Here is a 57671-nt window from a genome sequence, read left to right as displayed (position 1 = left end):
ACACCTCGCTCCGGCCCTTCGCGACTTTGTAGAGCGGCGGCTGGGCGATGTAGAGATGGCCGTTCTCGATGATCTCGGGCATCTGACGATAGAAGAAGGTGAGCAGAAGCGTGCGGATATGCGCGCCGTCGACGTCGGCGTCGGTCATGATCACGATCTTGTGATAGCGCAGCTTCTCGATGTTGAACTCGTCGCGGATGCCCGTGCCGAGTGCCTGGATCAGCGTGCCGACTTCCTTCGACGAGATGATGCGGTCGAAGCGCGCGCGCTCGACGTTCAGGATCTTGCCCTTCAGCGGCAGGATCGCCTGCACATGGCGGTCGCGGCCCTGCTTCGCCGATCCGCCTGCCGAGTCACCCTCGACCAGGAAGAGTTCGCACTTGCTGGGATCGCGCTCCTGACAGTCGGCGAGCTTGCCGGGCAGGCTCGCGATATCCATCGCGCCCTTGCGCCGCGTCAGCTCGCGCGCCTTCTTCGCTGCCTCGCGCGCCGCGGCGGCGTCGATGACCTTCTGGATCACCGCCTTCGCGTGCGCCGGATTTTCTTCCAGCCATTCGGTCATCCGGTCGGCCATCAGGCTTTCGAGCGGCTGGCGGACTTCGGAGCTGACCAGCTTGTCCTTGGTCTGCGACGAAAACTTCGGATCGGGCAGCTTGACCGACACGATCGCGGTCAGGCCTTCGCGCATATCCTCGCCGGTCAGGCTGACCTTTTCCTTCTTCAGCATCCCCGACTTTTCGCCATAGCCGTTGAGCGTACGCGTCAGCGCGGCGCGGAAGGCTGCGAGGTGCGTGCCGCCGTCGCGCTGCGGGATGTTGTTCGTGAAGCAGAGGACATTTTCGTAATAGCTGTCGTTCCACTCGAGCGCGACGTCGATGCCGATGCCGTCGCGCTCGCTGCTGATCGCGATCGGATCGGGCAGCAGCGCCGTCTTGTTGCGGTCGAGATATTTGACGAACGCCGCGATCCCGCCCTCATAGAACAGGTCGTGCGCGACATGCTCGGCGTGGCGCGCATCGACGATCTTGATGCGGACGCCCGAGTTCAGGAAGGCGAGCTCGCGGTAGCGATGCTCGAGCTTCTCGAAATCGAATTCGGTGACATTTTTGAACGTCTCGGTCGACGCCTGAAAGGTCACGCGCGTGCCCTTCTTGCCCGCCGGGGCGGGGCCGTTGACCTTCAGCGGGGCGACCGAATCGCCATGTTCGAAGCGCATCCAATGCTCTTCGCCGTCGCGCCAGATCGTCAGTTCCAGCCATTCTGACAGCGCGTTGACGACCGAAACGCCGACGCCGTGCAGGCCGCCCGACACCTTGTAGGCATTGTCGTCGCTGGTGTTCTCGAACTTCCCGCCCGCGTGGAGCTGGGTCATGATGACCTCGGCCGCCGAAATGCCTTCCTCGGCGTGGATGCCGGTCGGAATGCCGCGACCGTTGTCCTCGACGCTGACCGATCCGTCGCTGTTGAGCGTGATCAGGACGAGGTCGCAGTGCCCCGCGAGCGCTTCGTCGATCGCATTGTCCGACACCTCGAACACCATATGGTGCAGGCCCGACCCGTCGTCGGTGTCGCCGATATACATGCCGGGGCGCTTGCGCACCGCGTCGAGACCCTTGAGGACCTTGATCGAATCGGCGCCATAAGCGTTGGTGTTGGGCTGTTTGGAGGCGCTCTCGGGCGCGCCGGTTTCGGGCGTATCTGTCATATCGAGTATATAGGGTCGAGGGGCGCAAAACCCAAGCGAAAATGCGCCTCTCGCCGCTTTCCGATCGGCCGTTGCGCGGGGGCGTTGCGGCGGCTAGTTTCGGGCCATGAAACACAGTCTCCCGATCCTGTCCGTCGTCTCTCTCGCCCTCTCGCTCGCCGCGTGCAGCCAGGCCGCGCCGCCCGCCGACAATGCGCCCGCGGTTGCCGGCGAACCGCTTGCGACGCGTGCGGTGATGATCGGTACCGAAGGGCCGAGCCTTCCCGCCTGCGCGAGCACCAGCCGCGTCAAGGCCGGCGGCACCGACGTCTATTGGGCGCCCGGCGAAACGCGCGCGGTGAAGGCGAAGGTCGCAGGCGGCGCCAGCGTTTCGGTGTGCGAAGCCGCCGACAACGACGCCTGGTTCGGCATCGTGTTCGCCGCGCCGGGAACCGATCCCGACATGTGCGGAGTCGGAAAGGCCGTGCAGAACGCACGCGAATATCAGGGTCCGTGCCGCTGGGGCTGGATCAAGGGCGGATCGGTCCAGCTCGGCGCCTAGGCGCGCCGGTTTACCCCCGGCAATCCTCGATCACGCGGCCGATTTCCGACTGGACCGGTAGCGTCAGCCCCCTGCCGCCCGGCGCCTCGAGCGCGAAGCGGCCGCGGCTGAAGGCGATGCGGTCGAGGCGGATGTCGCGGCTCGGCACGTTCGCGGCGCCGCCGTCGAAGCGAAGCTGGTCGGTCCCCGCGCTGGTGCGCAGCGAGACATTGCCCTCCAGTGCGGAGGTCAGGCGGATGTTGCCGCCGCTGCACGCCATCGTCAGCAACGGGCCGGGATTGCCGGTCTGGACGAAGCTGGCGACGCGGCTCCCCGCGTCATAGCGCCATGCGCCGCGGTCGACCGGGCGATCCTCCCACGACCCCGTCGGGGTCGGGGCAGGCGCCGGCGCGGGGGGCGGTACCGGTGCGGGAGTCGGGCGCTCGGGCGGCGGTGCCTGCGGTTTCGGCACGGCGGTACAGCCGGCCATCGCGAGCATCAGCGGCAGCGCGATGCCGTATTTCGTCCACACCCGGTTACGCCTCATCTTCAGAAACCCTGCCAATCGATCACCTCTTCCAGCCCGACGCGCGGGACCGGCCACCGGTTCACCGCCGCGTCGGTATCGGCATGGCCGATCGCGAGCCCGGTGAAAAGAATCTGGTCCGCGCCGAGGCCCAGCGTTTCGCGGATCGTCGCCCCGTACATCGCCCAGCACTCCTGCGGACAGCTCGCGAGACCATTATCGACGAGCTGGAGCATCACCGATTGCAGCCACATTCCCATGTCCGACCATTGCGGCGGACCCATGATGCGCGAGCAATGCAGGAAAAGCATCACCGGTGCGCCGAACCCTTTGTAATTGTCCATGAATTGAGCGAGGCGGCCCGTCTTGTCCTCGCGCGGGATACCGAGCGACGCATAGAGCGCCTCGCCGACACCGAAGCGGCGCGCCTCCCACGGCTCGGTCAGCCCCTTGGGATAGATGTCATATTCGGGTTGATAGCCCTCGCGTCCCATCGCGATCCGCGCCGCAACCGCGTCCTTGACGCGCTGCCAGGCTTCGCCGGTCACGACGGTGACCTGCCACGGCTGGAGGTTGCCGCCCGAGGGTGCGCGCTGCGCGTTGGCGAAGATCGTCCGCAGCAGGTCGGGATCGACCGGCTTGTCCGAAAAGGCACGGACCGAGCGGCGGCGGTGCAGGGCGTCGGCGACCGATCCGGGGAGAGCGTCACTCGCTGGCATATTTATCCTCTCGTCTTTTGCCGAGCAGCAGGCCGCGTTCGAGCCGCGCTTTCAGCTGCCGGTAATAGCTCAGCAGGAAGACGTCATCCTCTTCCGCGACCGGGCGCCCGATCTTCGCGCGGATCGTGTCCGCCACCTCGCGCATCGCGCGCGCATCTTTCGTGCGCAACACGCGTTCGAGTTCCTGCAGTTCGAAAATGCCATAGACCGCGAGCTCGGCGTCGCTGAACTGCATCGCCTGCGCGTCCTGTGCGGTGGCGATATCGCTGTCCAGCTTGACCCGCTGTGCCATCACGACCCATGTGCCGGCGATCAGGTCGCCCATCCGCATCCGGTCGCGATTGAACAGCAGGAACAGGCTGAGCGTCAGCGACCAGACGACCCCCGCGACGACGATCCAGCCCGACACCGTGTCCTCGGCCGTGCCGTTGCCGAGCATCATCAGCGGCAGGAACAGCTCAAGCTCGCGGATCAGGTTGCGCGCGACCACCGCGTCGGCCGTCAGCCGCCCGCCGTCGCGCGCGACGACGCGGATGCCCATCAGGCGTTTGCCCGGTGTCGCGGCGCGTGAGCCCAGCTCGAACCCGATGAACCAGAAGGTCCGCAGCAGGAAGAAACCCAGCATCCAGATGGTCACGGCGATGCCTTTGCCACCGGCGACGCCGACCCAGATCATGAACAGCGTGAAGAGCAGCAGCGCGGCGGAGATGATGATCAGATCGGTGATCAGCGCGCCGAAGCGCAGCCCGGCACTCGCGATCCTGAGTTGCAGGTCGACGCCCTCCGGCGTCACGAACTGGCGGATTTTCCTGGCGGTCGCGGTGCGCGCCCTGGCATTGGCGGCGGCGGTCATGCGACGTCCTCGCGGCGTGGGATGTAATAATAGGCGAGCCAGAAGAGCAGCATCAGCGTGCCGATGCCGTACCGCAGCAAAGTGTCGGTGATCAGCTGGCGCCCGAAGCCCTCCAGCAAGCCGGCGACGAGCAGCATCAATATCACGCCGACCATCACCTTGCCCGCCGTTCGCCCTGCGATCGATGCCGCTTCCAGTCGTCCGCGCGCGCCGGGAAAGACCACCGCCGTACCGATCCGCAGCCCCGCGGCGCCGGACAGGGCCGCGGCGAACAGCTCGGTCGTGCCATGGATGAACAGCCAGCCGCCGAAATCGAACCCCAGCCCCTTGCCTGCGAACACCGCCACCATCGCACCGAGGCTGATACCCTGATAATATTCGAGCATCATCGTCGGTACGCCGAAGGCGAAACCGAGCGCGAAGGACATGATCGACACGCCGCTGTTGTGCGTGAACAGGAAGGCCGCGAAGATGTGCAGCGCATCTTCCTCCTTGTCCGCCGCGGCCGCCTTGCCGTGGCCGATCGTCGATTGCAGGAACTCGACCGTCGCACGCGGATCGCGCCCGCCCGACATGCCTTCGTCGACGAAGTTGAAATACCATTCGGGGTTATGCGCGACGAGCGAATAGCTGGTCAGCGCTCCCAGAACGATAACCAGCGCGATGATGATCGTTTCCTTCCACACGGCGCGCACGGCGGCGGGCCAGTCATAGAGGAAGAAACGGCGGGTGCGGCTCCAGCGCGTCTCGCGCACCCCATAGACGAGGAAGTAGCCGCGGATCGACAGCGCCTCGAGATGGTCGAGCAGCGCCTTGTCGAGGCTGGTCGCGCGCGCGATCGACAGCGAGGACAGCGTCGCGCGATAGAGGATCGGCAGTTCGAGCAGCTCCTCGCTCGTCAGTGCCTTTGCGCCGCGCTTTTCCAGCCTGGTCAGCAGCAGGTCGAACGCGATCCAGTCGGCCTCGCGCTCTTCGCGAAAGCGGCTCGTCGAAAAAGAGGGAAGACCGGCGGCGCTCACAGGCTGCCTGCCCGCTTGATGCCCAGATAGGCTTCGACCACGCTCGCGCCCATCGCGTCGGCGGGCACTTCGAGCACGTCGACGCCCAGCCGCTGGAGCCGAGCGATCACCAGCTGGCGGTCGCGCAGCATCGCCGCGGCGACGTTCGACCGGGTGATATCCGCCGCGCTTTCGGGTCGGCGGCGTTCCTCTTCCTCGACCTCGTCGTCGCGGATCACGACGAACAGCAGCCGGTGCTTCTTCACCAGCCTGCCGGCCGCACGGATCATCAGGTCGGCGCTCGTCGCGTCGGTGAATTCGGTGAACAGGATGATCAGCGAGCGGCGGTTCAGCTCGGCCGACAGCGTCATCAGCGCGAGGGTGAAATTGCTCTCGACCGGCGCATAGTCGATCTTGCTCGCGGCGCGCTGCAACGCCGGGAAGTCCTGGATGTGCAGATAGGCGGGGGTCAGCGCCTGCGGCTTGGCGGCAAAGGAAAAGAAACTGATCCGGTCGCCGAGCTTGAGCCCGGCATAGGCGAGCAGCAGCGCCGCCGACACCGCGCGGTCGACGCGCGGCATCCCGCCGACGGGCTCGGCCATCGTGCGTCCGGCGTCGATCGCCAGAACGACCCGATTGTCGCGCTCGACGCGATATTCCTTGGCGAGCAGCTTTACGTGCCGTGCGGAAGCGTTCCAGTCGATCGAGCGCCGGTCCATGCCCGCCTGATATTCGGCGAGCGCCTCATATTCGGTGCCCTCGCCGCGGATCTGCTGCTGGCGGAGGCCGAACCAGCTGTTGCGCTGGAACAGGCGGCTACCTTCCTCGCTGACCGACCGCAGGCTCGGCACCACCGTGATTTCGCGGGCGAGCTGGAAGCGGCGCTGCTTCCAGACGAGCCCCAGCGGCCCCGCCCAGCGCATCCACAGCGCCCAGATCAGTGCCTGTCCGCGCCGCGAGGCGGTGAGCGGGAGCGTGCGGACAAGCGCGTTCGCGTCGGCCGCCTTCACCATCTCGTCGGCCAGCCGACCCCCGGGGGCGAGCCGCTCGTCGAGCTGGAGCGCGATTTCGGCGCGGCGCGGCACGCCGCCGCCGCTCGTCGACAGCCTGAGGTCGAACGGATCGCCGACCCCGACCTGATGCGGCACCTGCGCGTCGAGCGCGAGGCGGCGCGGATTGGCGCCGAGCATCGCGTCGAGCAGCAGTCCGAAAAACAGCAGGCCGATCCACGCCGGCGCGACCACCCACAGGTCGGGACGCAGCAGCCCGAGCGCCAGCGCCAGCGGGGCGCCAAGCAGCAGGAGATAGATCGCGCGGCGGGTCGGATAGATCAACGCGGGACTTCCTCGCGTTCCACAAGGTCGGCGATGACCTGCTCGACGTTCCGGCCCTCGATCTCGGCGGCCGCCGACAGGATGACGCGGTGGCGGAGCACGCCTGCGGCGAGCCGCTGGACGTCGTCGGGGATCACATAGTCGCGCCCTTCGAGCGCCGCCGCGGCGCAGGCGGCGCGTGCCAGCATCGTCGCGGCGCGTGGGCTTGCGCCGCATTCGAGGTCGGCGCTCGCGCGCGTCGAGCGGATCAGGCGAACGATATAGTCGACGACCTCTTCCGCGAGACGCACGGTCGCGATCGCATCGATCGCCGCGCCGATCGCCTTGGCATCGGTGATCTTTTCGACCCCGAAATCCGAAACCGACGGGCTTTTGAAGCGTCCGCCGTGATCGGCGACGATGCGGCGTTCCTCGTCGGCGTCGGGATAGTCGACGACCAGCTTGAACAGGAAGCGGTCGAGCTGCGCTTCGGGCAGCGGATAGACGCCTTGCTGCTCGATCGGATTCTGCGTCGCGAGCACGGTGAAGCGCGGGCTCATTGCATGCGGTTCGCCGTTGATCGTCACGCGCCGCTCCTGCATCGCCTCCAGCAGCGCGGCCTGCGTCTTGGGCGGGGTGCGGTTGATTTCGTCGGCGAGCAGCAGCTCGGTAAAGATCGGGCCCTTGGTGAGCGTGAAGCTCGACGTCTGGAAGTTGAACAGGTTCGACCCCAGGATGTCGCCGGGCATCAGGTCGGGAGTGAACTGGATGCGCCCGAAATCGAGGCCGACGGCGCGGGCAAAGGCCTGCGCGAGCAGGGTCTTCGCGGTTCCCGGCGGCCCTTCGAGAAGCACATGCCCGCCCGCGAGCAACGCGATCGTCACCATGCGGGTCAGCGGGCCCTGCCCGAACACGACCTTGGCGACCTCGCCCTCGATCGCGGCGCCCAGCGCCTTCACGCTATCGATCTCAGCCGTCACGCAATAATTCCTTTCTGATGTCGTGCAGCGCCTGTGCGTCGCTCAAAAATTCATGCCGGTTCCGCGCAAGCGCCAGCCGCCGCGCGAGAGCCGAAAAAAGGTTGCCGCCCTTCAGCCGCTTGTCGATCCATGCGTCGGTCGCCTCGGCGTCGAGCCCCGAGGGCGCATGCAGGCGCCGCGCGATCGCGAGGCGCTGGCTGTGGACATAGGCGTCGGCGCCGTCGAGCTCGCGCCGCGCCTGCTTGATCAGGTCGGCGCTGTTCGCGATCAGCGCCGCCTTCGAGATCGGAATCGCGCGGCTCGGCGTCAGTGCCGGACCGAAGCGCATCCAGGCCTGCCATAGCGCGAGCAGGCCTGCCGCGATGAGGCACAGGGTGATCCCGATGAAGGGCGGAACGAAGGCGAAGCGGAGCAGCGAGCGCTGGCTGCCGAACCCGTTGAGCGTCAGGTCGAACGCCAGCAGGTCGGCGTCCGCATCCTCTCCCACCGCGTCGATAAGCATCGCGGCGGCCTCGGCCCTGTCGCGCGAGGCAAAGGCCAGATTGTTGATCAGGTCGGGATCGGCGAGAATATAGACATTATGGTCCTTCGCGATCGCCAGCACTGCGCCGCCGTTCGCTCCCGCGATCAGCGGAACCAGCCCGTCGCCTTCTACGACCTGTGCATCCTCGGGCAGATAGGCCGTGAAGGGACGGCCGGCGATTTCGGCGGCGATCTTCTGCGCCTTGGCGCTCTGCGCGCCGATGGCGACCTTTCCGAACAGGCTCTCGGGAAGCAGGGCGTCGGGCGGGGCGACCGGAAAGCCATGGCTGACCCATCCAGGCTTCTTCGTCTGGCCGGGAAGCCGCATCGTCTGCCATTTGGGAAGGACGACGAGGACATGGTCATCGCCAGCACCGTCGAGCAGCGCCTTCATTTCCTCCGGCTTCGTCCCGTGCGTCGGCGTCAGCACGAGCAACGCTTTCGAATCGTCATCTACGGTCTTTTTTTCGCTGCGGCGCAGTTCGACCGTGCCGCCCGACCGCTCGAGCAGATCGACGATAGCGGCATAGCCGGGCGCGGATTTCGACAGCGCATGACCGCCACCGTCGTTGCCGCTCGACAGTTGCGGGCCGAGCGCGATCAGCGCCCAGAGCGCAACGAAGGCGATGATGCCGACGATCACCACCCCGGCAATCATCAGCGGGTTGAAACCGCCCGTGTCGGAAGTCCGCCCGCTCATGCGCGCGCCCAGTTCTGCGGCACGGTCAGCTCGGCATAGGCGCTGCGGCACTCGCTCCACGCGCTCTCGTCGATCGCGCGGCCGCCGAACAGGCTGATCTCGACCGCGCGGGCGATCCGGCTGAACGCGGTTCGCGCGACCGACGGCAGGTCGTGCGCCTCGGCAAGCTCGCGCGAGGTCATCGCCGGGCGGACGAGGCCGGGCCGGCGATTCTCGATGTCGTCGACGCTGCGATAAAGCAGCAGGTGGATCGCCTCGGCGAAGCGGCCCGCGGCGGCGAGCGCATCGGCATCGGCCAGACGCGCGCGTGCGCGCCCGGCTTCGGCTTCGCCGACGACCTCCTGCTCGACTTCACGCCGCTTTCTGCCGAACCGGATATTGTCGACCCAGTCGGCGAAGGCGGGCACGAAATGATAGAGAATGAAGAGGAGCAGCACGGCGGCGCCGATCCATGCGAGCGGTTTCAGCGCCGGTGCGCTCCATTCGAAGAAATCGCGCAGCCAGCCGAAATCCCAGTCGGGCCTTTCGGGCCGAGGTGGCGGAGGCGGGAAGCTGGTCTGTATCTCGCCGCCCGCGACCGTCTGGCTATAGGCCGGTCCCGCAAGCTCGGGATCGATGAGCCAGCCGCCGCTCCCGTCGGACGGTACATCGGCCGCGGCTGCCGCTTGGGCGATCCACAGCGTCATCATGTTGAAATCAGTGCCCCGCCCCGATGCATCATCGGGTCAAGTGGTAGCGCGAGGCTGCGCGATAAGGCAAGAGATGCTTGCGCGCCGGGGTGCCCCGTTATAGCGCGCGCCCCACAGGACCGATGGTTGCCGGTGCAACCTTATGGCGCGGTGACGGAGGATGTCGGTGGACGCGGCGCAGGCAGTACATGAGAAATTCCTTGGCGCGCTGGCAAACGGCTCGCTGGCTCGCCGCGATGGTTCGCCCGACCCCGCTGCCATCGGCCTGTCGCGCGCCGACGCGACCGACATCTTCCTCTCGCAGCTGACCAGCCGCCAGATGGACCGGCTGTCGCGCCATCTGCAGGCGCGTGGCGAGGGCTTCTATACGATCGGCTCGTCGGGGCATGAGGGCAATGCGGCGGTCGCTGCGGCACTGCGCGTCACCGACATGGCGTTCCTCCACTATCGCTCGAACGCCTTCCAGCTCCACCGCGCGCGGCAGCTTCCGGGCGAGAGCGCGACCTGGGACATGCTCCTGAGCTTTGCGGCCTCGTCGGAGGATCCGATTTCGGGCGGACGCCACAAGGTGATCGGATCGAAGCCGCTCAGCATCCCGCCGCAAACCTCGACGATCGCCTCGCATCTGCCGAAAGCGGTCGGCGCCGCCTTCTCGGTGGGCATCGCGCGCCGGCTCGGCCGCAAGGATCTGCCGCTTCCCGACGACGCCGTCGTGCTGACGAGTTTCGGCGACGCCTCGGCGAACCATTCGACCGCGCAGGGCGCGTTCAACACCGCGGGCTGGGCGGCCTTTCAGGGCACGCCGATGCCGCTGATCTTCCTCTGCGAGGACAATGGTATCGGCATTTCGACGCGCACGCCCACGGGCTGGATCGAGGCGCAGTTCCGTCATCGCGCCGGGCTTCATTATATCCAGTGCGACGGCACCGACCTCGTTTCGGCCTATGCGGGCGCGTGCGAGGCGGCAGACTATGCGCGCCGCTATCGCAAGCCCGTCTTCCTTCATATGGCCACCGTCCGGCTCTACGGGCACGCCGGTTCCGACGTGCAGGGCGTCTATCTTCCGAAGGCGCTGATCGAATCGGACGAAGCGCGCGATCCCTTGCTCGCGGGCGCGGCGCTGATGGCCGAACAGGGCTGGATGACGCCCGCCGAGATCGCCGAAACCTATGAAGAGATCGGCGCGACGCTCGCGCGGCAGGCCGAAGCGGCGATCCTGCGGCCGAAGATCACGACCGCCGCGCATGTGATGGACAGTCTGATCCCTCCCTCCCGCGAAGTCGCGCGGCCGAACACCCCGTCGGCGGAGGATCGCGCCACGATGTTCGGCAGCGATGCCGGCCAGATGGACAAGCCGATGCACATGGCGCGGCTGCTTTCGTGGGCGCTCGCCGACCTGATGCTCGCGCATGAGGAAATCGCCGTCATGGGTGAGGATGTCGGGCCGAAAGGCGGCGTCTACAACGTTACCGCGAAGCTCCACCAGCGCTTCGGCCCGGCGCGCGTCGTCAACACCCTGCTCGACGAACAGGCGATCCTCGGGCTCGCGATCGGCATGGCGCACAACGGCTTCGTGCCGATGCCCGAGATCCAGTTCCTCGCCTATGTCCACAATGCCGAGGACCAGATCCGCGGCGAGGCGGCGACCCTCAGCTTCTTCTCGAACGGCCAGTACACCAATCCGATGGTGATCCGCATCGCGGGGCTCGGCTATCAGAAGGGTTTTGGTGGCCACTTCCACAACGACAACAGCCTGGCGGTCTTCCGCGACATTCCGGGCGTGATCCTCGCTGTCCCGTCGAACGGCCGCGACGCGGTGCACATGCTCCGCGAATGCGTCCGCCTCGCGCGCGAAGAGCAGCGGGTGGTCGTCTTCGTCGAACCGATCGCGCTCTACATGACCCGCGACCTTCATGAGGAAGGCGACGGCCTCTGGACCAGCGTCTATGAGGCGCCGGGCGACGGCACGCCGATCCGTTTCGGCGACGTCGGCATCCATGGCGACGGCACCGACCTTGCGATCGTCACCTATGGCAACGGCTATTATCTCTCGCGCCAGGCCGAAAAATTGCTCGCCGCCGACGGTGTGAAGGCGCGCGTCATTGATCTGCGCTGGCTTAATCCGGTCGACGAGGACAAGCTCGTCGCCGCCGTCGGCGACGCGAAGCGCATCCTGATCGTCGACGAATGCCGCATTACCGGCTCGCAGAGCGAGGCGCTGATGGCGACCTTCGTCGAGCGCACGCCCGGCAAGGCGCTCAAGCGCATCGCCGCCGACGACAGCTTCATCCCGCTTGGCAAGGCTGCGACGCTGACGCTGCCGAGCCGTGACAGCATCTACGCCGCCGCGAAGGAGTTGCTCGCATGAGCGCGCGGCGGACCGCGCTCGTCGTCGCACCCGGCCGCGGCACCTATGGCAAGGGTGAACTCGGCAGCATTGCGCGACTCCACGGTGCGCGCTTCACCGACCTCATTGCGAACTTCGATGGGCAGCGCCGCGAGCGCGGCCAGCCGACCGTCACCGAACTCGATGGCGCCGAGCGTTTCAGTGTCGCCGAACATATGCGCGGCGATGTCGCGGCGCCGCTGATCTACACCGCGACCGCGCTCGACTATCTGAGCATCGATCGCGACAGATTCGATATCGTCGCCGTCGCGGGCAATTCGATGGGCTGGTACAGCGCTCTGGCGCTCGGCGGCGCAGTGTCGGTCGAAGACGGCTTCCGCATCTCGAACGCGATGGGCCTCAACAGCCAGACGCACGGACCCGGCGGGCAGATTTTGCTGCAGGGGGTCGACGAGGACTGGCGACCGGTTCCGGGTCTGCGCGAGCAGCTGTTCGCGCTGGTCGATGCCATCGACGCGCGCCCCGGCCACGACCTCGCGCTCTCGATCGACCTTGCGGGCATGCTCGTCTTCGCGGGCAATGAGGAGGGCCTCGCTGCGCTGCTGGCCGAAGCGCCGCCGACTCCCGGCCGCGATCCGCTCCGCCTCGCCGGTCACGGCCCGTTCCATACGCCGCTGATGTTCGGCAGCTCGGACAAGGCGAAGGCCGAGCTGCCCGCCTCGCTTTTCGGCGGTCCCGCGATCCCGATGGTCGACGGCCGCGGCCATATCTGGCGACGCTTCGCCAGCGACCCCACGCAGGTCTGGGACTATACCTTCGGCCATCAGATCCTCGCGCCCTATGATTTCGCGCTCTCGGTACAGATCGCGGTCAAGGAGTTCGCTCCCGACGTCATCATCCTGCCCGGTCCCGGCGACACGCTCGGCGGCGCGATCGCGCAGTCGCTGATCGCGATCGAATGGCAGGGGATCGCCGGCAAGACCGATTTCATGGCGCGGCAGGCATCGGACCCGATCCTGCTTTCGATGGGCCGTGCCGAACAGCGCGCGCTCGTAACCGGATAGTCCCCGCACCCGTTGGGCCGACGAAAGTGGAACTACCTCCGCCGGCCCCGTTGGGAATCGCGGTCAGGTGGGGATGACCGCGAGCGTGAACGGAAACATCTGTGGGGACCAACTCACAGATGCGGCTCCGTTCCCGTCCCTTATAGGGAGCCAATCGCGCCCCCGGCCGCGATGGTTCCGTCAGATGCACCGAAATGGAGAGGATTGCGTTGCGCCATCTCGGCGGTGAACTGCAGCCGCAGCAGTTCGGCGACGCTGCCGGCGCCGGCGCGGCGCATGATATTCGCGCGGTGAACCTCGACGGTACGCGGACTGAGCGCGAGCCGCCGCGCGATCGCCTTGTTGCCGAGCCCCGATGCGATGCCCTCCAATATGTCGCGCTCGCGCGGGGTCAGGGCGGCGAGGCGCAGTTCGGCCTCGCGTCGCCGCGCGAGCATCATCTGCCGTTCGCACCAGCCTTCCGCCGCGCCGTCGATCGCGCGGCGCACGAGCCGCGGGTCGAGCGGCGCGGGAAGCAGATCATGCGCTCCGCCGCGCAGGATCAGGCGCGTTTCCTCGATCGTCAGGCGGCTCGCCGCGACGAAGATCGTCACGTCGCCGCGCTCGCCGACCCGGTCGAGCAGCGCCGCGCCGCCCAGGTCGCCGGGCTGGTGCCATGCAAAGAGCAGGATTGCGCAATCGGCATCGGCGCCCGCCTCGAACCACGCCGCCGCGCTCGCGAAGCTCCGCACGATCCGCCCGCCGCCCTCGGCAAGGACGCGAAAACAGGCCGCACGCTCGGTCGCGTCCGGCAGGATCAGATGGATATGGCCCCCGTTTTCGGTCACGCGCCCAAATTGATGCGGGAGCTACGCAGAGCCTAGCGCGACTCCATCGGCTTCGGCGTCAGTCCGAAGCAATCGGCAGGCGCAGCGTCACGGCCATGCCGTGCGGGTCGGCGCGTCCGATCGTCATCGTGCCGCCGTGCATATGCGCGATCGTCTCGACAAGCGACAGGCCGAGCCCTGCGCCCGATCCGCCGCGCGCGGGATCGAGGCGGACGAAGCGCCGTGCCGCCTCGCCCATCTGGTCTTCGGATATGCCCGGCCCGTCGTCGCTGACCGACAGCGCCACTTGGGACCCGTTTTGCGCCGCCGCCAACCGGATGGTCGATCCGCCGACAGCATATTTCAGCGCATTGTCGATCAGGTTCGACAGCGCACGCAGCAGCATCTCGCGATGCGCGACCACCGCCAGATCGGCTGGTGCGGCCACCGCGATTGCAAATCCCTCATCCTCGGCGAGCGGCCCATAGACCTCGGCCAGATCCTCGAGCAGAGGCGCGAGCGCGAAGTGCGCGAACTGGTCGCGGCCGATCCCCGCCTCGGCGCGGCTGATCTCGAGCGCTGTGTCGAGCAGCCGGTGCAGGCTGTCGGCCTCGTCGATCGCGCCCGCCAGTGCGACGGTCGCTTGCGCGTCCCGCGTGCGGCCGAGCGCCTGTTCGAGCGTCGCCTTCATCCGCGATACCGGGGAGCGCAGGTCGTGCGCCATCGAGTCCGTGACCATGCGCAGCTCGCCGACCAGCGCCTCGATCCGCTCGAGCATCGCGTTGATCGAGGTGCCCAGCCGGTCGAAAGCGTCGCCGGTCTCGTCGCGCTCGACCCGTGCGTCGAGCTTACCTGCCGCGATCGCTGACGCGGCGCGGGCAAAGGCGTCGACGCGCCGTGCCAATATCCAGGCGGCAACCCACGCGACGATCGCCGCGAGCAGGATGCCGGCCGCAAGGGCATAGAGGAACGCCGCCTGGCTCGCCCGCGCCAGCTGCGCCTGCGCCTCGAGTACCTCGCCGGTCAGCAGGACGCGGCCGCCTTCGAGTGGGGTCGTGACGATCCCCATTTCCTCGGCGGCAAGCCCGCCTTCGCGGAACAGGCTGATCCGCCTCCAGCGTTCGCCATTGCCCACCGTTGCCGGCCATTGCTTCAGATTGCCCGCGATCGCCGTGCCGTCGGGGCCCTTCAGCAGCACGACGAAATTCCGGTCGTCGCGGACGGCCAGCCGGTCGCGGATCGCACGCACCAGTCCCGCTTCGCCTTCCTGCCGATATTCCTCCGCGAAATCGTCGCGGGCGACCTCGGCGGCGGTCCGCGCGTCGGACAGGATCGTCGCGGCGGTAAAGCGGTGGATGACGGTCAGCCCCAGCGCCAGCGCCGCGACCTGCACCAGCAGCAGCGCCAGCGCGAGCCGGAAGGTGGTCGACTGGAAGAACCCCCGCCGCATCGGGCGCTAGTCGGCCTTGCCGAGCATATAACCCGCACCGCGGATCGTGTGGACAAGCGGCTTGCCGAAGCCGTCGTCGACCTTGCGGCGCAGGCGGCTGACATGGACGTCGACGACGTTGGTGCCCGGATCGAAATGATATTCCCACACGCCTTCGAGCATCATCGTCCGCGTCACGACCTGCTCCTTGTGGCGCAGCAGATATTCGAGCAGCCGGAACTCGCGCGGCTGAAGGTCGATCCGCTGCCCGGCGCGCGTGACGCGGCGATTGAGGAGGTTCATCTCCAGATCCTCGCACACCAGCATCGTTTCGACCTGCGTGCCGCCGCCGGGCTTGGCGATCAGCAGCTTCAGCCGTGCGAGCAATTCCGAAAAGGCGAAGGGTTTGACGAGATAATCGTTTGCGCCCGATGTCAGCCCCTCGACCCGCGCATCGACCGCGCCAAGGTTCGACAGGATGATGACGGGGGTGGCGACCTTCGCGGCGCGCAGCGCGGCGAGCACGGCCATGCCGTCCATTCCCGGCAGCATGCGGTCGAGGACGATCGCATCGTAACTGCCGTCGGTCGCATGGAACAGCCCGTCGCGTCCGTCGGCGGCGTGATCGACGACGAAGCCTTCGCCGGTCAGGCTCTTGACGATGAAGTCCGCGGTCGTGGGGTCATCTTCAACGACGAGTATTTTCTGCGACATGCGGGTCCTTCGTGCGGGCTGGCAGATGCTTATAGCGACTCTTGCCCGCATGGCGAATATGGAGCTCGACCCCCTTGGCGGCGTCGCTTTTCATGGCGTGCGCAACGGCCGAGACCGACGCGATCGGCTTGCCGTCGATGCGGTCGATCACATCGCCCGCGGCGATATCGGCCTTCGCCGCGGGACTCCCGTCCTGAACGCTCGTGACGACCAGCGCGATCGGCGCGCGCGGGGCAGGGCGTTCGGGCTCATAGGTCAGCCCGGGCAGCTGGTCGCCGCGATGCGCGTAGGGCGCCGTCGCCAGATGCACCGCAAGCGCGATGATCGCCGCGAGCAGGATCAGCATCGCACCGGCGGGGGGCATCGGGCGCACGGCGTCCATCAGACCAGCACGAGAGCGGACGGCGCCGCCCTTTTCTTCGCGGGCGGGCGGCTGACGATATGGTGGACGGCCGCCATACCCTGCGCGAACGCCATCCCGCGCGGGCCGGCGATATAGCGCGGTTCCCAATGGGTCGCGAATTTCGCCTTGTAGTTGCGCAGGCCCTCAAAACCATAGAGCATCTCGCCGTGGCGAAACAGGAATGCGGCGCCGCGCGCCCAGACCGGGGCAAGCTTGCGGCCGTCGATTCCGGACAGCGGCGCGATGCCCAGCGTGAAGCGCCGATAGCCTTCCCCGCGCGCATATTCCATCAAACGGATGAACAGGAAGTCCATCACGCCATAGGGCAGCGCCTCGACATGGCGCATCAGGTCGACCGACATTTCGGCGCGGTTTTCGGTGGCGAGGATGTTGGCGAAGGCGACGATCCGTCCGTCGATCCGGACCACCGCGCAGGGGAAGTGCGCCATATAGGCCGCGTCGAAGCTGCCGAGGCTGAAGGCCTTCTCGCGCTGCTTTTTCGCCGCCAGCCAGTCGTCCGAGACCGCCTTCAGTTCGGCGATATGGCCGGGCACCTCTATGGCAGGGATGATCGCGAAAGAGGCACCATCCTGCACCGCGCGGCGTTCGGCATGACGAAGCGATTTTGCCTGCGGCCCCGCAAGCGTGAATTCGCCCAGCTCGACCCGGGCTTCCTCGCCATATTTGACGATGGAAAGGCCAAGGTCGATCGCATGCGGCAGTGCGCGCGCGCTGATCTGATAGAGCAGGATGCGCCCCTGGGCAGCGTCGGCCCGCTCGCGCAGCTTCCACAGCAGGTCCGACCAGCGCGCCTCGTTGCCCACGGGGTCGCCCATCACGATCCAGTTCGCGCCCTGCACGCGGTACATCAGAAAGGCGTCGCCCTCATCGGCGAGCAGGAAGCGCTTGTCGCCGGTAAAGGCCAGAAAGGCGTCGGTCTGGTCGGCGATGGCGATCGCGGGGCTTAGCTGGTCGAAGTTCACCGCGCCGGGCCGGGCCGGGCGCGCCGAAGGGGCGAACAGCCGCCACAACGCCAGTCCCGCAAGCATCACAGCAATGCCGAACAGCGTGCGCAGGAAACGCGGTGCGTCGCCGCGCAGGCTGAACTGCCACCAGAGGCTGCTGTCATAGGCGACATGTTTGTAGGCGAAGAATCCGGCAAAGGTGGACGCAAGGATCGCCGTCAGTGCGGCTGCGATCCAGCCTGTCGACAGCGGTGCGTCGATCAGCGCGGTCTTGCGATAGAAGGCGGGCCGGCTCCATTGCAGCGCGGCGACGATCCCGGTCAGGATCAGCGCTTCCTCATAGTCGAATCCCTTGGCGAGCGAGAAGAGGATCGCCGCGACCAGCAACGCGCGCGTCGCGACGAAGGCGCCGTCGAGGCGGCGGAGCAGTCCCGGCGCGAGGAAGAGCAGGAGCGTTCCGGCGAGGCTTGCCGCAAGATGCGAGGCTTCGACAAAGGGCAGCGGCAGGAAATGCTTGAGGTCGTGCATCCGCGCCGACTCCGCCGGGGTCGATCCGGAGACGAGAAGGATCAGACCGCCGGCGAAGACCAGTGCCGCGAGCAGGGGCGGCGCCAGCTCGCGCAGCAGCGACTGGCCCGCCACCGCCAGCTCTTTCGCCTGCCCGTGCCATGCCCGGCTTTCGTGCCACGCGAGCAGCAGCGCGGCGACGAGCAGCGGCAGCAGATAATAGATGACGCGATAGGCGAGCAGCGCCGCGAGCAGCTGTGCCTTGTCGCCGGGGACGGTCGCGATCACCACCGCCTCGAACACGCCGAGTCCGCCGGGGACATGGCTGATCAGCGCCGCGATGATCGCAAGCGCATAGCCGAGAAAGAAGAGCGGCCATGCCGACGCATCGGGCGCCGGAAGCAGGATGTAGAGCGCGGCGCTGGCGGCCGCGAGATCCAGCGCGGCGACGAGCGTCATCGATGCGCTCATCGCGGGGCCGGGCAAGGGTGTCCGCCAGCCCCCGATCTCGACCGCCCGAAGCCCGAAGTGGCGGAGTAGCAGCGGGATCAGGCAGAGCGTTACGGTCGCCAGCCCGGCGATGTGCAGCCAGTGAAGCGACAGGCCCCAGTCGAAGAAGGGCAGGATATGCGTGCTCGTCGCCGCGGCGATCCCGGCAAGCAGGATCACGCCGTTCCAGAAAGCGAGGCTCGCCAGCGCGATCACGCTGCCGATCTCGCCGCCGCCGAGCCCCGCAGCGCGATAGACGCGGTAGCGCGCCGACCCGCCGGTGAGCAGCGCGAGGCCCAGATTGTGGCTCAGCGTATAGCTGGTGAAGCTCGCCAGCGCCGCGGTGCGCCATGGCAGCTTCCGCCCGATCACGTGCAGCGCCGCGCTGTCATAAAGGGTAAGCAGCAGATAGCTCGCCGTGGTCAGGCCGATCGCACCCGCGATCTCCATGCTCGACAGCGCGTTGAAGGCCTGGCGGATCGCGTGCGGGCGTACCGAATGGAGCAGGCCGAACAGCGCCGAGAAGCCCAGCGCCGCGACGACCAATGCCGCGAGGATCGATAGCGACCGCTTGTGCGCGGAACTCCAGGCGAGGATCCGGCTCACTGGCGAGTCCAGTCCTGCCGCTTGCACAGGAGGCCGCCGAGAATGCAGCCCGAAATGCGTATGTCGTTCGGTCCCTTCTGCTCGATCGTCGAATAGAAGCGCCGGCCCTGGTCGGGGACATAGACCTGACCCGTCCAGCGTCCCGCGCCGCTGTGGCGATAGTCGCTGAGCAGCTCGGTCCCGATCAGCGAGTTCACCCCCGCATCGCGCGCATCGGCCATCGCCTTCGGGCTCGCCCAGACGATATTGCCGCACAGCAATTGCCCGCAGAGGTGGGTGCGGACGCGGATCGTGCCCTTGGGATTCTGCCATAGGCCGATGGGGGAGACGGCCGGCTGCGGTATGGCGGCCGCCGCCATTCCGGTCGAGGCGGCAAGCATCAGGGCGAGAGCCATCATCTTCATTTCATTCGCTCCTTGGCTGAACGATCGCAGGAAGGATCGCGGCGGTCAGCGCCGCATCGTCGCCGTTCAGGCGGTGCCCGCCGGGCAGGTCGACCTTGCGGAGGTTCGGCATGTCCATTTCGGGGCAGAGGCTGTTGCCTTCCCTGATGCCCCGGATGCAGGTGACGGGTACCCACGTCAGCCGCGACGCGGTCGGCAGCGCGAGCGCGTCGGGGGTCTCGAGCCCCGCCAGCTCGATCGGCGAGGCGCGGAAGATGATGTCGTGTCCGGGCACGACCAGCACCACCGCGCGGACATGCGCTCGCGCCGCCGCGGGCATTTCGGCAAGCCCCGCGTGCAGCATGTCGGCGCCGAACGACTGGCCGATCAGTACGACCTCGCGCGTCCTGCCCAGCGCCTCGGCGCGGTGCATCGCGCCGGCGATCAGCGCTGCGGCCTCGGCGGCGGTGCGGCGCGGCGAGAAGAAGGACAGGCTGTTGACCGTGACGACGGCATAGCCGCGCGCATTGAGCCTTGCTGCGACCTTGGGCGTCATGCCGACGCGATTGCCCATATCGCCCGACAGCATGACGATGGCGGGCCGTCCGGGCCCTGCGTCCGCGGCCGGAAGCTCGCGGAAGATGTCGTGGCGATAATAGCCCGCATAGACATAGTAACCCGCGCAGCCGAGCAGGATCAGCAGGAGGAGGATCAGTCCCGTCGTGCCGCGTGATGGCCTGAATCTGTTGGATCCCGTGATCATGGTGCCGGCATAGCGGCGCGCGGGTCTTCGCAAGCTGACGCGCGGATTACGACTTTGTCATGTCGCGGTCATGCCCCGGACGGACCGGTGCACCTAGAAGGGACGGGTCGAGAGCGAAACCGCTCCTCGGCGACCCGACCAGGGCGACAAGGACTTAACCCGGCACCCGCAAGTCCGACGTCGCCTGCATCCGGCCAGCTCCCGCTCCTCCCCTGTCGTGCGCGAGCTGGCCGGTTTGTCGTTTCAGATCGCGGCGGGCCGCAACGTCACCGAACGGCCGTCACCCTGACCGATCAGCCGGTCGGGAGGCGATCCCTGCTCGACCCATCGCTCGAGCGTCAGGCGTATGTCGTATCCGGGCTGCCGGACGCCGGCGGGGGCTTCGAGCGACTGGCCGAAGTTCACCGGGCCGGCCCCGCCCTGGCAATGTTGCATCCCCGGCACCATGAAGAGGCGGTAGAAATCGGTCGGCGCTCCCGGCCCGCGCGTTGCCCGCCCCACCGACCGGTACCAGTCGAGGCCGAGGCGAGGCGCGATGACCGCGTCGGACCAGCCGAAATAGGACAGGATGCGGCCGCCGCGATCGCGGAAACCCTGCAAGTCGGCCGGGCGCACATCGAGATTGTCCGAAAGCGCGGCCGGGGAAAACGGCCCGAACATATATTGCCGCGACTGCTCGGCGAAGGTCAGCTGCGACTGGGCCGAGGTGTCGGGGTTGGCGATCCAGCGCTGCCAGTCGTCGACGTCCATCGCTGCGGGCTCATAGCCGGCTCCTATGATCCGCCCGAGCGTGGCGAGCTGTCCGATCGACAGACACCCCGCCTTCGCGCCGCCCGCACAGGCGAGACGCGACCAGTCGGGGCGACACCCGCCGGGCTGCTGCGCGATGCCGTTCCGGATCGTTTTTGCCGGGCACGCGGCGCGCGCGGTTCGCCGGATGAGGTCGAGTTCGGACGGCCCGAGCCAGCCGCCTTCCGCGCGCATTCGGTCCTGTATCTCTCCGAAGTTGCGGAACTGGAGCGTCCATGGATTGGCGGGCGCCCCTGCGATCACGCCGTCCCAGTCTTCGGGCCAGCGCGCCGCCGCCATCAGCGCCATCCGCCCGCCGTTCGAGCAGCCCATGAAATAATGATTCTTTGGTGCCCTGCCGTAATAGGCTCCGACCAGCGCCTGCGCGGCATCGCGCGTCGCCTTGATCGAGCGCCAGCCATAGTCGGCGAGCGCCACCGGATTGCCCGCCGCCCAGCTCGCGTCGAACCCGTGTCCGCGATGTCCGGTGTCGGTCGCCGCGATCGCATCGCCGCGCTGCGCGCCCTCCTCGAGCGTCGGCAGATGGATCGCGCCGGCGAAGCCGCCGTTGCCGATCTGGTAATAACGCCCGCTCCAGCGCTCGGCTGCGGGCAGATAGACGGTGAAGCGGATGTCCGATCCCGGCACCGGATGCGCCGAGCCGTCGACGCGGCAGATGCCGTCCGACAGCACGGCGCTCTCGACGACCGCCTTGTCGAGCGCCAGCTTGGCGAGGGTCGCACAGCGGTCATCCACGGCCGGACTGCCGAACGACAGAAGCAGCGGCAGCCAGGCGAAAACGTCAGGCAGCTTTCTCGTCTTCCCACGCGAATTTGAACGCCCCCGCGGTCGGGTCGACGCCCGCGAGCATCATGCCCTGACCGCGCGAGCTGTGCCCGTCGTTCAGCGGCACGTCGGCGGGATCGCGCAGCTGGATGAGCAAGGTCGTGCGCGGTTCGTCGGAGGTATTCAAACCCGATCCGTGGACGGTCAGATAGTGGAAGAACAGCGCATCGCCCGCCTTCGCCGGCAGCGCGGTCGCGCCCTCGATCGGATAGGTTTCGGTCGAGGCGTGATGGTCCTTGCCCTCCGAAGGCAGCGGGCCGAGCTTGTGCGTCCCCGGATAGACGCGCAGGCATCCCTTTTCCTCGGGCGCATCGTCGAAGTGCAGGATGACCGCGATCATCGAATGGTCGCGATGCGGGAAATAGGGATAGTCCTGATGCATCGGGAAGGGCGAGCCCTTCTCGGGCGGCTTGATGAACATCTTGTTGTGGTGAAGCTGGACGTTCGGGCCGATGATGTCCTGCGCGATTTCGGTGAGGCGCGGATCGGTCAGCAGCCGCGTCACCATCGCCGAACGGAAATGGACGTCGTGGCAATGGGTGATCGTCGTGCCGCTGCCGCGCACGCTGTCCCATGTCGCGTCGCTGTTGCCTTCATTGTCGGCGATGCGGTGCATTTCGGCGCGGAACGCTGCCGCCTCCTCGGCGCTGAACAGGCTGGGGACGAGGACATAGCCCTGATCGTCGTAGAATTTTTTCTGCTCTTCGCTCAGCATCGCCGCGGCATCCTCATCGTCTGAATTTGCGCCGATGGTGCCGCTTCCAAGCGGTGATCGCAATTGGCGCGCACCCGATCTTATGGTAAAAAATCGAACATGGAAACGATCGACCTGCCATTGGAAGATTTGCCGCGCATCGCCGTGGCCGGGCAGTTTCTGCTCGCCGACCGCGGATTTTCGACGATCCATCAAGGGCGCACCCACGCGCTGCACCTTCACGGCTATACCGGCGAGATGGAGCTGGCCGGAAAACGCATCCGCATCGCGCCCGGCGATATCACGCTGAGCCCTGCCGGCCTGCCATCAAGCTATGACCTTGCCGCGCCCGGTACGCATTGGTGCATCCATATCGAAGCCGGCGAGGGGCAGGGCGCGCACGCTCCCGTCGCGCTCCACCTGCCCGACTGCGCCGCGCTGCGCGAGCGGTTTGCGCATGTCAGCGGGCTGTTCGCGACCGCGAGCGACCCGATCGCGCATATCGCGGCGCGGCTGGCGGCGCAGGAGCTGTTGCTGACGCTCGCGCGGCGCACCGACCCGCTGCCCGAGGATGATGCCGCCGCGCGCGCCGCCGAATATATCGACCGTCATTTCCACGAAGCGATCGGCGTGCGCGAGATCGCCGCCGCGGCGGGTCGTTCGCCCGCCTATCTGGCACGGCTCTTCCGCAGCCGCTTTGGCACCACCGTGCCCCACCGCCTGCTCCAGCGGCGCGCCGAACATGCGCGTTTCCTGCTCGAATCGACCGACCTGCCGATCTGGCGCGTCGCCGAGCGCTGCGGCGTCGCCGACGCGCAGCGTTTCAACAAGATGGTGCGAAGCCTGCTCGGCGCGAGCCCGAGCGCGGTGCGCGCGCGGGTGAGGGGACCGGTCGTCGATCCCGACAGGTAGCGCAAAAAATGAACCCCGGCGAAAGCCGGGGCCCAGGGTTGGGAGAGTAATTGGGGCCCGGCTTTCGCCGGGGTTCACGAGCTTAGCGCCACGCCAGCCAGATCGCCGCGGTCCACGAGAAATCGTCGCCGCCGCTGCCCGATCCGTCGACGGGGCTGTACGCTTCGTAGAAGCCGTTGCGCTCCATCAGCGTCAGCGTGTCGTGACGGACGCGCGCGGCTTCGGCGTCGAAACCCGCTTCGGCAAGGCCGGTGCCGATCATGTAGTTGACCACCGCCCACACCGGGCCGCGCCAGTAGCGGATCATCTGGAAGCCGGGATCCTCGGGGTCGAGGCTGGGCATCAGATATTCGACCTTGCTGCCGATCCGGTGCAGATGCGCGAGCATCGCGGCATCCTTGGCGGGATCGGCAAGCCCGGCATAGAAGCTCAGGAACGAAGCGCTGGTGATGAAGCCCGACGAGCGGCCGGTGATGAGGTCGCGCGAGCACCAGCTATGCTTGTCCTCGTCCCACAGCCAGTCGATCCCTGCCTCGGCCTTCGCGATCATCGCGCGGATTTCGGCGGCTTCTTCGTCGCGGCCGAGATAGTCGGCAAGGTGCAGCAGGTCGCGGTTCGCGCGCAGCAGGATCATCGACATGCCGATGTCGGCGACCTTGAACGGATTGCCCGCGGTGATCTTCGCATGATCCCAGCCCTGCGCGACGCTATATTGGACGAGCGCGAGGTAGCGATCATACTCGAGCTTGGTCGGGCGCATCTTGGCATCGAGATGGCCGGTGTCGCGGCGGGTATACTCGCCGACGTTCGAAATATCGATCGGCTCGCCGGGGATGTCCCATTCGGGCGAATTGTCGCGGCCGGTTTCCCACGGGTGCATCGCGACCACGACGCCGCGGCCGTCGGGATCGCGATAGTCGCGGAACCAGCGGTGCCAGGCGATCAGCTTGTCGAACAGGCTTTCGAGGCGGAGGCGGTACGCGTCATCGGCGTCCGCCGCGATCGCGCTGTCCCACAGCTTGCGGACGACCGTCGCCGCGACGGGCGGCTGGGTGATGCCCGAGGTGATGGGGGTCTTGCCCGTCGCCCAGACCGAAGGTCCGGGGAAATAGCCGGGATCGTCCTGCCAGAAGACGATATGCGGCAGGAAGCCGTCGTCCCACTGCGCGCTGAAGAGGGTCTCGACTTCTTTCCACGCGCGGTCGCGGTCGTAGGTGTCGAAGCCGAGGGCCACGAAAGCCGAGTCCCAGTTCCACTGGAAGGGATAGACCCGGCCGTTGGGGACGGTGTAACCGCCCCGGTCGTTGGCAGTCAGGATGGCGCGGGCACCCGCGTCAAGCGTTTCAGTCGTCATGTCGCGGATGCCCGTTTTCTCTCTTAGAAGTTGAAGGTGGCGCGTGCGGTGATGCGGCGCGGCAGGACCGGACGGCCGACGAAGTAGGCGCCGCCCACGGTCTGGTTGTTGTCGAGACGCGGCGACCCTTCGGTCGTGGCGTCGGTGTCGAACAGATTGAACACATTCACCCCGAGGCGCAGGCTGTTCTTGCCGATCGGCACGGTATAGCCGGCGTCGAGGTTGACGATATTCCATCCGTCGAGCTTGATCGAATTGTTCGACGCGGTGAAATTGTCGCCCGTGTAGTTGGTGAAGAAGGACAGATCGAGCGCGCCGTCGTCATAATAGAGGCCGGCGTTGTAAAGGATCTGCGGCTGGCGCTCCAGGTCGTTGCCGATGATCGCCGGGTTCGACGTCGGAACGCCGCCGACATTGCTCTGGAACTCGGTATATTTCGCCTTCTGCAACGTCAGATTGCCGTTGAAGTGCAGGTTGGTCAGCAGCTTCAGGTCGAACACCGCCTCGATGCCGTAGGATTCGGTCGCAACCAGATTGACGAGCTCCTGGAAGCCGCCGCCCGGCGCGTTGACGAACAGCACCTGACGGCGGTTCTTCAGGCTGGTGTAGAAGGCCGAGGCCTCGAGGCTGAAGGCCGGCTGGCTGACCTTGATGCCGCCCTGCACCTGCTTGATGATTTCGCCCTCATAGCTCTGCGTGCCCGGCGAGGCGCTCGCATTTGCCGCGGTCCCGGCGGGGAGCGGCAGGAAGCCGACCGCGCGTACTTCGGGGAAGAAATAGCCGCGGCTGCCGTTGAGGTAGAGGCTGACGTCGTCGGTCACCTTGTACAGCGCGCCCGCCGCGACTGCCCATTCGGTGGTCGAAACCTTGCCGGTCAGATAGCCGTCATTGCCCCAGATCACGTCGCGCAGCGAGGTCGACAGATTGGGCGTGGTCGCGTCGGTGATCGTCGTCGAGGTGCGCTCGCGGCTGATGTCGCCCTTATAATGTTCGACGCGGCCGCCGATGTCGAGGTTGAAGCGGTCGCCGATCTGCATCTGGTCGGCGAAATAGGCGGCGTAGCGCTCGGCCTGATGGCGGTTGTTGACGTAACCGCCGCCGGCGTTGAGCAGGCCGTTCCGCGAAATGATCGTCGTTGCGCCGCTGACGGGGTTGGTGACGGTCAGGTTGACGAGCTGCGGCTGGTTGTTGAACGCGCCGAGGAAGGTCGTGGTCACGTTGATGTCGCGCGCGACCGTGTCGGCATAGAAACCGCCGAGCGTGAAGCTGTGCTCGACACTACCGGTCTTTGCCTGTTTGGTCAGGTTCAGCTCCGCCGAGAAGTCGTGCATCGGCCGGCTGCGATCGGTGAAGCGGTTGGCGAACAGGATCGCGTCGGCGGGCACCGCGCCGCCGCCGACATAGGTGAAGCTCGCGTTCGCGGCGGTGATGCCGTTGAGCTCCGGAATCTGGCCGCGACGCGCGGCGTTGGTGACGAAGGCGTTCAGCGTCTCGGGGACGTTTACGACGCCGTCGCCGTCCGACCACAGCCCGAACTTGTGCTTGTAGTCCGAATATTTAACGCGGCCGTTGATCCCCCAGCCGCTGTCGCCGAAATCCTTGTCGAACGCGATCGCGACCTGACCGCCCTTGCTGGTCACGCCGTCGGTGATGTCGGTGGTGAAGGGACCGTCGGGGGTGTTGAAGCCCATGCCCGCGACCGCCGGGGTCAGCAGCTGATAGACCTTCTTGCCGTCGTTGCCCGGGATGCGGCTGCGCGTCGTGCCGTCGAGCGGGACGGGCAGATAGAATTGCGCCTGGTCGTCGATATACTGGCCGTAGAGCGTGATCGACCCGCTGTCGTCGGGGAACTCGTACTTCAGGTTGCCGCGCAGCTGGAAACCCTCGGTATCGAGCCCCGTCTTGATCGGCCCGTCGTCCGAACGATAGAAGCCCGAGAGCGCGAAGAACAGGTTTTCGCCGAGCGGCCCGCTGACCGCGAGGTCGCCGCGATAGCGGCCCTTTTCGGCCCATTCGACCTGTGCCGTGCCTTCCAGCTCGTCGCGGCCGGTCTTGCTGATATAGTTGATCAGGCCGGCGACCGAGCCCGGACCGAACAGGTTCGACACACCGCCGCGGACGAATTCGAGGCGCGAGACGCCCAGGTCGTTGCGGTAGTAAACGTCATAGGCCGACGAGTTGAGCCCGAACGTCGACATCACCGGGATGCCGTCATACATCAGCGGCGTGAACTGATACTGGCCGCCCGAGGGCAGGCCGCGCACAAACACGTTCGAGGCGACTTCGCCGCCGCCGGCGTCGGCCTTGATCGTCGGGATGCTGGCAAGGATGTCGGCCTGGCTGCTGACGCCGAGGCGGGCCAGCGAATCGCCGCCGACCGAGGTCACCGCGAGCGGGGTGTCGAGCGCGACGCGCGGACGGCTGGTACCGGTGACGATGATCGTGTCCTGATCGCCTGCGACCTCCTCGTCGGCGGTCTGCGGGGCGCTCTCGTCAGCGTCCTGTGCATAGGCCGCCTGCAGCGGCATCAGCGTCGCAGCGAGCGGCGTCGCGCAAAGCAGGGCAGTACGGAAAGTGCGCGAAAAGCGGCGGTGAGCGGTCATGCTGGTCTCCTCCCATGGTCTCTTCCGGGCCCTTTGCAGGCCGTTGTCATAAAAACTGAAGGGGAGGGTCCCTGAACGAAAGCCCGTATTGTTGCAACGCTGTGTTGCTGATAATGGCACTAAGCGACATAAAATTACGGGAGAGAGACGATGCTCGATCTGGGCGATCTGCAGGTGTTTTCAAAGATCGTCGAGACCGAAAGTCTGACCAAGGCGGGGCAGGCGCTCGGGCTTCCGAAATCGACCGTGAGCCGGCGCATTTCGCGGCTCGAGGAAAATCTCGGGGTGCAATTGCTGCACCGTTCGACGCGCTCGGTCACGGTGACCGAGGACGGCGCGATGTTCTTCGAATATTGCCTGCGCTCGCTGGGGGTTCTCCGCGACGGCGAGCGCGCGCTGCAGAACCGCCAGAATGTCCCGCGCGGCGTCGTGAAGATCGCGATCCCCTATGTACTCGGGCAAAGCCTGATCGGCCCGCTCCTCGCGAGCTTCCTCGATCTCTATCCCGACGTGCGCCTCGTCAGCGTGATGACCGACGATGCCGTCGGGCTGCTCCGCGCGGGCTTCGACGTCGCGCTCGCGGTCGGCCCCTTCGCCGATTCGGAACTCGTCGCGGTCAAGCTCGGGGTGACCGAATGCGGCCTGTTCGGCGCGCCCGGCTATTTCGAGCGCAAGGGCATGCCGCAGAACCATGTCGAACTGCCGCGCTTCGACCTGCTCGCGACCGGCACCGTCGACCGCCGCCACCGCTGGCCGCTCCACACCGAGACCGAGCAGGTAACGGTCGAATTCTCACCGCGCCTCGTCTGCAACGACCTCAACCTGCTCCGTCACGCGGTGCGCTCCGAACTCGGCATCGCGACGCTCCCGGCCTTCCTCTGCAAGGCCGACCTCGCCGAAGGAAAGCTCGTCGAAGTACTCCCCGGCTGGCAGGCGCCCGACATGAGTTTCTATGCGCTGTTCGCCGATCCCAAGGGCGTGCCCGTCCGCGTTCGCTCGCTGATCGACTATCTCACCGACAAGCTAAGGCCCACGCTTTCATGGGAAATTTAGGTTAGTTGCGAAAAATGGAACAAATAGTTCCACAATCTGGCGCTAGGCGCTCCCGCCGCTCTGCTTCACCCCAAGGGGCAAATCATAAGTGGAGGGTGTCATCGCTACCGAGGCCGAACAGGTGAGCCGGACGAGCCAGCGCGAGCAGCTGATCGCGCTGTTCCGCGAATCGGTGCGCGCGGTGAGTCCCGAGGTCGCGATGCCGCGGAAGATCCCGCACTCGCCGCACGGCCGTACCGTCGTCATCGCGGTCGGCAAGGCCGCCGCCGAGATGATGCGTGTCGCACAGGACCGTGCCGAACAGCCGCTGAAGGGACTCGTCGTCACGCGCCACGGCCATCTTCCCGAACCCGCGCCGTCGTGGCCCAATGTCGAGATTATCGAGGCGGGCCACCCCTATCCCGACGAGAACAGCCTGCGCGCCGCCGAGCGCGCACTGGCGATCGCGACCCGGCTCGAGGCGGGGGACAATCTGCTGCTGCTGCTCTCGGGCGGCGGTTCGGCGCTGCTCGCGGCGCCAGCGGCGGGGCTCACGCTGACCGACAAGCAGCAGATCACGCGCGCACTGTTGCAATCGGGCGCGACGATCGAGGAGATCAATTGCGTCCGCAAACATCTCTCGCGCGTCAAGGGCGGGCGCCTCGCGGTGGCTGCGGGTGCCGCGCATGTCACGACGTGGATCATCTCGGACATTCCGGGCGACGATCCCAGTTTCGTCTCGTCGGGGCCGACCGTTGCCGATCTCACCAGCCTGTCGGACGCGCGCGATATCGTCGCCAAATATGGCATCGAGCCCTCGGCGCAGATCGCTACCGCACTGAATGACCCCGCCAACGAGACCCCTGCCGCCGACGCGCTCGGCATCGCGGGCGGCGAGACGCAGATCATCGCCAAGGCGCGCGACGCGCTCGCCGCGGTGCAGGCGATGGCGGGCACCGCGGGCTATCAGGTCACCAACCTCGGCGATCAGCTCCAGGCCGAGGCGCGCCATCTCGGTGCCAGCCACGCCGCGCTCGCGCGCCGCATGGCAAAGGATGGCACCGCGCGCGTCATCATCTCGGGCGGCGAGACCACGGTCACTGTTACCAACAAAGCCGGACGTGGCGGACGCAATCTCGAATATCTGCTCGGCCTCGCGATCGCGCTGAACGGCGAGCGTGGCATCTTCGCCATCTCGTGCGACACCGACGGGATCGACGGCACCGACGATGCGGCCGGCGCGACGATCGGTCCCGACACGCTTGCACGCGCACGTGCTGCCGGGATCGACCCCGCCGAATATCTGGCGTCGAACAATGCGTACAGCTTTTTCGAAAAACTCGGAGACCTGGTCATAACCGGGCCCACGCTGACCAATGTGAACGACTTTAGGGCGATCCTGATCGACCCGACGGCGTAAGGGAGAAGAGACATGGTGGGGAACAAGGGAGGCTTGGCGGCCCGCGCCAACTATCCGTGGATCATGATCGGGCTGCTCTGGCTCGTCGCGTTCCTCAACGCGGCCGACCGCAACATCCTGCTCGCCGTCCTTCCCGACCTCAAGGCCGAATTCGACCTCACCGACACCCAGCTCGCGCTGCTCGGCTCGGTCTTCTTCTGGATCTACGCCGTCGGCGCCTTCGTCGCGGGCCGCGTCGGCGACAGCGTGCGCCGCAGCCGCCTCATCATCTTCGGCCTTGTCTTCTGGAGCGTCGCGACCGGGGCATCCAGCCTCGCGACCGGCTTTGCTCTGCTGCTTTCGATGCGCGGGCTCGTCGCGGTCGGCGAGTCGACCTATTACCCGACCGCCACTGCGCTGATCGGCGACTGGCACAAGCCGCAGATGCGCAGCCGCGCCCTGTCGCTGCACCAGACCGCGGTGTTCGCCGGCTCGGGACTGGGCGCCGTCGCGGCGGGCTATATTGCCGACGCGTTGAGCTGGCACGCGCCGTTCCTGATTTTCGGCGCCGTCGGGCTGGTTCATGCCGTCATGCTGTGGTTCTTCCTCCACGACGCGCCGATCGTCCACACCGCCGCCGAGGAGGGCAAGCCTGCCGAACCGATCGGCATCGTGCTGCGCATTCCCGCTGCGCTGATCCTCTGTGCTGTCTTCGCGCTGGCGACGGGCGCCTCGACGGGGGTCACCTTCTGGGCGCCCTATTTCGTCAAGAATCTGCTCGGCCTCAATCTGGCCGATTCGGCCTGGGTCGGCTCGGCGACGATCAATATCGCGGGTTTCTGCGCGGTCCCGCTCGGCGGCCTGCTTGCCGATACGCTCGCGAAGAAATCGCCGATCGGCCGTTTCACGACGCTCGCGATCGGGCTCGGGCTTGCCGGGTTGCTCCTGCTCCCGCTCCTCGGCGCGAAGACTGCCACGCAGATCGGCATGGTGCTCGTCGCGACCAGCATCGCCAAGGGCCTGTTCGACGGTTGCATCTATGCCGCGATGCAGGACGTTGTGCCGCCGCACGCCCGCGCCACCGCGGTCGGCATGATGACGATGATCGGCTTCCTCGGCGCCGGCATCACCCCGATCCTCGTCGCGTGGATCGGCGAAAGCTTCGGCATGGGGTCGGGCATCGTCGCGATGGCGGGGCTTTACGCCGTCGCCGTTCTCATCCTGCTCGGTACCCGCCTGCAGGCCCGCCGCGGGGTCGCGGCCAATCAGGAGGTCGTCCATGTCGTCGAGTAAGGCGCTTGTCCTCACCGCGCCGCGCACGCTGGCGTTCGAGGAAAGCGCGTTCGCCCCGCTCGGGTCCGAGGAGGTGCGTATCCGCACGCTCTTCTCGGGGATCAGCGCGGGCACCGAACTCACCCAGTATCGCGGCACCAACCCCTTCATGCATCGCCGCTTCGACGAGGCGCAGCGCCTGTTCGTCGATGCCGAGGTGCCGAGCTGGGACTGGCCGGTGCGCAATCTCGGCTATGAGGAATCGGGCGAGATCATCGAGGTCGGCAGCGGCATCGCCGATCTGAAAGTCGGCCAGCGCCTCTTCGGGACCTGGAACCACAAGACGCACCATGTCGCGACCGCCGAATACGCCCGCGACCGGCTGCTGCCGGAGGGCGCGGATCCGCGTATCGGCATCTTCTCGCACATCGGCGCGGTCGCGCTGAACGGCGTCCACGACGCCCAGATCCGCATCGGCGATACGATCGCCGTGTTCGGCCTTGGCGTGCCGGGGCAGATCGTCGTGCAGGCCGCCCGCGCATCGGGCGCGCGCGTGATCGCGATCGACCCCGACGCCGCGCGCCGCGACATTGCGCTTCGTCATGGCGCGCATCTCGCGATCGAACCTGCGGGCGCAGCGGAGGAAATCAAGCGCCTCACCGGCGGCCGCGGCGCCGACGCCTGCATCGAGGTATCGGGCGCGCCGCCCGCGCTCGGCGAAGCGATCCGCGCCGCCGCCTATAATGCCCGCGTCGTTGCGATGGGCTTCTTCCAGGGCGCGATCCCGGGGCTGAAGCTCGGCGAAGAATTTCACCACAACCGCATCCAGCTCATCTGCTCGCAGATTTCCGGCGTGGCGCCCGATGCGAGCTATCGCTGGTCGAAGCCGCGCCTGTGGCGCAGCGCGATCGAGCTCCAGCACGACGGCACGCTCGACCTGATCCCGTTGATCACCCATCGCGCGCCCTTCGCCGACGCGCCGAAGCTGTTCGACCAGCTCGACCAAGGCGCGCCGGGCATGTTGCAGGCGATGCTGGAGTTCGGCGCATGAGCGCGCTTCGCATCGGCCTGCTCGGCTGCGGCGGCATCGGCGCGCGCCATGCTGGCGCGGTCGCTGCGTTGCCCGACGATATGGAACTGGTCGCCTGCTGCGGCCGCGATGCGGAGAGGACGAGGGCGTTTGCGGAGGGTCGCACTGCCGCGGCCTACACCGACCTTGACGCTATGCTGCGGCAGGAGCGTCTCGATCTCGTCATTGCGACATTGCCCCCCTATAATCGCGGTGGCGAGATCGAGCGCGTTGCGAAAGCGGGCGTCCATCTGCTCGTCGAAAAGCCGATCGCGCTCAATCAGCCGGCCGCCGACGCGATGGTCGCCGACGTTTCGGCCACCGGCGTCGTCGCGGCGATTGGCTTCATGTACCGCTTCGGCGATGCGGTACGGCGCTGGAAGGCGGCCGATACCGGAAAGGTCGGACTTTATGCCGGGGCCTATCATTGCAATGCGCTCCACGCCGACTGGTGGCGTGAGGAAGCCAGATCGGGCGGCCAGATTCTCGAGCAGGTGATCCACCAGGTCGACCTGATCCGTCATCTGATGGGTGAGCCCGATACCGTCTATGCCCGGCGTACCAATTTCGCGCATCACGACACGCCGGGCTATGATGTCGAGGATATCAGCGCGATCGTCTTCGGCTGGGACGACGGCCGCATCGCGACGCTCAACGCGTCGAATATCGCGGTTCCCGGCGTGTGGCACAAGGAGTGGGCGGTCTATGCCGAGCGCATGACCGGGCGCTTCACCAGCTGGAACGACGCCGTGCTGACGCGCACCGCCGGCGAGGTCTCGGCCGAGGAAATCGCGGGACCGACCGATCCCTTCGTCGCGCAGCTTGCCGACGTGTATCGTGCGATCACGACCGGCGCCGCGCCCTATATTCCGCTGGCCGAAGGCGCGGCCTCGCTGAAGCTCGCGCTGGCGGCCCGCCAGTCGGCCGACGAGCGCCGCGAAATCCGGCTGACCGCATGATCGCTTTCGAAAAGAGTGGCGTCCGCCTCGACGGGATACAGCCGTTGCTCGATGGAGCGGTTCCCGGCTGCTGGCCCGCCAGCGAAATCCCCGGCGGGATCGAATGGGCGCTCGAGGCGGGCGGTGCGATCCGCCTCGCGATCGTCGAGGACGGCGATACGGTTCGCATGGACGTCTCGGCGAGCGGCCTCGACGACGCGCCGCTGTCGCTTGGTCTTCGCTTCGGTGCAGTGCGTGGCGTCCGCCGCTATCTCCGCAACGGCTATCACAGCTGGGACGGCAGTTTCTTCGCCGACCCGGGCACGCCTGCGGGCGCCGCGCCGCCGGGCAAGGAACCGACACTCGGCTTCGCGATGACCGCGCTGGTGCCCGCCGAGGGACAGGGCGTGGTCGTGCTCGGTTTCGATCGTCACGACCGCTTCCAGAACCGCTTCCGCTTCGGCGGCGATGCTACGGCGATGACGATCGATGTCGAAGCATTGCTCGACCGCACCGGCGCGACCGCGGCAGAAAGCCTGTTTATCTACGCCGACCCCGACGTCGAGACTGCGCTGATCCGCTGGTCCGATCGGGTCGCGGCCGCCTCGCCGACGCCGCCGCGCATCCCCGACAAGCGGATCGAGGGCTGGTGCTCGTGGTACAATCTCTACGCCGCGATCACCGAGGAGACTATCCGCGAGCATCTGATCGCCGCCGCGAGCTATCGCGACGCGCGCGGCACCGGGCTCGACATCTTCCTGATCGACGACGGCTTTACGCCCGAGATGGGCGACTGGCTCGACGTCAAACCGCAATTCCCCCGCGGGATGCAGCCGCTGCTCGCCGAGATCGCGGGCGCCGGTTTCACGCCCGGCCTGTGGATCGCGCCCTTCATGGTCGGCAACCGCAGCCGCCTCTTCTCGGAGCATCCCGACTGGGTCGTGCGCGAGAGGGCGACCGGCAAGCCACTGGTTCAGATGGCCTTTTACGGCGAGTTCCGCTGGCACAAGCGCAGCGAGGAATATTATGTCCTCGACATCACGCATCCGGATGCCGAGGCGTATATCCGGCGCGTTTTCCGCACCTGGGCGCACGAATGGGGTGCGCGCTACTTCAAGACCGACTTCATGTTCTTCGGCGCCGAATATGGCCCCGACCGCGCTGTCTGGCACCAGAGCGGCCTCTCGCGCGTCGAAATCTGGCGCAAGATGGGCACGATCATCCGCGAGGAGATCGGCGAGGCGCTCTGGCTCGGCTGCGGCTGTCCGCTCTGGGCTTCGGTCGGGCTCGTAGACGCGATCCGCATCGGGCGCGACGTCGGGGTCAAATGGTCGGGCGACCAGTCGGCCGAGAGCCTGCTCCGCGATCAGGCGACGCGCAACCATGCCGCGGGCCGACTGTGGCAGGCCGATCCCGACTGCATCCTGCTCCGCGACCGCTTCCACGACCTGACCGACGCGCAGGTGACCAGTCTCGCGCTGCTCGCTGGCCTGTCGGGCGGGGTGTTGATGACGAGCGATCATCTCGGCGAACTCACGCCCGAGCGACAGAAGCTGTTCGACGCGCTCGCGGGCCTTGATGTGGCCGAATGCCGCTATCCGTCGCTCGGCAATGGCGAGGCGCTGATCGTCCAGCGCGCGACGCTCGCCGACGGGCGGACGCTCGAACTCCGGCTCGATCCCGAAACCGGCGCGAGCCGCTGCTCCGACAGCACCGGGGCGATCTGGCCATGACCTTCGACCCCACCGAGCATCCGCATCGGCGCTACAATCCGCTGCGCGGGGAATGGATCCTGGTGTCGCCGCACCGCGCGAAGCGCCCGTGGCAGGGCGAGCAGGGCAGAGCGGCGACCGAGGCGCCGCCGAGCTACGACCCTGCGTGCTACCTCTGCCCCGGCAACACGCGCGCCAACGGCGTGACCAACCCGGCCTATCCGGGTCCGTTCGTGTTCGACAACGACTTTGCTGCGTTGCTGCCGGACACGCCCGCGCCGGAGAGTGGGGACGATCCGCTGTTCCGCGCCGAAGCCGCATCGGGCACCTGCCGCGTGATCTGCTTCTCGCCCGATCATGCGCGCGGGCTGCCGCTGCTGTCGGATGCCGAGATCGCGGCCGTCGTCGATTGCTGGTGCGACCAGTGCGCCGACCTCGGCCGTATCCACGCCAATGTGCAGGTCTTCGAGAACCGCGGCGCGATGATGGGCTGCTCGAACCCGCATCCGCACGGACAGGTCTGGGCGACGAAGCATGTCCCCGCCGAGATCGCATGCGAGGACGTCAACCAGCGCGCCTGGGCGGGCGCCAAGCCGATGCTCCTCGAACTCGCCGAACGCGAGGCGGGCGGCCCGCGCATCGTCGTCGAGCATGACGACTGGCTCGCGATCGTCCCCTATTGGGCGAGCTGGCCGTTCGAGACGCTGCTGCTGCCGCGCTTCGCGGTGCAGCGCCTGCCCGACCTTGCAGCGCCACAGCGGCAAAGCCTCGCTGCGATCCTCGGCGAGCTCACCCGCCGCTACGACGCGCTCTTCGATTGCGCTTTTCCTTATTCGATGGGCTGGCACGGCGCGCCGTTCGGTCAAAACGATGTTGGTCACTGGCAGCTCCACGCCCATTTCTACCCGCCGCTCCTCCGTTCGGCGACGGTGCGCAAGTTCATGGTCGGCTATGAGCTGCTCGCCGAGGCGCAGCGCGACCTCACCCCCGAGCAGGCCGCCGAGCGCCTTCGTGCGGTGACATTGTGACGCTTGCCGAGCGAACGCTTGCGCGTTTTGCCGACCTCGTCGGCGCCGCCCCGGATCTCGCAGTCCGCGCCCCGGGCCGCGTCAACCTGATCGGCGAGCACACCGACTATAACGACGGCTTCGTGCTCCCCGCCGCGATCGGTCTGCAAAGCGTCGTCGCGGTCCGCCGCCGCCCCGACAGCATCGTCCGCCTGATCGCAGCGGACTTCGGCGACGCGGTCAGCGCCTTCGATCTCGCACAGCCGATTGCCCGCGACGCCAACCAGCCCTGGTCCGACTATATCCGGGGCGTTGCTATCGTCCTGCAGGCCGAAGGCGTCGAACTCGGCGGTCTCGACATGCTCGTCGCGGGCGACATTCCGCAGGGCTCGGGCCTGTCTTCCTCGGCCTCGCTCTCGGTCGCGAGCGGGATGGCGTTCGGCGGGCTGTTCGCGCCCGGCCGCTTCGACGCGACCGAGATCGCGCTGATCGCCCAGCGGGCCGAATGCGATTTCGTGGGCATGCGCTGCGGCAATATGGACCAGCTCGCCTCGGCGCACGGCGCGGCGGGTAATGCCTTGCTCATCGATTGCCGCAGCCTCGACGTCCGTCCGGTGGCGATGCCGCCCGGCACGGCCGTCGTGATCGTCCATTCGGGGATCAGCCGCGGCCTTGTCGATGGCCACTACAACGAGCGCCGCGCCTCATGCGAAGCCGTCGCACGGCAGCTTGGTGTCCCCGCGCTTCGCGATTTGACGCCGGGCCAGCTCGAAGCGGCCCGCGCCGATCTCGACCCTGTCGCCTACCGCCGCGCACGCCATGTCGTCACCGAAAACGCCCGCACGCTCGATGTCGCTGCGGCGATGGAATGGGGCGACCTCATCGCGCTGGGCAACGCGATGGCGGAGTCTCACGCCTCGATGCGTGATGATTTCGAAATCACGCTTCCCGCGATCGACCGGCTCGTCGCCGAACTGCAGGACGCGATCGGCGGGCACGGCGGCGCGCGCATGACCGGCGGCGGATTCGGCGGCGCGGTCGTCGCGCTGGTCGAGGCCGATGCCGTGGAAGCGGTGGTCGCCCGTGTCGAAGCGCGCTATCGCACCCCCGAAGGCGGCAAGCCGCTGATCATGGTCGAACGCGCCCACGCCGGCGCGTCCTTCCTCTGAGGCTGGCGCGAGGGACAGGATATGAGCGACAGGATTGCGCTGATCGAAGCGGGCGGCACCAAGTTCATCGTCGGCGTCGGCGACGCCTCAAGACAAATCCACGCGCGCACGCGCATCGACACGACGCGTCCGGAAGAGACGATCCCAGCCGCGATCGACTGGCTGCGCGCGCAGGGCGGCGACTATGCCGCGGTCGGTATCGCGAGCTTCGGACCGCTCGACCTCGACCGCGCGTCACCGAAATGGGGGCATATCACCCGCACGACGAAGCCGCACTGGAGCGACGCCGACATCGCCGGGCCTTTTGCACGCGCGTTCGGCTGCCCGGTCGCGATCGACACCGACGTCAACGGCGCCGCGCTCGCCGAGTGGGAATGGGGTGCGGGGCAGGGGACGAATTCGACGCTCTATCTGACCGTTGGGACCGGCGTGGGCGGCGGCGCCGTCGTCGGCGGACGGTTGATCCATGGCCTCAGCCATCCCGAGATGGGCCATATCCGCATGCCGCGGCATCCGGACGATCGGGGCTTCGCGGGCCATTGCTCGTTTCACGGCGACTGCCTCGAAGGGCTCGCCGCGGGCCCTTCGATCATCGCGCGCTGGGGCGCTTCGCTCTCGGACCTTCCGGCCGACCATATCGGTCATGACATCATCGCCTGGCATCTCGCGCAGGCGGTGCAGACCTTTCAGGCGATCCTCGATCCCGCCCGGATCATTCTCGGTGGCGGTGTGATGGGAACGCCCGGCCTCCTTGATCGCGTCCGGATCCGGGCGTCGGAGGCCGGGGCGGGCTATTTCGCGGGCGATCCGTCCCGGGTGATCACGTCTCCCGCGCTCGGCAGCGACGTCGGCCTTCTCGGCGCGCTTGCGCTCGCGCTTCGCGCGGCCGGTTAAGGAACGCCGCCTGGCCTGGCATCAGAAGCGATAGCGCGCTTCGACCGAATAGGTACGCGGTGCTCCGGGCAGCGCCGAATTGAACTGGAGCAGCGAGGCAAGCGGCATGCCGCCGACATAATAGACCTTGTTGAAGGCGTTTTTGAGGTTCGCCGACAAGGACCAGCCGGCATCCTCATCCTCGATCGTCAGCCGGAAATTGGCAATCGAATAGCCGGGCAGGTGCGCCGTGGGATTGAGGTTGCCCGAGGCGATATAGAAGGTGCCGGTTTGCGCATAGAGGTCGCCGCGCAGCGATGCGGTCAGGCGTTCGGAAACCGGCGCCGAAATCTCGCCATAGACGGTACCCGACCATTTTGGCGTGTCGGGGACGGTGCCGAGCAGCGTGGTGCCGCCGAAGACCGGCGTCAGGCCGTTCGTGAAGCGTGCATGGGTGTAGTTGAGATTGCCGCCGAGCCGAAGCCAGTCGGCCGGCCGTATCTCGCCGTCGAGCTCGAACCCGTACACCTTGGTGCGCGGCACATTGACTGCCAGCGATGCGGGACCATTGATGTCGACAAAGGCATTCCGCTGACCGTCCTTGATCCACATATTGTAGAGCGCGACGTTCAAACGGGTCGGCATGGTGCCCAGCCGCCCCTGGAACTTCGCCCCGGCCTCGACGTCGGTCACGGTCTCGGTCCCGTAGCTGTTGCCGTTGACCGTCGCATCGCCGACAATCGGGGGGGAGCTGCCGTTGAAGCCGCCGTTGCGATAGCTGCGGCGCGTTACCGCGTACAACAGGACTTCGTCGCTCAGCTGGTTCTGCAGCCCGAAGGTCCAGCTCAGATTGCGGATCGTCTTGCGCTGGTCGTTGTCCGCCACGCCGCTCGCGACCTGCGCGGGCGTCGCATAATTGTTGTCGGCCGGCAGGGTGCGGCCGCGCACCGTCTCGCTTGTATAGCGGAGCCCGGCGGTGATCCCGAACCCGCCGCCGATCTGATAGGTGCCCTGTCCGTAGAAGGCATGGCTGTTGTTATAGGAAACGTCGGAATTGAAGGAGAGGGGCGAGAGGCCGAGGTCGCCGAAGACGTCGAGAAACGTCACCTGCCGGAAGACATTCGATTTCTCGCTCGAGAGATAGAAACCGAGCGCATAGGTCAGGCGATCGTCGGCAAGCGTGCCCAGAAGCTGGAGCTCCTCCGACATGATCGTCGTCGTGGTATAGCCGCCCGGCGTTCCGACCTCGTCGATTTCGCCATCGCCGGCGATCCCGAAAGGCGAGCCGTCCGAATCGCCGCGGACGTGGGTTTCCAGATGCGCATAACCGATGATGTTCTTGAGCTGCATCGTCTCGCTGAGATCGACCGAGGTCGAATTGGTCACGATCAGATTTTCGGCGCGATAGACATTGGCGTCGTTGGTCGCGATCGTGAACGGTCCCCGCGCCTGCTGTATTTGCAGAAAGTCGGCGAGACCGCCGGCCGGTATGGTCGGGTTGTTGTGGAGGCTGAGATAGTTGGCCCAGGCACCGGGGCCGAAGACCAGGTCGAGGCCGGGCGAATAGAAGAGCGTCACCGGCGGCGCGGCAGGCTGCGTCGGATCGAGCGCGTAGAGGACCGACTGGGTGCTCGTCCCGTCCGCCTCGTAATAGTCGACCACGAGATTGTTCTCGAAGCCGCCCTCGCCGCGGACGGTCAGGCTGCCCCGCACGCCATAGCGTTCGATCGAGCCCGGCCGCGAACCGTCGAAGAGATTTTTCTGAAAGCCGGTCTGATCGCTGTAGAAACCCGCGACGCGCGCGAGAAGCTTGTCGTCCACCAGCGGCACGTTGAGCGCGCCTTCGAGCTGCACCGTATCATAGTTGCCGTAGCGCGCGCTGGCATAGCCTTCGAACGCGTCGGTCGGCTTGGCCGAGGTGAAGAGCACCGCGCCGCCGGTCGCATTGCGGCCGAACAAAGTGCCTTGCGGACCTTTCAGGACCTGAACCGACTGAAGGTCGTAAAAGGACGTCGCACCGCTGCCGCCACCGCTGTTGCTGCTGATCTGCACCTCGTTGAAATAGGGCAGCACGCCCGGCCTGGTGCCGGTGAACTGGTCGACAGACTGGCCGCGAAGCGAGAAGTTCACCTCGTTCGACGTGGCGCCGGCGCGAACAGACAGGCCGGGCGCTGCGAACTGCAGGTCGGCTTCCGAGCGAACATTCTGCTCGGCAAGCTCGGCCGTGCCGACGACATCGACCGCGACGGGCGTTCGCGAGAGACTTTCGTCGCGGCGCTGTGCGGTCACGATGATATCGGCATCGCCGGTGACAGTGTCGGGACTTGCTTCGGCCGGAGCCTGGGCGAAGGCGGGGGCCGCGCCCGCCAGGATTGCAAACACCACGGCGGATCCGCTGATCCTGTACCTCAGCATCGTCTCTCTCCCCAGGCTCCGCACCTGTCCGGCGCGTGTTGTCTGTAATTAATTACTTACATTTAGACCGGTTTGTGTCAACAGCTTCCTATGCGGCCTCGGCCTCGGCGCGGGTCAAACCTGCGACGCGGATCAGATACTCGTGCAATTCGAACCAGATATTGTGATAGGAATCGATCTTCGGCGAGGCGAGACAGGCGGTGTCGCCGGCCTTGATCCGCTCGATCGCCCGCTCGAGGCGCGCCGCGAAAAACGGCAGACGGTTCGCCGGGCGGATCGCGTCGAGCCAGATCATCGTGTCGGAGTGCAGCGCCGGCATCCGGGCAAGGATGTCCGCGTCATAACCGGCATCGCTGTGATCGTTGAAGACCGGCGCTCCGTCGGACGGGCGCATCTGCCAGTTCGTCACCAGCGTCTTGAACCTGTCGTTGAGGGGGTGGAAGGAGGTCAGGATATCGCGCGCCTGCTGAAGGCCCAGCGCATTGCGGTGCGCAGCGATGATGTCCTCTCCGCGAAGCTTGCCGGGTTCGGTCAGCCTGATGAAACGGGGCGAGCCCTGATCGAGATTCTCGCTTTGCCTGCCGAGCATCGTCGCCAGCTCGGCTTCCCCGATCCCTCCGATCTCCATTGCCGCGTCCCTGGGACAGAATCCCTTCAGGGCAACGAGCAGGAGCAGGTCTTCGTCCGGGAAGGTGCCGGACGCTGCGGGTGTGGCCCTGGTGGACGCCGCTTCCGGCCATCGCGCCATCGCGGCCGCCTCGGCCGTCGTCTGTTCGCTCATGGATATCTCGCCGGGAAAGATCTCGCCGCTGTTGCCGTCGATCGAGATCACGGCTTCCTCGGCGATCCAGATACCCTCGGCCTGGATCCCGTGGTCGCCGACCTCCATCGCGGCCCAGCCGACGACCGCCGGCTTGCCCCAGCCGCGCGCGACGACGGCGGCATGGCTTGCAAGACCGCCGCGCGCAGTCAGCAGACCGGCAGCCGCGGCGATGCCTTCGATGTCTTCGGGCGATGTTTCGGGCCGGGCGAGGATTACCGCTTCCCCGCGCGCGGCAAGCTCGACCGCCCGTCCGGCGCTGGTCACCAGCTTGCCCGATGCCGCGCCGGGGGAGGCGCCAAGCGCTGCGCCGAGCGCGACCTCGTCCCCGGCGATACGTCGCGATCGGGCGGAGTCCGCCAGCAGGTCGCGTACCCGGTCGACCGCTTCGGCGCGCGACAGGGGGAAAGCGGAATCGAGCGCCATGTCATGGGCGATGCGGACCGCCGCCTCGGGCGAGCGTTTGCCCGGCCGCGCCTGCAGGATCCATAATTTGCCGGACTCGATCGTGAACTCGACATCGACAAGGTCGCGGTAGTGGCGTTCGATGATCGCAAGGCAGCGATCGAGCGATGCGGCTACGGCGGGCAATCGTTCGGCAAGACGCGATATATCCATCGTCTGATGCGCGCCCGATACGACATCCTCGCCTTGCGCCCGGAACAATATGTCGCCGAATATTTCCGGATTTCCGTCGGAGGGGTTGCGGCTGAACACCACGCCCGTTCCCGACAGAGCATCGCGGTTCCCGAACACCATCGCCTGGATGTTGACCGCCGTGCCGGCTTCATCGGCAATATTCTCTATCCGCCGATAGGCTTTGGCCCGTTCGCAGTTCCACGACCGGAACACGGCCTCGATTGCGGCGCGAAGCTGGGCGCGCGGATCATGCGGCGGCGGGCCGCCGACCGATTTGGCGAAACACTCGTGCAGCCGTTTCAGGCAGTCGTCGGCAAAGGCCGTATCGCCGCCGCTTGCGGCCGCGAGGCCTGGCACAAGGTCGGCATTGAGACCGACATTGAGGACGGTGTCCATCATCCCCGGCATCGAGGCGGCGGCGCCCGAGCGGACGCTCAGCAGCAGCGGATTGGCCGCATCGCCGAACGCGCGGCCGAGCGCGCGCTCGGTCGCTGCCAGATGGACATCGATGACTTCGTCGAAAGCCGGCGACCAGCCGGACCGGAGATACTGGCGACAGGCTTTGGTACCGAGGGTGAACCCGGGCGGCACCGGCAGTCCCAGCAGGCGGGTCATGTCGGCAAGGCTCTTGCCCTTGCCGCCCAGAAGCTCGCGGCGCTCATCCTCGCCGAGCGCATGCGGCGCATCGAACATGAAGCCGAGCGCCGTGCTCATGCCCGCCATGTCCCATGCGCGCCGGATTGCAATTCAGGGCCGGATGCCATGAATCTCTCCTCGTCCCTCCGCCGACTCTGACGGCCGGCCTGCTTCATGTAAGCAAATACTTACTTCTGGAATCGGAGGAAAGTCAATCGGCCTTTGGACCGGCCGCCTCGCCGCGATGTTCGAAGAGCGGAAGCATCATCTGCGCAAGCTGCTTTGCGCTCGACTTCGTGTCGAGCTTCGTTCCGCGAAAATGCGCATCCGCCGCGACGAAAAAGCTGATTCCGATCCCGGCGACCGCCAGGAAATTCTGGTCGAGCTTGCTCCCCGGGGCATCGGAAGGCATCGCCGTCGCCGTGCGGCGCGCCCATTCCTTGATGAGGGGGACGATGCGTTTGGCATAGAATTCGGGGCCATAGCTGCCGCTCCCGAACAGCGCGATGCCGAGCAGGGGGAGGACTTCCTCCATATGGCTGAGATATTGTTCGGCGCCGCGCTCGATCAGCTGGCGCTGGGTTCCGGTATCGGCGGCGGTGGCAACCTCGCTCCCCGCGTGATTATAGGTTTCGAGCCAGCTCTCGAGAGGCTCGATCACCGCGGCGTCGAACAGTTCCTCCTTGGATGCGAAGTGGCGGTAGATCAGCGCCTCGTTGATCTGCGCCTCGACCGCGATGTCCTTGGTGCGCGCGCCGGCGTATCCGCTGCGAATGAACACCTCCTTCGCCGCGGCAAGGATCGACGCGCGGCGCTCCGCCGACGAGAACCGGCTCGTCGCTTTCTTCGGCTTGGCTCTCGCTTCGGTCACCTTGGTCTCCGGTCCATGCAGAAGCGCAAATAGCGTGATGCAGCACGCAAATGCAAATCCGGCCGCGAGCCGGCGTTCGCCCCGTGCCGGCTTCGGCGCCGGGAGGATTGACGCCTCCCTGATCGCAATGTAAGCATTTACTTACTTAATGCGAGAGAGGAAATCACCCATGCCCCGAGCCCCGCGCCTGATTTCGCCCGATGACCATATGCAAGCGCCCGCGCACCTCTGGCAGGCGCGCCTTCCTGCGCAGCTGCGCGGTGAGGGGCCGTATATCAGGCGGATGAAAGGCGCCGCCTATGATGCGGGCGGTGGCAATTTCCGGTTCCGCGAAACCGAGGACGGGACGCTCGGCGACGTCTGGCATTATGACGGCAAGCAGGTTCCGATCGTGAAGATCGCGGCCGCCGCGGGCTTCTATCCGCGCTCGTCGGTCAAATTCGGCCCCAACACCTTCGACGATATCCGCGAGGGTTGCTACGACAGCCGCGCCCGCCTCGCCGACATGGACCAGGCCGGCATCCTCGCTTCGGCCAATTATCCGAACATGTTCGTGATGTTCGCCGGCGAGCAGTTCAGCTTCGCGTCGGACAAGGCGCTCGCGCTCGAATGCATCAGGGCCTATAATGATTTCGTCATCGAAGAATGGTGTGCGGGCTCCGGTGGCCGCCTGATCCCCATGGGTATCGTTCCCCTGTGGGACGCCGACCTCGCGGTTGCCGAAGCCGAACGGCTCGCCGGGCTGGGCTTCAGGACCATTTCCTTTCCGGAGGCGCCGCATCGCAACGGACTGCCATCGATCTCGTCACGCTACTGGGACAAGCTGTTCGAGGCGATCGCCGATGCCGACATGGTCCTCTCGGTGCATATCGGAACCTCGCCGATGACCCTTGCCGCGCCCGACGCGCCGGCGGCTGTCGCGCATGTCGGCGCATCCTATTATGTGATGCATTGCCTCATGGAGTTCCTGTGGTCGGGGGTCTTCGTCCGCTTTCCGCACCTTCGCGTGTCCTTCGCGGAATCGCAGCTCGGTCTCGTGCCCTACACGCTCGACCGCTGTGACTTCATATGGGAGAATATCATCATCGACGGCGTGGCGACCGTCGACCAGCGCGCACTGCCCGAGAAGCCGTCGCACTATTTCCGGCAGAATTGTTACGTTTCCTATTTCCGCGATCCCGTCGGGCTGGAGATGACGCAGCATATCGGAATCGACAATATCATGTTCGAAACCGACTATCCGCATCTCGACTGCGACTGGCCCGATTGCCTGACCGAGGCCGAGAAGATGGTCGCGCACCTGCCGCAGGATGCGCAGGACAAGATCCTGTTCGGCAATGCGCACAGGCTCTTCCGTCTCGACATCAAGGAACCCGCGCTGGCCTGAGGCCGGAACAACCGCAGCAGGAGAGGGCGATGAAGTTCACCGCAACCGAGCGGATGGCGCCGCACAGCATGCCGGATTCAGACGAATATTTTCACCAGCCGCCCGATCCCGTGCCCGCGCGCTGGCAGGAAAACACGATGCTGGTCGCGTGGAATCTCGACGAGGGCCATGGCATCCTGATTCACACCAAGCGCTGGCCGGCAAAAGGCGATCATGAGGCGCATATCATCGTCTTCGTCGATGGCGTCGCGACATCGGCGATCCTGCACCGGCCGACCGGACCCTCGCTTCGCATCAACGACGAGATTCCGGAGCTCGATTTCGAGCCCGAAGTGCCATGGAGCCGCTGGCGCCTGCGCGCCGAGATCCAGGGCGCTCCCGGCGTCGGCCCGCACGGCTTCCTCGCGCATGCGCCCCGCGGCGAGACCATCGGGGCGATCGACATCGTCATGGAGAGCGACCTTCCGGTCGCCGATTTCAATGCTGCGCTGGCCCAGTGGGCCGAGACGCTGACCGCGGCGGGCTCGCATTCGCACAATTCGGCCCAGGCGCATTACGAGCAGGGTGGCCGGTGGCACGGGACGCTGCGGGTCGGCGACCGGACGGTGAAAACGGGCGGGCTCTTCATCCGCGATCATAGCTGGGGAGAACGGGTCGAACGCGGCTTTGACACCGGCGTGTTCTGGACGGCCTCGGCGCTCGATAACGGCAATATCTTCTGCAACGCGATCGGCTTTCCGCAGCCGGACGGTTCGGCGATCGGGACCGGCATATTGGTGAACCGCGACGGCGCCTTCATGACCACCAGGGTCGGTGGCACGTTCACGCCGAAGCCCGGCCTCCTCAGCTATGATCGGTCCGAGGTGACCTATGGCTTCGAGACGCCCGTCATCCTGACCGGCGAGACCCATGTCCATGTCCCCAAATATCTGCCCGGCTCGGGTTTCAGGCGCTACGACAACAATGCGATATCGCGGGTGCGGATAGGCGATCACGTCGGGATCGGGTGCCTCGAATGGGCGGCCGTTCTGGAAAAGCATCAGGCCGACGATCTCGATAGGCTGCTCGAGGAGATATAGGCAGGCCTGTGGCCGACCGGCAAAGCCGGCGGCCGACGTTGGGAGAGGATTGCATGACGGTCGACAATTGGTTGCTTCACGATACGCCGTCGAAGCGTTTTCCGGTTTATACCCGCTCCAACGCGGCGGAGGTGATGGGCGCGCCCGTGTCCCCGCTCGGCTGGTCGTACGTCTGGTACGACGCCTTCGGCCCGGGAACCGTCCGCGGGTACGTCGACCTTGGCGGCTTCGACTCCGACGAGTTTTCGGGACCCGAGGACGCCTACGGGGTCTTCGGCGGTTATTTCTACCTCAACATTTCGGTGATGTTCGTCGAGATGGAGCGGCTGATGCCGGGCGGCGCCGCGCGCATGGCGGCGATGTTCGACAGCGGCCCGGGCATGCCGGCGCATGTTCCCGAGGACTGGCATTACAATCCTGCGAACAGCGCGCGCATCGCCGCCAACGTCGGCCGGTTCATGGCCGGCGAGGTGCATCCGGATCTCGACCGCCTGCACGACGCCGCGATCTCGCTGCGCGCCGCGCGGCCCGACCTCGAGGCGGCCGCGTCCGAAACCATTCTTGCGGGGCTGCGATCGATCACCCCGCTCCTCGACCGCGCCGGCTGCATCCATGTGCAGGTCGGTCAGGCGGGCATGATGGCGCTCGGGCAGCTGGCGGAGCTTCTCGGCGCGATTGGCCGGCCGGACGACATCGCGCGGCTGGGCACGGGGATCGGCGATGTCGAGTCCGCCGATATCGCCAGGCAACTCTGGACCATCAGCCGGCTGGTACGCCAATCCGGGCCGCTGACGGCTGCATTCTCGGCGGGTGTCGAAGATGTTCTCGCCCGCATCGAGGATCCGCGGTTTCTCGAACTCTTCGATCGCTTCCTATACGATCATGGCGCGCGTGCCGCGAATGAATGGGATCTCATCTACGATACCTACGAGACGGCTCCGCAGACCGCTCTTGCGTTGATAGAGGCCATGGCGAAGCAGGGCGACGAGGCGGATCCGGACGCCGCGCTCCGGCGTAACGCGGTGCTCCGCCAGGAATGCCTCGCCGACATCCGCGCGAAATTTCCGGCGGAGGCCGACGCCATCGGGAATGCCGCGCAGGCGCTTGCCACCTGGTTCGTCGCGCGCGAGCGGTCCAAGAATATGTGCGTCCGGCTGGTGCACGAAGCCCGCATGGGCTGCGAGGCGCTCGCCGCGCGGGGGCTGCTTTCCGGCGCGCTTGACGATCGGCGGCATTTCTACATGCTGCTTTCGGGCGAACTCGATGCCTGGGTCGCAGATCCCGCCGCCTTCGCGGACACGCTTCGCCAGCGTTATGCCGACTACCGCGCACTCGACGCGCTCGAACCGCCCTTCTTCGTCAACGGCGAATGCCCTCCCCTTGCAGAGTGGCCGCCGCGCGTGGTGCGCGACATCGCCGCGGCGAGCGGCGGCGAGCGGCTGACCGGGGTTGCCTGTTCGCCCGGACAGGTGACCGGCCGGGCGCGGATCATTCTGGATCCGTCCGATCCCGGAGCGCTCGAGCCCGACGAAATCCTCGTGACGACGAATACCAATCCGAGCTGGACGCCGCTCTTCCTGGTGGCGGGCGCGGTCGTAACCGAGTTCGGGCTGTTCAACAGCCACGCCAGCATCGTCTCGCGCGAACTCGGAATCCCCTGCGTGGCGTCCGTCGACGGCGCGACCGAGCGGATCCGCGACGGAATGCTCGTTTCGGTGGATGGCGCGGCCGGTACCATCGACATTCTGGAGGGCGCGGCCTGATGACGGCGATCGCCGACGCCATCGTCTCCGCCGGCACATATGCCGACCCGGCGGCGATGGACGCCCTGTTCGCGCAGCTGCGCCGCGACGATCCGGTGCACCGGGTCGAGCATCCCGAATACCGGCCTTTCTGGGCAGTCACGAAATTTGCCGACATCCAGGAGGTCGAGCGGCAGGCCGATATTTTCCTGAACGCCCCGCGGACATTCTTGCGGACGCTCGCCTATGAAGAGCGCGCGCGGGCGGCAACGGGCGGCAACCCGGCGCTCCTCCGCAGCCTGGTCTTCATGGATGCGCCCGATCACGCCCGATACCGAAAGCTCACGCAGGCGTGGTTCATGCCGGGGCGTATCCGGGTGCTCGAGGAAGAGTTTCGCGCGCTGGCCAACGAAGTCATCGATGAAATGGCCGACCGCGGAGGAAGCTGCGATTTTGCGACCGAGGTCGCGCCCTATTATCCGGTGCGCGTCATCATGCGCATCCTCGGCGTGCCGCGGTCCGACGAAGCGTTGATCCTGCAACTCACGCAGGAAATCTTCGGATCGGACGATCCCGACGTGCAGGCATCACGCACGACCGCGGCGAGCCTCGCCGATACGGTGAAGGTCTTCTCCGACTATTTTCGCGATCTGACTGCCGACCGGCGGCGCCATCCCGCGGATGACCTTGCGACCCTGTTCGCCCGGGCCGAGATCGACGGGCGGCCGATGGCCGACCATGAAAGCATATCCTATTATATTCTCGTGGCGACCGCCGGCCATGACACGACGAGTTCGAGCACCGCGGGCGGCCTGCTTGCACTCATCCAGCATCCCGACGAACTGCGACGCCTGCGCGCCGATCCGTCGCTTCTCCCGACGGCGATCGACGAAATGGTCCGCTGGGTTTCGCCGGTCCGGCATTTCTTCCGCACCGCCACAAGGGATTATGATCTTCGCGGCCGGTCCGTCAAAGCCGGCGACAGCCTGATGATGTGCTACCCCAGTGCGAACCGGGACGAGGAGATCTTCGACGATCCCTTCGCCTTTCGCGCCGGTCGTCCGATGAACGGGCATATCGCCTTCGGCTACGGCCCGCACCTGTGCCTCGGCATGCACATGGCGCGCATGGAAATGCGGATCTTCTATGAAGAACTGCTCCGCCGCGTCGCCGATGTCGGGCTTGCCGGCGATCCGGCGTGGCTCGCCTCGACCAATGTCGGCGGACTGAAGCGTCTGCCCATTCATTTCAGGATGGCTTGAGGACGGACCGGATGAGGGATGACACGGATTTTCAGGGAAGAAATGTGCTCGTCGTCGGCGGCTCGAGCGGGATCGGAAACGGGATCGCCCACGGCTTTCGCGCGCGCGGGGCAATGGTCCATGTCTGGGGGACGCGAGCGTCGGCGTCCGATTATGACGCTTCCGACGGATCCGACCTGACCGGGCTCGGCTACACTTGCGTCGACGTCGGCGACCCCGAGGCGATCGAAGCGGCACCCCTGCCGTTCGGAAAGCTCGATGTTCTCGTGCTCTGTCAGGGGACGGTCGTCTACAAGCGCGGCGAGTTCGAGCGCGAAGGCTGGGACCGCGTGATGGCCGTCAATCTGGACAGCCTGATGCATTGCGCGCGCAAATTCCGCGGTCAATTGTCGGCAAGCGGCGGCTCGATCATCGTCGTCAGTTCCATTTCGGGCCTTCGCGGAAACATCGGAAATCCCGCCTATGCCGCCTCGAAAGCGGGGGCGATCAGCCTGACCAGGACGCTCGGGCAGGCTTTCGCCGCCGACGGCATACGCGTCAACGGCCTCGCGCCGGGACTTGTGGATACGAAGCTCACAAAGGCGACCACGCAAAATCCCGATCGGCTGGCGGCCCGTATCTCCGCGATTCCGCAGCGGCGTATGGGTACGGCCGACGATATGGCGGGAGCGGCGGTCTTTCTCGCTTCCCCGCTCGCCTCCTATGTGACCGGGCACACGCTCGTCGTCGACGGGGGATTGTCGGTCTGAGAGCGCGCACACATCGACGACGCCCGGCCTCTGGATAGCCGGGCGTGCGACCATAGCCGCCATACTCAAGCTGCCGGCCCCGAAAGCGCGAATCGAAGATGACGCCCCCGACGGGTGCCGTTTTCGGCCTTCCATGTTCCTGATGGTGACCCCTACGGGAATCGAACCCGTGTTTCAGCCGTGAGAGGGCCGCGTCCTGACCGCTAGACGAAGGGGCCTTGGGGTCGGTGCTGCCCGGAAGCGTGCGGGCCGACCGCCCGCCCAAATCGCTCCCTGACCGATGGTGACCCCTACGGGACTCGAACCCGTGTTTTCGCCGTGAAAGGGCGACGTCCTAGACCGCTAGACGAAGGGGCCGTCTGATCGGTGAAGCGGCGCATTAGACGCGCATATCGGTGCGGTCAAGGCCTGTCCCGACTCTTTTCAATCGGGGCGGAAATGGCAAACCGCCTGCAGCTTGTTGCCTTCGGGATCGCGGACATAGGCGCCGTAATAATCGGGATGATAATGCGGACGCAGGCCGGGGGCTCCTTCGTCGCTGCCGCCATGGGCAAGCGCCGCGGCATGAAACGCATCGACCGCTCTCCGGTCGGCGGCGACAAAGGCGATGTGCGTCCCGTTCCCGGCCGTTGCGGGCAAGCCGTCAAAGGCGGGACCGATGAACAGTTTTGCGCCGGTGGGCGCGCCATAGCCCTTGCCGCGGTCGTACCGGATCAGCTCGGTGTGGCCCAGCACCGCCATGATCGCATCGTAAAAAGGCTCGGCGCGCGCGAAATCGTCGATACCGATCGTGACATGGCTGAACATCGCCTTCTCCTCAATCGGCCCAGGCCGCATCTTCGAGGTGCAACTCGGCCGCGGGACGGCTGCCCCAATCGTCGCGTTTCGCGCGCCCCGCGAGCCACAGCTTGCGCCCGCGCGCGTTCAGCAGCGTTTGCCCCAGCTCGGTCTCGGCGGCGCGGAACGCGATCGCCTTGAAGCGCGCCCCATCGTCGCCCGACACGATCAGCCGCAAATGGTCGGTGCCGACGATCCCCGACTCGACGATTCGCACCGGCCCCGTCGCGACACGCGGCGCGGGCCAGCCGGCGCCATAGGGTCCGGCGCTTTCGATCGCGTCGCACCACAAAGGCGAAATGCCGCGCGGCGCGAGTACGGCATCGATCAGCAGCGACTTGTCGCCGCTCGCACGCTCGACATCGGCGGCGAGCCGGTCGTTGAGGAAGGCGCCGAGCGCGTCGACCTTGTCCCGCTCGACCGTCAGACCCGCCGCCATCGCATGGCCGCCGCCCGCGATCAGCAGTCCGGTTTCCTTCGCGGCGAGGATCGCGGCGCCCAGATCGACGCCGCTGATCGAGCGGCCCGATCCCTTGCCGATCCCGTCTTCGTCGACCGCGATCACGATCGCCGGGCGGTGGAGCTTCTCTTTCAGCCGCCCCGCGACGATCCCGATCACGCCCGGGTGCCAGCCCTCGCCAGCGACGATCGCGACCGGCGCATTGCCGCACGCCGCGCTCGCGGCAATCGCTTCGTCGAGCACCCCCGCCTCGATCGCGCGCCGCTCTTCGTTCAGCCTGTTGAGCTCGACCGCGATGTCGGCGGCCTCCTGCGGATCGTTCGTCGTCAGCAGTCGCACGCCAAGGTCGGACTTGCCGACGCGCCCGCCGGCGTTGATCCGCGGCCCCAGCGCAAAGCCCATGTCGCTCGCGGTCGGCGCCCTGGTCAGCCGCGCCGCGTCCATCAGCGCCGCCATGCCGATATTGCCGCGCTTCGCCATGACCTTGAGGCCCTGCGTCACCAGCGCACGGTTGAAGCCTGTCAGCCGCGCGACGTCGGCGACGGTGCCCAATGCGACGAGGTCGAGCAGCTCGATCAGCGCCGGCTCGGGCCGGCTGTCGAACCATCCGCGCGCGCGCAGCGTGCGGAGCAGCGCCGCGCCGAGCAGGAAGGCAACTCCGACCGCGGCCAGATTGCCGTGGATCGCGGCGTCCGCCTCCTCGTCGAGCCGGTTCGGGTTCACCAGCGCCAGCGCCGCGGGAAGCGTGGTCGCGCACTGGTGATGGTCGACGACGATCACCTCGACCCCCGCGGCATTGGCCTCTGCGATCGCGTCGAACGCCTGCGCGCCGCAATCGACCGTGACGACCAGCTTCGATCCTGCTTCGCCGATCTTCACCAGCGCCGCGCCCGAGGGGCCATAGCCCTCCATCAGCCGGTCGGGGATGTACGCGCCGACGGGCACATCGAGCGCGCGGAGCAGGCGGACGAGCAAGGCCGCCGAGGTTGCCCCGTCGACGTCGTAATCGCCGAAGATCGTCACCGCCTCGCGCTTCTCGACCGCATCGGCGAGCCGCGCGGCGGCAGCGTCCATGTCGCGGAACAGCGAGGGGTCGGGCATGAAGCCGCGCAGCGTCGGTGCGCGGTGGCGCTCCAGATCGTCGCGCACCACCCCGCGCGCGAGCAGCAATTGCGTCACCAGATCGTCGGGCGCCAGATTCTCGGCGCTCGTCCGCCGCCAGTGCCACGGCTGGCCGAGGATCGAGCGCGTGATGCCGAGCGCGGCGCCTGACGACTCCGGGGTCATGCGGGCAGCGCCTTGGCAAGGATGCGCAGGCGCAGGTCCTTCGCGACGTCGAGCGGGATTGCCGGGATTTCGTGGCTGGCGAGGCTGCTTCCGCCGGGAACGCCGAAGACGAGCGTTGCGAGACCCAACGGACGCTGGATGAAATCGGTCTTCAGGTCGACGCTCTGTACCGACGCGTGCGGCAACAGTGTCGTCTTGGGCTTCCAGAAGCCGCGACGGATCGCGACCATGTCGCCAAGGTCGGTCCAGTGGTGGAAACGCGCACTCACCGTCGTGACCAACGCGATCAGCAGCGCCGATCCGACCGCGAGCCAGCCGATCGGCTGGCCGAAGAATATGGCAAGGCTTCCGCCAAGCGCCGCGCACGTCGCGCCGATATAGCCGCCGACCGCGACGATCCGATGGCTGTGCTGCCAGCGCTCGCTTGCGCCGGGACGGCGGATCGCGACCTCGTCCAGCACCGGGTCGATCTCTTCCAGCTTGCCGAAGGGAACGACCTGATGGTCCTTCTCCTTCTCGCCGTCGCTCGCCAGGCTCTGCAGCCGCAGTTCGTGCCAGCCGAAGCGTTTGCGGAACCAGCCGGTGACGAGGATTGCGGCCTGCACGCGCTTCACCGGCACCGCGACGTCGGTGCGCGTCGTCAGCCCGCGGGTGCGGCGCAGCGCGCGCGGTTCGCGCGTCAGCCGGAATCCCCAGTTCGCGAAGACCATCGTCGCGATCCCGCTTGCAAAGCCGATGAACAGCAGCGAGACCGCGGCGCCGATCCCCGCGATCCAGCGATGCGCGAGCAGCCAGGTGTCGAGCCCGTAGCCCTCGGCGATGTCGATCCAGTCCATCGGGTTGAAGACGTTGAAGTCGAACGGCAGTAGATTGTCGAAGAACTGCATCGCGCCGCCGACGATCGCGAGCGCGGCGAGCGAGAAGTTGAAGAGGCCCGCGACCAGCAGCCGGCGCGGGCCCATCGCGAAGAGCAGCCGGTCCTCGGTGGACGCTGCCCCGGTTTCCTCGCCGGCCTCGGGCGCATCGGCGGCGACCGGCGTCGCGGCGACCGGCGCGCTGCGATGCGCGCGGATCGTCGTGCGCAGCGCCTGCGCCGCCTCAAGACCGATCGCGTCGAGGCTCGCGTCATTCTCCTTGCCGCCCGCGCCGGTCTCGAATCCGACCTTGGCGATTCCGAGCGCGCGCGCGACGATCCCCTGCTCGATGCTGACGTCCTGGATGCGGTCGAACGGGATGGTGCGGTGCTGGCGCGACAGCACCCCGCTTTCGATCACCACCGCGTCGGCGCCGACCGCAAAGCGGAAACGCAGCCAGCCGAGCCACGCAAAGGCGAGCGAGATGCCGATAAATGCCAGCAGCGCGGGCACGACGAGCCACCAGCGCCCGGTAAAGCCCAGCGCCGCGACCGCAGGAAGGAACTGGAGCGAGCGCGGCCCGAGCCGGACGATCGACAGCGCGAGCGTCGCGGGATGCAGCCGCTGCCACTCGGCTTCAGGCACGGCCTCGTCGCTCATGCGAAGTCGGTCTGGATATGCCGGCGGATCGTCTCGCGCATCGCGGCGGCAAGGTCGCTGTGCAGGCCGGGCAGCGTCACCGTGCTGTTGTGCGTGCCCGAGGTGTGGACGACCAGATGCGACAGCCCGAACATCCGCTCGACCGGTCCTTGTCCGACGTCGATATGCTGGACGCGCACGAAGGGGACGATCGTGTCGGTGCGGAACAGCCAGCCGCGCGCGACGCGGAGCTGTCCCTCGCCGATTCTGTACCCCCAGCGCGCGACGCGGCGGGCGGGCAGGGTGACGACGCCAAGGATCGCGAACAGCCATGCTGCGGTCGTCAGCAGCCCGTACGGGCCCCCGATCTGCGGCATCACCAGCCAGTCGGCGACGCTCGCGCCGATCGCGAGCGGAATCAGGTTGAGCGCGGTCGTGATCCGCACGACATGGGCATAGGCGGGGTCGACGGGATCGAGCCCCTCGACAGCGTTGAGCGCATCGTGCGCGAAGGGGTCGGTGGGCGCGGCTTGCGTGTCGGTCATGATCCTCCGTTAGTCGTTCCTGCCGTTACGGCACAACCACATTGAAGCGCGGGTCCTGCGGTGGGTGCAGCGCGAACCAGCTCAGGAACGCCATCCGGTCGCCGTCGATCCTGATCGCGCCCGACTGCATCAGCGCCGGAAACTGCGCCTGCCCCAGCATCACATCGTCGAGCGTCTTGCGGTCGATGGTGATCGTCGCAGTCGGCGCCGTGTCGGTTACGCCATAGCGCGGGAACTCGACCCCGCCGCGGACGACGATCGACACCGCCTCCTTGCTGTCGGGCAGCACGAACTGGAAGGTGCTTGTGAGGCCCGCGCCTTTCGCCGCATCGAAGCGCGTCGCCAGCGCGTCGAAGAAGACCGCGGTCGGAATCGCGCTCACGAAACTGCGGCTCTGCCCGTTGCCCGAGGTGCTTTCGACCGCCTTGCCGCGCAGGCTCGCCGCGGCGGCGAGATAATAGTTCCGCCACGCGCCGGACTCCGCCTGATACCCCATTTGGTCGTAAGCCGACGCCAGCGCCGCGCGCGCCGCTTCGTTGCCCGGCTCGGCAAAGACCAGCTTGTTGAGCAGCTCGGCCGCCCAGCGATAGTCGCCCGCCCTGATCGCCTCCCTGCCCGCCGCGAGCAATTTGTCCGCCCCGCCCGCCAGCGCGACATATTTGACCGCCGATTGCTCGGGCGGCAGCGGGTTGAAATTCGCCGGATTGCCGTCCCACCAGCCGAAATAGCGCTGATACACCGCCTTCATGTCGTGGTTGAGCGTGCCATAATAGCCGCGCGTCCCGAAATCCTTGCCCTGCACCGGCGCTTCGGCGGTCTGGTCGGCCAGCTCGTGCAAGGTCGCGCCCTTGTTGGCGAGGAACAGCGTCCGGTCATGCACATAGCGGTACGCGTCGCGCTGGTTCGTCAGCAGCTCGCTCACCTCGCCCGTCCCCCACGTCGGCCAGTGGTGCGACGCCATCGCGACCTCGGCCTTGCCGCCCCATTTCAGCAGCATCGCGTCGATCACCTTCGACCAGTGCAGCGCATCGCGCACCTGCGCCCCGCGCAGCGTCAGCACATTGTGCAGCGTGTGCGTCACGACCTCGGTGGTATGTAAGGCCTTATAGGCGGGGATATAGAAGACGAACTCCGACGGCGCCTCGGTGCTCCCGGCGTCGAGGAAGTCGAACGCCAGCCCGTCGATCGTCAGCGTCCCGCCCTTTTCTGACAGTGTCTCGGTCGGCTCCATATAGCCGATCGTCCCCGACGACAGCTTCGGCCCCAGCCCGGTATCGACCTGTCCCCGCTCGCCCGGCGGCAGGATCGACCCGAACATATAGAGCGCGCGCCGCCCCATCGCGGTGCCCGCGAGGACATTCTCCGACGTCGCTTCCTCGGAGAAGCCGTGCGGCGCGATGATCCGGACCTTGCCCGCCTTGACTTGTTCGGGTGTCACGATCCCGCCGACCCCGCCGAAATGGTCGCTGTGGCTGTGGCTGAAGATCACCGCCCTGATCGGCAGCAGCTTGTCCTTCGCCTCGACGGTATCGACGAACAGCTTCCACCCCGCGGCCGCCGTTTCCTCGGAGAGCAGAGGGTCGACGACGATCCAGCCGCTCTTGCCGCGGATGATCGTCATCACCGAGATGTCATAGCCGCGGACCTGCCAGATCTTGCCCGGCACGACCTCGAACAATCCGTGGACCGCGTCGAGCCGCGCCTGCCGCCACAGCGACGGGTTCACCGTCGCGGGCGCCTCTTTCGCGTCCAGAAACGCATAGGGCCGTCGGTCCCACACCGTCTTGCCATTCTTGTCCGTGATGACGCCGCCCGGAATCTCGGCGAGCTTGCCGCGCAGCACATTGGCCTCGTCGCGCGGGTCGTCCAGCGGCAGGCGTTTTGCGAGTTCGGCCTGTGCGGCGCGTGTCGCATCGCTCGCATCGTCCTGGGCGATGGCGGTCAGCGGCAGGCAGCTGGCAAGCAGCACGGCGGTCAGTCGGCGCATGATGATCTCCCCCTGTATTTCGGGGCAGCTTGCGCCGTGCGGCCATGCTTGGCAAGCATCGGCGCATGACCGACGCGCCGCACCTCCTGATCGTCTGGCACAGCCGCACCGGCGGCAGCGAGGCGCTCGCGCGCGCTGCCGCCGGGGGTGCCGCTACGGCATGCCTGATCGCCGCGCCCGACGTCACGCCGGCCGATCTTCAGGCCGCCGCCGGCTATCTCTTCGTGGCGCCCGAAAATCTCGCCGCGCTGTCGGGCGCGATGAAGGAGATGTTCGACCGCTGCTACTACCCCTGCCTCGGGAAACTCGAGGGCCGCCCCTATGCGACGATCATCTGCGCGGGCTCGGACGGGGAGGGCGCGCAGCGCCAGCTCGACCGCATCGCGACCGGCTGGCGGCTGAAGCGCGTCGCCGATCCGGTCATTGTGAACACCGCCGCCCAAAGCCCAGAAGCGATCCTCGCGCCCAAGACGATCCCGGAAACTCGCCTTGCCGAAGCGCGCGATCTTGGCGCGGCGCTGGCAGAGGGATTGGCGTCGGGGATATTCTGACCGGCCGCCCGGGGGCCGGTCACGTCCCGCCGGTGAGCCAAAAATAACGGTTTTCCGCCATGGCTTTACCGATATGCCGTGCAATTCCGCCGACGACCCGCGCAACTTTCAACATTGCCGAGAGTATCCTTGTGCCAGAAAGGGCCACGTAATGCGGGCCCTCCTGATCCTGTTGGAGGAGTAGCGTATGGGTGCCGTTTCCAAAAAATCGAGACTATTGCTGATCGCCGCGATGTTCGCCGGCGCCGCGACGAGCGGCCTTGCCGCGCAGGAGCAGGGGCAGGAACAGGACGCGTCGGGCGGCGAAGTCATGACCACCGTTTATGGCCAGATTCCGTCGGCGTCGGAGATGACCAAGGGACCGAAGATCGAAGGCATTATCTCGGCCCGCACCGAAAGCCGGATGCAGGTCACGACGGCCGACGGCAGCAATCAGATCATCGCGCTGATCCCCGAAACGCGCGTCAAGGGCGCTGGCGGTTTCCTGGGTCTGGGCAGCAGCAAGCTGGCTGCGGATTCGCTGCTGAACGGCTTGCCCGTCACCGTCGAGACGCTGCAGTGGAGTGGCGGCCTCGCAGCCGGGCAAGTCGCGCTCAAGACCAAGGATCTGCGCACCGCGAACATGATCCGCACCGGAACCGACCAGCGCTTCGCCGAGCAGACGGCGGCGACCGAGGCGCTGCGCGGCCGCGTCGGCGACATCGACCAATATAATGTCAAGGCGACGACCAACGTCAATTTCGACACCGGCAAGGCGGTGCTCTCCGAACAGGCGAAGGCGGACCTGTGCGCCGCGGCGAGCCAGGCGAGCAGCACCGACAACGCCCTGTTGCTCGTCGTGGGCTATACCGATTCGACCGGTAGCCAGGAGTTCAACCAGGAACTCAGCGAAAAGCGTGCGACCCGCGTGGTCAATTATCTGCAGCAGTCGTGCGGATGGAAGCCCTATCGCATGCTGACCCCGACCGGGATGGCCGAAGCCGACCCCGCCGCGGACAACAGCACGCCCGAGGGCAAGGCGCAGAATCGCCGCGTTGCGGTGAACATTCTGGTCAGCAAGGCCGTCGACGGCCTGTAAGAACGCACGGGGCGGGCTTGCCCGCCCCGGCTTCGCATACCGTTATCCGGCCGCCGGCGCGTCCGCGACCGGTTCCGGCGTCAGAAATCCCTGCCGGCACACCGGATCCACGTCGCCGGCAATACAATCGGACCACCGGTACAATTGCCCGATCTCGACGAGC

General features: G+C 66.9%; 49 protein-coding genes and 2 tRNA genes (2 of these 51 cut by a window edge). 20 read left to right on the top strand and 31 right to left on the bottom strand.

Translation table 11 applies throughout. From position 1 onward, the window contains the following. Nucleotides 1–1705: the 5' portion of a DNA topoisomerase (ATP-hydrolyzing) subunit B gene (gene gyrB / locus L7H23_RS09960; protein ID WP_237835733.1), read on the bottom strand. Its footprint begins 839 nt before the window's first position; only the first 1705 of its 2544 coding nucleotides appear in the window; its start codon is at nt 1703–1705; the stop codon falls past the left edge of the window. Nucleotides 1706–1811: 106 nt separating this feature from the next. Here gyrB and L7H23_RS09955 point away from each other — a divergent pair, with 106 nt between their 5' ends. Then, the gene (locus L7H23_RS09955) at nt 1812–2246 is read left to right on the top strand and encodes a hypothetical protein (protein ID WP_237835732.1); all 435 of its coding nucleotides are present in this window, start codon (nt 1812–1814) and stop codon (nt 2244–2246) included. A 10-nt stretch (nt 2247–2256) separates the two neighbouring features. Here the strand turns inward: L7H23_RS09955 and L7H23_RS09950 are convergent, their stop codons facing one another. The 8 genes from L7H23_RS09950 to L7H23_RS09915 are packed head-to-tail and all read right to left on the bottom strand — an operon-like array spanning nt 2257 to nt 9525. Next, entirely contained in the window at nt 2257–2772 is a 516-nt protein-coding gene (locus tag L7H23_RS09950) for a hypothetical protein (protein WP_237835731.1), read from the bottom strand. Between the two features lie 2 nt (nt 2773–2774). Beyond that, the gene (locus tag L7H23_RS09945) at nt 2775–3470 is read right to left on the bottom strand and encodes a nitroreductase (protein ID WP_237835730.1); all 696 of its coding nucleotides are present in this window, start codon (nt 3468–3470) and stop codon (nt 2775–2777) included. Continuing rightward, entirely contained in the window at nt 3457–4323 is an 867-nt protein-coding gene (locus tag L7H23_RS09940; protein WP_237835729.1) for an RDD family protein, read from the bottom strand. The genes L7H23_RS09945 and L7H23_RS09940 overlap by 14 nt, the downstream gene beginning before the upstream one ends. Beyond that, nucleotides 4320–5342, bottom strand: a complete 1023-nt coding sequence (locus tag L7H23_RS09935) for a stage II sporulation protein M (protein WP_237835728.1) — start codon at nt 5340–5342, stop codon at nt 4320–4322. Before L7H23_RS09935 ends, L7H23_RS09940 begins: the two co-directional genes overlap by 4 nt. Next, nucleotides 5339–6655: a DUF58 domain-containing protein gene (locus L7H23_RS09930; RefSeq protein ID WP_237835727.1), complete on the bottom strand. Its 1317-nt coding sequence runs from the start codon at nt 6653–6655 to the stop codon at nt 5339–5341. The genes L7H23_RS09935 and L7H23_RS09930 overlap by 4 nt, the downstream gene beginning before the upstream one ends. After that, nucleotides 6652–7614: a MoxR family ATPase gene (locus L7H23_RS09925; protein WP_237835726.1), complete on the bottom strand. Its 963-nt coding sequence runs from the start codon at nt 7612–7614 to the stop codon at nt 6652–6654. Before L7H23_RS09925 ends, L7H23_RS09930 begins: the two co-directional genes overlap by 4 nt. Further along, nucleotides 7604–8836 carry a DUF4350 domain-containing protein gene (locus L7H23_RS09920; RefSeq protein ID WP_237835725.1) on the bottom strand — a complete coding sequence of 411 codons (1233 nt, stop codon included), beginning with the start codon at nt 8834–8836 and terminating at the stop codon, nt 7604–7606. The genes L7H23_RS09925 and L7H23_RS09920 overlap by 11 nt, the downstream gene beginning before the upstream one ends. Next, nucleotides 8833–9525, bottom strand: coding sequence for a DUF4129 domain-containing protein (locus tag L7H23_RS09915; RefSeq protein ID WP_237835724.1), 693 nt, complete (start codon nt 9523–9525; stop codon nt 8833–8835). Before L7H23_RS09915 ends, L7H23_RS09920 begins: the two co-directional genes overlap by 4 nt. Before the next feature lie 160 nt (nt 9526–9685). On the opposite strand from L7H23_RS09915, the gene L7H23_RS09910 reads away from it, so the two are divergent. Both L7H23_RS09910 and L7H23_RS09905 read left to right on the top strand, forming a co-directional pair. Continuing rightward, nucleotides 9686–11893 (top strand): alpha-ketoacid dehydrogenase subunit alpha/beta, encoded by a 2208-nt coding sequence (locus L7H23_RS09910; protein WP_237835723.1) that lies wholly within the window; start codon nt 9686–9688, stop codon nt 11891–11893. Then, nucleotides 11890–12936: an ACP S-malonyltransferase gene (locus L7H23_RS09905; protein WP_237835722.1), complete on the top strand. Its 1047-nt coding sequence runs from the start codon at nt 11890–11892 to the stop codon at nt 12934–12936. Before L7H23_RS09910 ends, L7H23_RS09905 begins: the two co-directional genes overlap by 4 nt. 140 nt (nt 12937–13076) lie before the next feature. Here the strand turns inward: L7H23_RS09905 and L7H23_RS09900 are convergent, their stop codons facing one another. The 9 genes from L7H23_RS09900 to L7H23_RS09860 all read right to left on the bottom strand — a co-directional run bounded on the left by L7H23_RS09900 (nt 13077) and on the right by L7H23_RS09860 (nt 22351). After that, on the bottom strand, nt 13077–13763 hold the full coding sequence (locus L7H23_RS09900) for a LuxR C-terminal-related transcriptional regulator (RefSeq protein ID WP_237835721.1): 687 nt from the start codon (nt 13761–13763) through the stop codon (nt 13077–13079). Nucleotides 13764–13821: 58 nt separating this feature from the next. After that, nucleotides 13822–15192, bottom strand: coding sequence for a HAMP domain-containing sensor histidine kinase (locus L7H23_RS09895; RefSeq protein WP_237835720.1), 1371 nt, complete (start codon nt 15190–15192; stop codon nt 13822–13824). A 6-nt stretch (nt 15193–15198) separates the two neighbouring features. After that, on the bottom strand, nt 15199–15885 hold the full coding sequence (locus L7H23_RS09890) for a response regulator transcription factor (protein ID WP_237835719.1): 687 nt from the start codon (nt 15883–15885) through the stop codon (nt 15199–15201). Further along, nucleotides 15860–16267: a PDZ domain-containing protein gene (locus tag L7H23_RS09885; RefSeq protein ID WP_237835718.1), complete on the bottom strand. Its 408-nt coding sequence runs from the start codon at nt 16265–16267 to the stop codon at nt 15860–15862. The genes L7H23_RS09890 and L7H23_RS09885 overlap by 26 nt, the downstream gene beginning before the upstream one ends. Beyond that, nucleotides 16267–18855, bottom strand: coding sequence for a bifunctional lysylphosphatidylglycerol flippase/synthetase MprF (mprF, locus tag L7H23_RS09880; protein WP_237835717.1), 2589 nt, complete (start codon nt 18853–18855; stop codon nt 16267–16269). The genes L7H23_RS09885 and mprF overlap by 1 nt, the downstream gene beginning before the upstream one ends. Then, a complete protein-coding gene (locus L7H23_RS09875; protein WP_237835716.1) occupies nt 18852–19259 on the bottom strand; it encodes a DUF2147 domain-containing protein in 408 nt (135 codons plus the stop codon). The genes mprF and L7H23_RS09875 overlap by 4 nt, the downstream gene beginning before the upstream one ends. Nucleotide 19260: 1 nt before the next feature. Further along, complete coding sequence (locus L7H23_RS09870; protein ID WP_237835715.1) at nt 19261–20001, bottom strand: virulence factor; 741 nt, start codon at nt 19999–20001, stop codon at nt 19261–19263. Between the two features lie 243 nt (nt 20002–20244). Beyond that, nucleotides 20245–21546, bottom strand: coding sequence for a tannase/feruloyl esterase family alpha/beta hydrolase (locus L7H23_RS09865; RefSeq protein WP_237835714.1), 1302 nt, complete (start codon nt 21544–21546; stop codon nt 20245–20247). 46 nt (nt 21547–21592) lie between these two features. Beyond that, entirely contained in the window at nt 21593–22351 is a 759-nt protein-coding gene (locus L7H23_RS09860) for a phytanoyl-CoA dioxygenase family protein (protein WP_237835713.1), read from the bottom strand. Nucleotides 22352–22450: 99 nt separating this feature from the next. Between L7H23_RS09860 and L7H23_RS09855 the strand changes: the two genes are divergently transcribed. Then, nucleotides 22451–23242: an AraC family transcriptional regulator gene (locus L7H23_RS09855; protein WP_237835712.1), complete on the top strand. Its 792-nt coding sequence runs from the start codon at nt 22451–22453 to the stop codon at nt 23240–23242. Nucleotides 23243–23324: 82 nt separating this feature from the next. Here the strand turns inward: L7H23_RS09855 and L7H23_RS09850 are convergent, their stop codons facing one another. After that, nucleotides 23325–24596 (bottom strand): trehalase family glycosidase, encoded by a 1272-nt coding sequence (locus tag L7H23_RS09850; protein WP_237835711.1) that lies wholly within the window; start codon nt 24594–24596, stop codon nt 23325–23327. Between the two features lie 23 nt (nt 24597–24619). After that, nucleotides 24620–27199: a TonB-dependent receptor gene (locus L7H23_RS09845; protein ID WP_237835710.1), complete on the bottom strand. Its 2580-nt coding sequence runs from the start codon at nt 27197–27199 to the stop codon at nt 24620–24622. Nucleotides 27200–27349: 150 nt separating this feature from the next. Here L7H23_RS09845 and L7H23_RS09840 point away from each other — a divergent pair, with 150 nt between their 5' ends. The 9 genes from L7H23_RS09840 to L7H23_RS09800 all read left to right on the top strand — a co-directional run bounded on the left by L7H23_RS09840 (nt 27350) and on the right by L7H23_RS09800 (nt 37691). Further along, entirely contained in the window at nt 27350–28252 is a 903-nt protein-coding gene (locus tag L7H23_RS09840; RefSeq protein WP_237835709.1) for a LysR substrate-binding domain-containing protein, read from the top strand. An 88-nt stretch (nt 28253–28340) separates the two neighbouring features. Next, on the top strand, nt 28341–29651 hold the full coding sequence (locus L7H23_RS09835; RefSeq protein ID WP_237835708.1) for a DUF4147 domain-containing protein: 1311 nt from the start codon (nt 28341–28343) through the stop codon (nt 29649–29651). A 12-nt stretch (nt 29652–29663) separates the two neighbouring features. After that, nucleotides 29664–30923 (top strand): MFS transporter, encoded by a 1260-nt coding sequence (locus L7H23_RS09830; protein ID WP_237835707.1) that lies wholly within the window; start codon nt 29664–29666, stop codon nt 30921–30923. Continuing rightward, nucleotides 30910–31953 carry a zinc-binding dehydrogenase gene (locus L7H23_RS09825; protein WP_237835706.1) on the top strand — a complete coding sequence of 348 codons (1044 nt, stop codon included), beginning with the start codon at nt 30910–30912 and terminating at the stop codon, nt 31951–31953. The genes L7H23_RS09830 and L7H23_RS09825 overlap by 14 nt, the downstream gene beginning before the upstream one ends. Then, nucleotides 31950–32930, top strand: a complete 981-nt coding sequence (locus L7H23_RS09820) for a Gfo/Idh/MocA family oxidoreductase (protein ID WP_237835705.1) — start codon at nt 31950–31952, stop codon at nt 32928–32930. The genes L7H23_RS09825 and L7H23_RS09820 overlap by 4 nt, the downstream gene beginning before the upstream one ends. Continuing rightward, the gene (locus tag L7H23_RS09815; RefSeq protein ID WP_237835704.1) at nt 32927–34642 is read left to right on the top strand and encodes a glycoside hydrolase family 36 protein; all 1716 of its coding nucleotides are present in this window, start codon (nt 32927–32929) and stop codon (nt 34640–34642) included. The genes L7H23_RS09820 and L7H23_RS09815 overlap by 4 nt, the downstream gene beginning before the upstream one ends. After that, complete coding sequence (locus L7H23_RS09810) at nt 34639–35649, top strand: UDP-glucose--hexose-1-phosphate uridylyltransferase (protein WP_237835703.1); 1011 nt, start codon at nt 34639–34641, stop codon at nt 35647–35649. Before L7H23_RS09815 ends, L7H23_RS09810 begins: the two co-directional genes overlap by 4 nt. Then, nucleotides 35646–36797: a galactokinase gene (gene galK / locus L7H23_RS09805; RefSeq protein WP_237835702.1), complete on the top strand. Its 1152-nt coding sequence runs from the start codon at nt 35646–35648 to the stop codon at nt 36795–36797. The genes L7H23_RS09810 and galK overlap by 4 nt, the downstream gene beginning before the upstream one ends. A 21-nt stretch (nt 36798–36818) precedes the next feature. After that, entirely contained in the window at nt 36819–37691 is an 873-nt protein-coding gene (locus L7H23_RS09800) for an ROK family protein (protein ID WP_237835701.1), read from the top strand. Nucleotides 37692–37712: 21 nt separating this feature from the next. Here L7H23_RS09800 and L7H23_RS09795 read toward each other — a convergent pair whose 3' ends face one another. The 3 genes from L7H23_RS09795 to L7H23_RS09785 all read right to left on the bottom strand — a co-directional run bounded on the left by L7H23_RS09795 (nt 37713) and on the right by L7H23_RS09785 (nt 43051). After that, complete coding sequence (locus L7H23_RS09795; protein WP_237835700.1) at nt 37713–40055, bottom strand: TonB-dependent receptor; 2343 nt, start codon at nt 40053–40055, stop codon at nt 37713–37715. Between the two features lie 118 nt (nt 40056–40173). Beyond that, nucleotides 40174–42258: a PEP/pyruvate-binding domain-containing protein gene (locus L7H23_RS09790; RefSeq protein ID WP_237835699.1), complete on the bottom strand. Its 2085-nt coding sequence runs from the start codon at nt 42256–42258 to the stop codon at nt 40174–40176. 133 nt (nt 42259–42391) lie between these two features. Next, the gene (locus L7H23_RS09785) at nt 42392–43051 is read right to left on the bottom strand and encodes a TetR/AcrR family transcriptional regulator (RefSeq protein ID WP_237835698.1); all 660 of its coding nucleotides are present in this window, start codon (nt 43049–43051) and stop codon (nt 42392–42394) included. A gap of 169 nt (nt 43052–43220) precedes the next feature. Between L7H23_RS09785 and L7H23_RS09780 the strand changes: the two genes are divergently transcribed. The 5 genes from L7H23_RS09780 to L7H23_RS09760 are packed head-to-tail and all read left to right on the top strand — an operon-like array spanning nt 43221 to nt 49270. After that, nucleotides 43221–44438, top strand: a complete 1218-nt coding sequence (locus tag L7H23_RS09780) for an amidohydrolase family protein (protein WP_237835697.1) — start codon at nt 43221–43223, stop codon at nt 44436–44438. Between the two features lie 29 nt (nt 44439–44467). Then, the gene (locus tag L7H23_RS09775; protein ID WP_237835696.1) at nt 44468–45517 is read left to right on the top strand and encodes a hypothetical protein; all 1050 of its coding nucleotides are present in this window, start codon (nt 44468–44470) and stop codon (nt 45515–45517) included. A 53-nt stretch (nt 45518–45570) separates the two neighbouring features. Further along, a complete protein-coding gene (locus L7H23_RS18535) occupies nt 45571–47280 on the top strand; it encodes a PEP-utilizing enzyme (RefSeq protein ID WP_275671195.1) in 1710 nt (569 codons plus the stop codon). Further along, nucleotides 47280–48521 (top strand): cytochrome P450, encoded by a 1242-nt coding sequence (locus L7H23_RS09765; RefSeq protein WP_237835695.1) that lies wholly within the window; start codon nt 47280–47282, stop codon nt 48519–48521. The genes L7H23_RS18535 and L7H23_RS09765 overlap by 1 nt, the downstream gene beginning before the upstream one ends. An 11-nt stretch (nt 48522–48532) precedes the next feature. Then, nucleotides 48533–49270 (top strand): SDR family oxidoreductase, encoded by a 738-nt coding sequence (locus L7H23_RS09760; RefSeq protein WP_237835694.1) that lies wholly within the window; start codon nt 48533–48535, stop codon nt 49268–49270. Between the two features lie 143 nt (nt 49271–49413). On the opposite strand, the gene L7H23_RS09755 is transcribed toward L7H23_RS09760, so the two are convergent. From L7H23_RS09755 to L7H23_RS09725, 7 genes are all read right to left on the bottom strand, one after another. Beyond that, nucleotides 49414–49488, bottom strand: a tRNA-Glu gene (locus L7H23_RS09755). Nucleotides 49489–49551: 63 nt separating this feature from the next. Next, nucleotides 49552–49627, bottom strand: a tRNA-Glu gene (locus L7H23_RS09750). A 66-nt stretch (nt 49628–49693) separates the two neighbouring features. Further along, a complete protein-coding gene (locus tag L7H23_RS09745) occupies nt 49694–50077 on the bottom strand; it encodes a VOC family protein (RefSeq protein WP_237835693.1) in 384 nt (127 codons plus the stop codon). 10 nt (nt 50078–50087) lie between these two features. Further along, the gene (recJ, locus tag L7H23_RS09740; RefSeq protein WP_237835692.1) at nt 50088–51854 is read right to left on the bottom strand and encodes a single-stranded-DNA-specific exonuclease RecJ; all 1767 of its coding nucleotides are present in this window, start codon (nt 51852–51854) and stop codon (nt 50088–50090) included. Continuing rightward, nucleotides 51851–53368, bottom strand: coding sequence for a PH domain-containing protein (locus L7H23_RS09735; protein WP_237835691.1), 1518 nt, complete (start codon nt 53366–53368; stop codon nt 51851–51853). The genes recJ and L7H23_RS09735 overlap by 4 nt, the downstream gene beginning before the upstream one ends. Next, on the bottom strand, nt 53365–53892 hold the full coding sequence (locus L7H23_RS09730; RefSeq protein WP_237835690.1) for a PH domain-containing protein: 528 nt from the start codon (nt 53890–53892) through the stop codon (nt 53365–53367). Before L7H23_RS09730 ends, L7H23_RS09735 begins: the two co-directional genes overlap by 4 nt. A gap of 25 nt (nt 53893–53917) precedes the next feature. Beyond that, nucleotides 53918–55879: an alkyl sulfatase dimerization domain-containing protein gene (locus L7H23_RS09725; RefSeq protein ID WP_237835689.1), complete on the bottom strand. Its 1962-nt coding sequence runs from the start codon at nt 55877–55879 to the stop codon at nt 53918–53920. A gap of 65 nt (nt 55880–55944) precedes the next feature. Here L7H23_RS09725 and L7H23_RS09720 point away from each other — a divergent pair, with 65 nt between their 5' ends. Then, the gene (locus L7H23_RS09720; protein WP_237835688.1) at nt 55945–56430 is read left to right on the top strand and encodes an NAD(P)H-dependent oxidoreductase; all 486 of its coding nucleotides are present in this window, start codon (nt 55945–55947) and stop codon (nt 56428–56430) included. Nucleotides 56431–56617: 187 nt separating this feature from the next. Then, the gene (locus tag L7H23_RS09715) at nt 56618–57508 is read left to right on the top strand and encodes an OmpA family protein (protein ID WP_237835687.1); all 891 of its coding nucleotides are present in this window, start codon (nt 56618–56620) and stop codon (nt 57506–57508) included. 42 nt (nt 57509–57550) lie between these two features. Here L7H23_RS09715 and L7H23_RS09710 read toward each other — a convergent pair whose 3' ends face one another. Continuing rightward, nucleotides 57551–57671: the final stretch of a Slp family lipoprotein gene (locus L7H23_RS09710; RefSeq protein WP_237835686.1), read on the bottom strand. 341 nt of this gene lie beyond the right edge of the window; only the last 121 of its 462 coding nucleotides appear in the window; its start codon lies beyond the right edge, outside the window; its stop codon occupies nt 57551–57553.

Source organism: Sphingopyxis sp. BSN-002, assembly GCF_022024275.1.
Taxonomy (GTDB): domain Bacteria; phylum Pseudomonadota; class Alphaproteobacteria; order Sphingomonadales; family Sphingomonadaceae; genus Sphingopyxis.
This window is presented reverse-complemented; position numbering and strand designations above follow the sequence as displayed.

Coding starts and splice junctions, on each gene's coding strand:
- L7H23_RS09845 (WP_237835710.1), bottom strand. CDS start 27,199: ATGACCGCTCACCGCCGCTTTTCGCGCACTTTCCGTACTGCCCTGCTT.
- L7H23_RS09735 (WP_237835691.1), bottom strand. CDS start 53,368: ATGAGCGACGAGGCCGTGCCTGAAGCCGAGTGGCAGCGGCTGCATCCC.
- L7H23_RS09800 (WP_237835701.1), top strand. CDS start 36,819: ATGAGCGACAGGATTGCGCTGATCGAAGCGGGCGGCACCAAGTTCATC.
- L7H23_RS09950 (WP_237835731.1), bottom strand. CDS start 2,772: ATGAGGCGTAACCGGGTGTGGACGAAATACGGCATCGCGCTGCCGCTG.
- L7H23_RS09920 (WP_237835725.1), bottom strand. CDS start 8,836: ATGAGCGGGCGGACTTCCGACACGGGCGGTTTCAACCCGCTGATGATT.
- L7H23_RS09815 (WP_237835704.1), top strand. CDS start 32,927: ATGATCGCTTTCGAAAAGAGTGGCGTCCGCCTCGACGGGATACAGCCG.
- L7H23_RS09745 (WP_237835693.1), bottom strand. CDS start 50,077: ATGTTCAGCCATGTCACGATCGGTATCGACGATTTCGCGCGCGCCGAG.
- L7H23_RS09955 (WP_237835732.1), top strand. CDS start 1,812: ATGAAACACAGTCTCCCGATCCTGTCCGTCGTCTCTCTCGCCCTCTCG.
- L7H23_RS09790 (WP_237835699.1), bottom strand. CDS start 42,258: ATGAGCACGGCGCTCGGCTTCATGTTCGATGCGCCGCATGCGCTCGGC.
- L7H23_RS09840 (WP_237835709.1), top strand. CDS start 27,350: ATGCTCGATCTGGGCGATCTGCAGGTGTTTTCAAAGATCGTCGAGACC.
- L7H23_RS18535 (WP_275671195.1), top strand. CDS start 45,571: ATGACGGTCGACAATTGGTTGCTTCACGATACGCCGTCGAAGCGTTTT.
- recJ (WP_237835692.1), bottom strand. CDS start 51,854: ATGACCCCGGAGTCGTCAGGCGCCGCGCTCGGCATCACGCGCTCGATC.
- L7H23_RS09725 (WP_237835689.1), bottom strand. CDS start 55,879: ATGCGCCGACTGACCGCCGTGCTGCTTGCCAGCTGCCTGCCGCTGACC.
- L7H23_RS09890 (WP_237835719.1), bottom strand. CDS start 15,885: ATGTCGCAGAAAATACTCGTCGTTGAAGATGACCCCACGACCGCGGAC.
- L7H23_RS09895 (WP_237835720.1), bottom strand. CDS start 15,192: ATGCGGCGGGGGTTCTTCCAGTCGACCACCTTCCGGCTCGCGCTGGCG.
- L7H23_RS09870 (WP_237835715.1), bottom strand. CDS start 20,001: ATGATCACGGGATCCAACAGATTCAGGCCATCACGCGGCACGACGGGA.
- L7H23_RS09760 (WP_237835694.1), top strand. CDS start 48,533: ATGAGGGATGACACGGATTTTCAGGGAAGAAATGTGCTCGTCGTCGGC.
- L7H23_RS09945 (WP_237835730.1), bottom strand. CDS start 3,470: ATGCCAGCGAGTGACGCTCTCCCCGGATCGGTCGCCGACGCCCTGCAC.
- L7H23_RS09850 (WP_237835711.1), bottom strand. CDS start 24,596: ATGACGACTGAAACGCTTGACGCGGGTGCCCGCGCCATCCTGACTGCC.
- L7H23_RS09780 (WP_237835697.1), top strand. CDS start 43,221: ATGCCCCGAGCCCCGCGCCTGATTTCGCCCGATGACCATATGCAAGCG.
- L7H23_RS09825 (WP_237835706.1), top strand. CDS start 30,910: ATGTCGTCGAGTAAGGCGCTTGTCCTCACCGCGCCGCGCACGCTGGCG.
- L7H23_RS09820 (WP_237835705.1), top strand. CDS start 31,950: ATGAGCGCGCTTCGCATCGGCCTGCTCGGCTGCGGCGGCATCGGCGCG.
- L7H23_RS09910 (WP_237835723.1), top strand. CDS start 9,686: ATGTCGGTGGACGCGGCGCAGGCAGTACATGAGAAATTCCTTGGCGCG.
- L7H23_RS09810 (WP_237835703.1), top strand. CDS start 34,639: ATGACCTTCGACCCCACCGAGCATCCGCATCGGCGCTACAATCCGCTG.
- L7H23_RS09905 (WP_237835722.1), top strand. CDS start 11,890: ATGAGCGCGCGGCGGACCGCGCTCGTCGTCGCACCCGGCCGCGGCACC.
- L7H23_RS09860 (WP_237835713.1), bottom strand. CDS start 22,351: ATGCTGAGCGAAGAGCAGAAAAAATTCTACGACGATCAGGGCTATGTC.
- L7H23_RS09775 (WP_237835696.1), top strand. CDS start 44,468: ATGAAGTTCACCGCAACCGAGCGGATGGCGCCGCACAGCATGCCGGAT.
- L7H23_RS09765 (WP_237835695.1), top strand. CDS start 47,280: ATGACGGCGATCGCCGACGCCATCGTCTCCGCCGGCACATATGCCGAC.
- L7H23_RS09730 (WP_237835690.1), bottom strand. CDS start 53,892: ATGACCGACACGCAAGCCGCGCCCACCGACCCCTTCGCGCACGATGCG.
- L7H23_RS09855 (WP_237835712.1), top strand. CDS start 22,451: ATGGAAACGATCGACCTGCCATTGGAAGATTTGCCGCGCATCGCCGTG.
- L7H23_RS09885 (WP_237835718.1), bottom strand. CDS start 16,267: ATGGACGCCGTGCGCCCGATGCCCCCCGCCGGTGCGATGCTGATCCTG.
- L7H23_RS09715 (WP_237835687.1), top strand. CDS start 56,618: ATGGGTGCCGTTTCCAAAAAATCGAGACTATTGCTGATCGCCGCGATG.
- L7H23_RS09875 (WP_237835716.1), bottom strand. CDS start 19,259: ATGAAGATGATGGCTCTCGCCCTGATGCTTGCCGCCTCGACCGGAATG.
- L7H23_RS09830 (WP_237835707.1), top strand. CDS start 29,664: ATGGTGGGGAACAAGGGAGGCTTGGCGGCCCGCGCCAACTATCCGTGG.
- L7H23_RS09940 (WP_237835729.1), bottom strand. CDS start 4,323: ATGACCGCCGCCGCCAATGCCAGGGCGCGCACCGCGACCGCCAGGAAA.
- L7H23_RS09915 (WP_237835724.1), bottom strand. CDS start 9,525: ATGATGACGCTGTGGATCGCCCAAGCGGCAGCCGCGGCCGATGTACCG.
- L7H23_RS09720 (WP_237835688.1), top strand. CDS start 55,945: ATGACCGACGCGCCGCACCTCCTGATCGTCTGGCACAGCCGCACCGGC.